This is a genomic window from Mycobacterium sp. FW102-FHT13B02 (assembly GCF_058790275.1).
On the sequence record NZ_JBYTCM010000011.1, the window covers coordinates 115344 to 170713 of the forward strand.

At 65.6% G+C, this 55370-nt stretch carries 54 protein-coding genes and 2 pseudogenes (1 of these 56 only partly in view); 28 read left to right on the forward strand and 28 right to left on the reverse strand.

Annotation, left to right across the window (positions count from 1 at the left end):
* The 3 genes in view from AC3WTE_RS19460 to AC3WTE_RS19470 are tightly spaced (each overlapping or abutting the next) and all read right to left on the reverse strand, a layout consistent with a single transcriptional unit that may run on beyond the window.
* Positions 1 to 466, reverse strand: the 5' portion of a protein-coding gene (locus AC3WTE_RS19460) for an ABC-2 transporter permease (RefSeq protein WP_492440065.1). The gene continues 329 nt to the left of window position 1, outside the view; 466 of the gene's 795 nt are visible here — the first part of the coding sequence; its start codon is at positions 464 to 466; its stop codon lies beyond the left edge, outside the window.
* Positions 463 to 1200, reverse strand: coding sequence for an ABC transporter permease (locus AC3WTE_RS19465; protein WP_492440067.1), 738 nt, complete (start codon positions 1198 to 1200; stop codon positions 463 to 465). Before AC3WTE_RS19465 ends, AC3WTE_RS19460 begins: the two co-directional genes overlap by 4 nt.
* Entirely contained in the window at positions 1197 to 2129 is a 933-nt protein-coding gene (locus AC3WTE_RS19470; protein WP_492440069.1) for an ATP-binding cassette domain-containing protein, read from the reverse strand. Before AC3WTE_RS19470 ends, AC3WTE_RS19465 begins: the two co-directional genes overlap by 4 nt.
* Positions 2130 to 2495: 366 nt before the next feature.
* Here AC3WTE_RS19470 and AC3WTE_RS19475 point away from each other — a divergent pair, with 366 nt between their 5' ends.
* A complete protein-coding gene (locus AC3WTE_RS19475) occupies positions 2496 to 3194 on the forward strand; it encodes a TetR/AcrR family transcriptional regulator (RefSeq protein ID WP_492440071.1) in 699 nt (232 codons plus the stop codon).
* Between the two features lie 67 nt (positions 3195 to 3261).
* The gene (gene dnaE, locus AC3WTE_RS19480) at positions 3262 to 6795 is read left to right on the forward strand and encodes a DNA polymerase III subunit alpha (RefSeq protein WP_492440073.1); all 3534 of its coding nucleotides are present in this window, start codon (positions 3262 to 3264) and stop codon (positions 6793 to 6795) included.
* Positions 6796 to 6802: 7 nt separating this feature from the next.
* Here the strand turns inward: dnaE and AC3WTE_RS19485 are convergent, their stop codons facing one another.
* Positions 6803 to 7636: a class I SAM-dependent methyltransferase gene (locus tag AC3WTE_RS19485; RefSeq protein ID WP_492440074.1), complete on the reverse strand. Its 834-nt coding sequence runs from the start codon at positions 7634 to 7636 to the stop codon at positions 6803 to 6805.
* A gap of 125 nt (positions 7637 to 7761) precedes the next feature.
* Positions 7762 to 8460: a hypothetical protein gene (locus AC3WTE_RS19490; protein ID WP_492440076.1), complete on the reverse strand. Its 699-nt coding sequence runs from the start codon at positions 8458 to 8460 to the stop codon at positions 7762 to 7764.
* A 79-nt stretch (positions 8461 to 8539) separates the two neighbouring features.
* Between AC3WTE_RS19490 and AC3WTE_RS19495 the strand changes: the two genes are divergently transcribed.
* A complete protein-coding gene (locus AC3WTE_RS19495; RefSeq protein WP_492440078.1) occupies positions 8540 to 10051 on the forward strand; it encodes a carboxylesterase/lipase family protein in 1512 nt (503 codons plus the stop codon).
* 10 nt (positions 10052 to 10061) lie between these two features.
* Here the strand turns inward: AC3WTE_RS19495 and AC3WTE_RS19500 are convergent, their stop codons facing one another.
* The 3 genes from AC3WTE_RS19500 to AC3WTE_RS19510 are packed head-to-tail and all read right to left on the reverse strand — an operon-like array spanning position 10062 to position 12301.
* Positions 10062 to 10532 (reverse strand): RDD family protein, encoded by a 471-nt coding sequence (locus AC3WTE_RS19500; RefSeq protein ID WP_492440079.1) that lies wholly within the window; start codon positions 10530 to 10532, stop codon positions 10062 to 10064.
* Between the two features lie 9 nt (positions 10533 to 10541).
* Positions 10542 to 11381: a serine hydrolase gene (locus AC3WTE_RS19505; protein WP_492440081.1), complete on the reverse strand. Its 840-nt coding sequence runs from the start codon at positions 11379 to 11381 to the stop codon at positions 10542 to 10544.
* A gap of 5 nt (positions 11382 to 11386) precedes the next feature.
* Entirely contained in the window at positions 11387 to 12301 is a 915-nt protein-coding gene (locus AC3WTE_RS19510; RefSeq protein WP_492440083.1) for a LysR family transcriptional regulator, read from the reverse strand.
* Between the two features lie 85 nt (positions 12302 to 12386).
* Here AC3WTE_RS19510 and AC3WTE_RS19515 point away from each other — a divergent pair, with 85 nt between their 5' ends.
* From AC3WTE_RS19515 to AC3WTE_RS19530, 4 genes are all read left to right on the forward strand, one after another.
* Positions 12387 to 13208 (forward strand): acyl-CoA thioesterase domain-containing protein, encoded by an 822-nt coding sequence (locus AC3WTE_RS19515; RefSeq protein ID WP_492440085.1) that lies wholly within the window; start codon positions 12387 to 12389, stop codon positions 13206 to 13208.
* Between the two features lie 131 nt (positions 13209 to 13339).
* On the forward strand, positions 13340 to 13576 hold the full coding sequence (locus AC3WTE_RS19520) for a hypothetical protein (RefSeq protein WP_492440086.1): 237 nt from the start codon (positions 13340 to 13342) through the stop codon (positions 13574 to 13576).
* 139 nt (positions 13577 to 13715) lie between these two features.
* Positions 13716 to 14600: an EamA family transporter gene (locus AC3WTE_RS19525; RefSeq protein ID WP_492440088.1), complete on the forward strand. Its 885-nt coding sequence runs from the start codon at positions 13716 to 13718 to the stop codon at positions 14598 to 14600.
* 4 nt (positions 14601 to 14604) lie between these two features.
* Positions 14605 to 16032 carry a purine-cytosine permease family protein gene (locus tag AC3WTE_RS19530; protein ID WP_492440090.1) on the forward strand — a complete coding sequence of 476 codons (1428 nt, stop codon included), beginning with the start codon at positions 14605 to 14607 and terminating at the stop codon, positions 16030 to 16032.
* Here the strand turns inward: AC3WTE_RS19530 and AC3WTE_RS19535 are convergent.
* Genes AC3WTE_RS19535 through AC3WTE_RS19560 form a run of 6 tightly spaced genes read right to left on the reverse strand, consistent with a single transcriptional unit; the run spans position 15957 to position 22872 of the window.
* Entirely contained in the window at positions 15957 to 17081 is a 1125-nt protein-coding gene (locus tag AC3WTE_RS19535) for an epoxide hydrolase family protein (protein ID WP_492440202.1), read from the reverse strand. The genes AC3WTE_RS19530 and AC3WTE_RS19535 overlap by 76 nt on opposite strands.
* Positions 17082 to 17102: 21 nt before the next feature.
* A complete protein-coding gene (locus AC3WTE_RS19540; RefSeq protein WP_492440092.1) occupies positions 17103 to 17720 on the reverse strand; it encodes a LutC/YkgG family protein in 618 nt (205 codons plus the stop codon).
* Positions 17717 to 19192 (reverse strand): LutB/LldF family L-lactate oxidation iron-sulfur protein, encoded by a 1476-nt coding sequence (locus AC3WTE_RS19545; protein ID WP_492440094.1) that lies wholly within the window; start codon positions 19190 to 19192, stop codon positions 17717 to 17719. Before AC3WTE_RS19545 ends, AC3WTE_RS19540 begins: the two co-directional genes overlap by 4 nt.
* Entirely contained in the window at positions 19189 to 19917 is a 729-nt protein-coding gene (locus AC3WTE_RS19550; RefSeq protein ID WP_492440096.1) for a (Fe-S)-binding protein, read from the reverse strand. Before AC3WTE_RS19550 ends, AC3WTE_RS19545 begins: the two co-directional genes overlap by 4 nt.
* Positions 19918 to 19962: 45 nt before the next feature.
* Positions 19963 to 21345: an aspartate aminotransferase family protein gene (locus tag AC3WTE_RS19555; RefSeq protein WP_492440098.1), complete on the reverse strand. Its 1383-nt coding sequence runs from the start codon at positions 21343 to 21345 to the stop codon at positions 19963 to 19965.
* Between the two features lie 27 nt (positions 21346 to 21372).
* Positions 21373 to 22872 carry a CoA-acylating methylmalonate-semialdehyde dehydrogenase gene (locus AC3WTE_RS19560; RefSeq protein ID WP_492440100.1) on the reverse strand — a complete coding sequence of 500 codons (1500 nt, stop codon included), beginning with the start codon at positions 22870 to 22872 and terminating at the stop codon, positions 21373 to 21375.
* Positions 22873 to 22986: 114 nt separating this feature from the next.
* Between AC3WTE_RS19560 and AC3WTE_RS19565 the strand changes: the two genes are divergently transcribed.
* The 3 genes from AC3WTE_RS19565 to AC3WTE_RS19575 all read left to right on the forward strand — a co-directional run bounded on the left by AC3WTE_RS19565 (position 22987) and on the right by AC3WTE_RS19575 (position 25850).
* Positions 22987 to 24612 carry a PucR family transcriptional regulator gene (locus AC3WTE_RS19565; protein ID WP_492440101.1) on the forward strand — a complete coding sequence of 542 codons (1626 nt, stop codon included), beginning with the start codon at positions 22987 to 22989 and terminating at the stop codon, positions 24610 to 24612.
* A gap of 1 nt (position 24613) precedes the next feature.
* On the forward strand, positions 24614 to 25255 hold the full coding sequence (locus tag AC3WTE_RS19570; protein ID WP_492440103.1) for a TetR/AcrR family transcriptional regulator: 642 nt from the start codon (positions 24614 to 24616) through the stop codon (positions 25253 to 25255).
* 208 nt (positions 25256 to 25463) lie between these two features.
* A complete protein-coding gene (locus tag AC3WTE_RS19575) occupies positions 25464 to 25850 on the forward strand; it encodes a hypothetical protein (RefSeq protein ID WP_459370097.1) in 387 nt (128 codons plus the stop codon).
* 4 nt (positions 25851 to 25854) lie between these two features.
* On the opposite strand, the gene AC3WTE_RS19580 is transcribed toward AC3WTE_RS19575, so the two are convergent.
* Positions 25855 to 26484: a TetR/AcrR family transcriptional regulator gene (locus AC3WTE_RS19580; RefSeq protein WP_492440105.1), complete on the reverse strand. Its 630-nt coding sequence runs from the start codon at positions 26482 to 26484 to the stop codon at positions 25855 to 25857.
* An 87-nt stretch (positions 26485 to 26571) separates the two neighbouring features.
* Between AC3WTE_RS19580 and AC3WTE_RS19585 the strand changes: the two genes are divergently transcribed.
* The 3 genes from AC3WTE_RS19585 (at position 26572) to AC3WTE_RS19595 (ending at position 28674) form a co-directional block, all read left to right on the forward strand.
* Positions 26572 to 27729 (forward strand): acyl-CoA dehydrogenase family protein, encoded by a 1158-nt coding sequence (locus AC3WTE_RS19585; RefSeq protein WP_492440107.1) that lies wholly within the window; start codon positions 26572 to 26574, stop codon positions 27727 to 27729.
* A gap of 110 nt (positions 27730 to 27839) precedes the next feature.
* The gene (locus AC3WTE_RS19590; RefSeq protein ID WP_492440109.1) at positions 27840 to 28190 is read left to right on the forward strand and encodes a hypothetical protein; all 351 of its coding nucleotides are present in this window, start codon (positions 27840 to 27842) and stop codon (positions 28188 to 28190) included.
* A gap of 58 nt (positions 28191 to 28248) precedes the next feature.
* Positions 28249 to 28674 carry a hypothetical protein gene (locus tag AC3WTE_RS19595; RefSeq protein WP_492440111.1) on the forward strand — a complete coding sequence of 142 codons (426 nt, stop codon included), beginning with the start codon at positions 28249 to 28251 and terminating at the stop codon, positions 28672 to 28674.
* Here the strand turns inward: AC3WTE_RS19595 and AC3WTE_RS19600 are convergent.
* The gene (locus tag AC3WTE_RS19600; RefSeq protein ID WP_492440113.1) at positions 28614 to 29324 is read right to left on the reverse strand and encodes a TetR/AcrR family transcriptional regulator; all 711 of its coding nucleotides are present in this window, start codon (positions 29322 to 29324) and stop codon (positions 28614 to 28616) included. The two genes, AC3WTE_RS19595 and AC3WTE_RS19600, sit on opposite strands and share 61 nt — an antisense overlap.
* 139 nt (positions 29325 to 29463) lie before the next feature.
* On the opposite strand from AC3WTE_RS19600, the gene AC3WTE_RS19605 reads away from it, so the two are divergent.
* The 5 genes from AC3WTE_RS19605 (at position 29464) to AC3WTE_RS19625 (ending at position 35389) form a co-directional block, all read left to right on the forward strand.
* A complete protein-coding gene (locus AC3WTE_RS19605) occupies positions 29464 to 31224 on the forward strand; it encodes an N-acyl-D-amino-acid deacylase family protein (protein ID WP_492440115.1) in 1761 nt (586 codons plus the stop codon).
* A 45-nt stretch (positions 31225 to 31269) separates the two neighbouring features.
* Positions 31270 to 33072: a fatty acyl-AMP ligase gene (locus AC3WTE_RS19610; protein WP_492440117.1), complete on the forward strand. Its 1803-nt coding sequence runs from the start codon at positions 31270 to 31272 to the stop codon at positions 33070 to 33072.
* Positions 33073 to 33230: 158 nt separating this feature from the next.
* Positions 33231 to 33827, forward strand: coding sequence for a TetR/AcrR family transcriptional regulator (locus AC3WTE_RS19615; protein WP_492440119.1), 597 nt, complete (start codon positions 33231 to 33233; stop codon positions 33825 to 33827).
* A gap of 3 nt (positions 33828 to 33830) precedes the next feature.
* Positions 33831 to 34337: an SRPBCC family protein gene (locus AC3WTE_RS19620; protein WP_492440121.1), complete on the forward strand. Its 507-nt coding sequence runs from the start codon at positions 33831 to 33833 to the stop codon at positions 34335 to 34337.
* Positions 34337 to 35389, forward strand: coding sequence for an LLM class flavin-dependent oxidoreductase (locus AC3WTE_RS19625; RefSeq protein ID WP_492440123.1), 1053 nt, complete (start codon positions 34337 to 34339; stop codon positions 35387 to 35389). Before AC3WTE_RS19620 ends, AC3WTE_RS19625 begins: the two co-directional genes overlap by 1 nt.
* Here the strand turns inward: AC3WTE_RS19625 and AC3WTE_RS19630 are convergent.
* Together AC3WTE_RS19630 and AC3WTE_RS19635 are read right to left on the reverse strand one after the other, a co-directional pair.
* Entirely contained in the window at positions 35379 to 36512 is a 1134-nt protein-coding gene (locus tag AC3WTE_RS19630) for an Rv3169 family protein (protein WP_492440125.1), read from the reverse strand. The genes AC3WTE_RS19625 and AC3WTE_RS19630 overlap by 11 nt on opposite strands.
* A pseudogene (locus tag AC3WTE_RS19635) lies at positions 36512 to 36628 on the reverse strand (NADP-dependent oxidoreductase); the annotation flags it as partial. The pseudogene AC3WTE_RS19635 and the gene AC3WTE_RS19630, both read right to left, overlap by 1 nt.
* A 130-nt stretch (positions 36629 to 36758) precedes the next feature.
* Here AC3WTE_RS19635 and AC3WTE_RS19640 point away from each other — a divergent pair.
* The gene (locus AC3WTE_RS19640; protein WP_492440127.1) at positions 36759 to 37427 is read left to right on the forward strand and encodes a TetR family transcriptional regulator; all 669 of its coding nucleotides are present in this window, start codon (positions 36759 to 36761) and stop codon (positions 37425 to 37427) included.
* 72 nt (positions 37428 to 37499) lie between these two features.
* On the opposite strand, the gene AC3WTE_RS19645 is transcribed toward AC3WTE_RS19640, so the two are convergent.
* Positions 37500 to 38933 (reverse strand): glyceraldehyde-3-phosphate dehydrogenase, encoded by a 1434-nt coding sequence (locus AC3WTE_RS19645; protein ID WP_492440129.1) that lies wholly within the window; start codon positions 38931 to 38933, stop codon positions 37500 to 37502.
* 199 nt (positions 38934 to 39132) lie between these two features.
* Positions 39133 to 40347, reverse strand: coding sequence for an MFS transporter (locus tag AC3WTE_RS19650; protein WP_492440131.1), 1215 nt, complete (start codon positions 40345 to 40347; stop codon positions 39133 to 39135).
* Between the two features lie 229 nt (positions 40348 to 40576).
* On the opposite strand from AC3WTE_RS19650, the pseudogene AC3WTE_RS19655 reads away from it, so the two are divergent.
* Positions 40577 to 40963, forward strand: a pseudogene (locus AC3WTE_RS19655) (Gfo/Idh/MocA family protein); the annotation flags it as partial.
* On the opposite strand, the gene AC3WTE_RS19660 reads toward AC3WTE_RS19655, so the two are convergent.
* Positions 40911 to 41558: a VC0807 family protein gene (locus AC3WTE_RS19660; protein WP_492440133.1), complete on the reverse strand. Its 648-nt coding sequence runs from the start codon at positions 41556 to 41558 to the stop codon at positions 40911 to 40913. The pseudogene AC3WTE_RS19655 and the gene AC3WTE_RS19660 overlap by 53 nt on opposite strands.
* A gap of 231 nt (positions 41559 to 41789) precedes the next feature.
* Between AC3WTE_RS19660 and AC3WTE_RS19665 the strand changes: the two genes are divergently transcribed.
* From AC3WTE_RS19665 to AC3WTE_RS19675, 3 genes are read left to right on the forward strand one after another with little or no spacing between them, the layout of a single operon-like run.
* Positions 41790 to 42278 (forward strand): universal stress protein, encoded by a 489-nt coding sequence (locus tag AC3WTE_RS19665; protein WP_492440135.1) that lies wholly within the window; start codon positions 41790 to 41792, stop codon positions 42276 to 42278.
* Positions 42279 to 42288: 10 nt separating this feature from the next.
* Positions 42289 to 42852: a hypothetical protein gene (locus AC3WTE_RS19670; RefSeq protein WP_492440137.1), complete on the forward strand. Its 564-nt coding sequence runs from the start codon at positions 42289 to 42291 to the stop codon at positions 42850 to 42852.
* Between the two features lie 7 nt (positions 42853 to 42859).
* Positions 42860 to 43891, forward strand: a complete 1032-nt coding sequence (locus AC3WTE_RS19675) for an alpha/beta fold hydrolase (protein ID WP_492440139.1) — start codon at positions 42860 to 42862, stop codon at positions 43889 to 43891.
* A gap of 11 nt (positions 43892 to 43902) precedes the next feature.
* On the opposite strand, the gene AC3WTE_RS19680 is transcribed toward AC3WTE_RS19675, so the two are convergent.
* Both AC3WTE_RS19680 and AC3WTE_RS19685 read right to left on the reverse strand, forming a co-directional pair.
* On the reverse strand, positions 43903 to 44811 hold the full coding sequence (locus AC3WTE_RS19680) for a fumarylacetoacetate hydrolase family protein (RefSeq protein WP_492440140.1): 909 nt from the start codon (positions 44809 to 44811) through the stop codon (positions 43903 to 43905).
* 35 nt (positions 44812 to 44846) lie between these two features.
* Positions 44847 to 45446, reverse strand: coding sequence for a TetR/AcrR family transcriptional regulator (locus AC3WTE_RS19685; RefSeq protein ID WP_492440142.1), 600 nt, complete (start codon positions 45444 to 45446; stop codon positions 44847 to 44849).
* Positions 45447 to 45567: 121 nt separating this feature from the next.
* Between AC3WTE_RS19685 and AC3WTE_RS19690 the strand changes: the two genes are divergently transcribed.
* Positions 45568 to 47154: an FAD-binding protein gene (locus AC3WTE_RS19690; RefSeq protein ID WP_492440143.1), complete on the forward strand. Its 1587-nt coding sequence runs from the start codon at positions 45568 to 45570 to the stop codon at positions 47152 to 47154.
* Here the strand turns inward: AC3WTE_RS19690 and AC3WTE_RS19695 are convergent.
* Positions 47141 to 50026, reverse strand: coding sequence for an MMPL/RND family transporter (locus AC3WTE_RS19695; RefSeq protein ID WP_492440204.1), 2886 nt, complete (start codon positions 50024 to 50026; stop codon positions 47141 to 47143). The genes AC3WTE_RS19690 and AC3WTE_RS19695 overlap by 14 nt on opposite strands.
* The gene (locus AC3WTE_RS19700) at positions 50023 to 50469 is read right to left on the reverse strand and encodes an MmpS family transport accessory protein (protein ID WP_492440145.1); all 447 of its coding nucleotides are present in this window, start codon (positions 50467 to 50469) and stop codon (positions 50023 to 50025) included. The genes AC3WTE_RS19695 and AC3WTE_RS19700 overlap by 4 nt, the downstream gene beginning before the upstream one ends.
* Before the next feature lie 209 nt (positions 50470 to 50678).
* On the opposite strand from AC3WTE_RS19700, the gene AC3WTE_RS19705 reads away from it, so the two are divergent.
* Positions 50679 to 51275 (forward strand): TetR/AcrR family transcriptional regulator, encoded by a 597-nt coding sequence (locus tag AC3WTE_RS19705; protein ID WP_492440147.1) that lies wholly within the window; start codon positions 50679 to 50681, stop codon positions 51273 to 51275.
* A gap of 91 nt (positions 51276 to 51366) precedes the next feature.
* Here AC3WTE_RS19705 and AC3WTE_RS19710 read toward each other — a convergent pair whose 3' ends face one another.
* The gene (locus tag AC3WTE_RS19710; RefSeq protein ID WP_492440149.1) at positions 51367 to 51771 is read right to left on the reverse strand and encodes a helix-turn-helix domain-containing protein; all 405 of its coding nucleotides are present in this window, start codon (positions 51769 to 51771) and stop codon (positions 51367 to 51369) included.
* A gap of 813 nt (positions 51772 to 52584) precedes the next feature.
* On the opposite strand from AC3WTE_RS19710, the gene AC3WTE_RS19715 reads away from it, so the two are divergent.
* From AC3WTE_RS19715 to whiA, 3 genes are read left to right on the forward strand one after another with little or no spacing between them, the layout of a single operon-like run.
* Positions 52585 to 53007: a hypothetical protein gene (locus tag AC3WTE_RS19715; protein ID WP_492440151.1), complete on the forward strand. Its 423-nt coding sequence runs from the start codon at positions 52585 to 52587 to the stop codon at positions 53005 to 53007.
* Positions 53004 to 53294: a hypothetical protein gene (locus AC3WTE_RS19720; protein ID WP_492440153.1), complete on the forward strand. Its 291-nt coding sequence runs from the start codon at positions 53004 to 53006 to the stop codon at positions 53292 to 53294. The genes AC3WTE_RS19715 and AC3WTE_RS19720 overlap by 4 nt, the downstream gene beginning before the upstream one ends.
* Before the next feature lie 45 nt (positions 53295 to 53339).
* Positions 53340 to 54287, forward strand: coding sequence for a DNA-binding protein WhiA (gene whiA, locus AC3WTE_RS19725; RefSeq protein ID WP_492440206.1), 948 nt, complete (start codon positions 53340 to 53342; stop codon positions 54285 to 54287).
* Between the two features lie 34 nt (positions 54288 to 54321).
* Here the strand turns inward: whiA and AC3WTE_RS19730 are convergent, their stop codons facing one another.
* Both AC3WTE_RS19730 and AC3WTE_RS19735 read right to left on the reverse strand, forming a co-directional pair.
* The gene (locus tag AC3WTE_RS19730) at positions 54322 to 54780 is read right to left on the reverse strand and encodes a hypothetical protein (RefSeq protein WP_492440155.1); all 459 of its coding nucleotides are present in this window, start codon (positions 54778 to 54780) and stop codon (positions 54322 to 54324) included.
* The gene (locus AC3WTE_RS19735; RefSeq protein ID WP_492440157.1) at positions 54777 to 55352 is read right to left on the reverse strand and encodes an RNA polymerase sigma factor; all 576 of its coding nucleotides are present in this window, start codon (positions 55350 to 55352) and stop codon (positions 54777 to 54779) included. Before AC3WTE_RS19735 ends, AC3WTE_RS19730 begins: the two co-directional genes overlap by 4 nt.
* Between the last annotated feature and the right edge of the window lie 18 nt (positions 55353 to 55370).

The following is a 55370-nucleotide window of genomic DNA, read 5'->3' on the forward strand; positions in this document are numbered from 1 at the left end:
TGATGACCGGAACCATCAGGTAGACCAGTAGGTCGATCCAGCCGCCTTCGAATCGGAAGCCCATCGCGTAGCCCGTTGCCACGACGAATGCCGAAGCGGCGAAGGTGCGTAGCGCCTCGGCCAGCAGCGCGCCGGTCAGCGGGGCCGTCCGGTGTACCGGCATGATCCACAGTCTGGTCAGCAGGCCAGTGTCGCGGTCGTACGGCACTGATAGGCCGGCGCCAATGGCGCCCGACATCGCGCCGGCGAGTGTGCACACCGGGATCAGCACGTCCATGCCGCTATTGCCGGTCAATCGAACCATCGATTTGCCGACCAGCAGCCCGTAGACCACCAGCAGCAAGGCCGGAAAGAGCAGTGCCTGCATAGGCACCATCGGGTACCGACGCCACTGTTTGAACAGCCGGCCCGCGAAGATCCAGCTTTCGGTGAGTAGCGAATGTTGGTGCTGGCTGGTCGGATTCACGATTCTCGCCCCTGAAGTCGGATGGCGATGGTGCCGAAGACGAGCAGCAGGCCGACGCACCACGCGAGGCTGGTACCCAGATTGCTCATCGCCACATCGCCGCTGGTGAAGCCGCGCATGGTCTCGGTGATCTGGGAGATCGGCTGGTATTGCACGAAGGAATGCAGCCATGAGGGGAATGCCTCGAGGGGCGCCAGCCCGGTCGACAACATGACCAGGAGCAACTGCGGGATCATCAGCAGCTGGCTGGCGACCTCGGTGCGTCCGGCCTTGCTGCCGGTGGCGTCCGCGCCGAGAGACAACGCCAACGTCAGCGTCAGCGCCATCACGACAAACGCGGCGGTGTAGCCGAATCCGCAGGTCAGGCGAAAACCGAACAGGTAGGCGGCCAGGACTGATGCCACCAGCGCCAACACGCCACGGATCAAGCAGTAGGCCATCCGCGCCATGAGTGGCGCGTACGGCGAAATGGGCAGCGTCCGGATCCGCGAGCCCAGTCCGCTGGCCTTTTCCCAGGCCGCGCGATCGGTCGTGGTGAGGGCGCCGAACAACATCGCCTGTACGACCACCGCGGGCAGGACGTACTGCTCGTAGCTCATGTGGCCGGTGGAGATGACGCCGCGCAGCAAGAACGTCAGGCCGATCAATGCCGAGACCGGCACCAGGACGGCGAAGGCCAGATCCAGTCGACCTCGCTGCAGGGTGCGAGCCGTCAGGAGAGCGAGTGCGTTCACTTCGAGGTGACCGGGCTGGTGAGGTGCAGGAACACCTCGTCGAGGGAGGGACGACGCAGCGAGATGTCGATGAGCTCGACACCGATGTCGTCCATGCGGCGAAACACCTCGGTCAGCGTTGCCACGCCCTTGGGAGCGGGTACCGATACCGTGGTCGCGTCGCTGTCGACCTCGACACCGTCGAAGTCCGAGAGTGCCGTCGCGATGCGCGGCAGGTCGTCCGGATGCAGCGGGGTCATCTCGCAGTAGCTGGTACCGGTCTGACGTTTGAGTTCATCGGCGGTGCCGCTGGCGACGATCTGCCCGGCGTTGAGGATGACGATGGAATCGCTGAGGAGGTCAGCTTCCTCCAGGTACTGGGTCGTCAGCAGCACGGTGATGCCCTGGGCCTTCATCGAGGACACCAGATTCCAGACATCGCGACGACTGCGCGGGTCCAGGCCGGTGGTCGGCTCATCGAGGAAAAGCACCTTGGGCTGAACAACAAGGGATACCGCGATATCAATGCGACGGCGCATACCGCCGGAATAACTGCTGACCTGTCGGTCGGCGGCGTGGCCCATATCGAATTGCGAAATCAATTCGTCAGCTCGGCTGCGGGCTTCAGCGCGCCGCAGGCCGCGCAGGCGGCCGAACAGCACCAAGTTCTCTCGACCGGTCAGCCGGGGATCGAGTGCCGCATCCTGCCCGGTGACGCCGATACTCTGGCGCACCTTCGCGGGTTCGCGAGCCACGTCGTAGCCGGCGACAATCGCTTGTCCAGAAGTCGGTTTGAGCAATGTTGACAGGATTTTGACCGTCGTGGTCTTCCCGGCGCCATTGTGCCCCAGCAACCCCAGCACTGAGCCGGTGGGAACGGAAAAGCTCACGTCGCGGAGGGCGGGAACGGACCCGCCAAAAGTCTTGGCGACGTTAATGAGCTCGATCACGAACTCATATTTGCAGAGACCCACGGTGCATTCAATTCGCCTGGTGCGCGTCACGGTGTGGACAACATCACCATGTGCCACCTTTTGCCCGGAACCTCGAGGCCGCAATCGGTTGCCGAAATCTCTGCATTAGCGACAAATTTTCGGGCAAATGAATTGCGAGGCCCGCCGGTGCTGCAGAACGCGCCGTCGAGCAACTCGCGGGCGAGGCGCCGTCTGCGCCGGTACCGGCCTGATTCGGCCGATCCGGATAGCGACACGCTGCGAGTTGGCTGAGTGCCGTCGTCGTTGCGGTTGACCAGGTATCAGCTATGTCCTAGAGTTTGCTGAATTCGTTAATATCCCTTTCCTGCGCGAGGACGTGGCATGGTGCAACTCGATGTTCTGCCAGTGAAGGCAACGCGCCGGAGGGGCCGGCCCGCGGGCACTGATTCGGCTCAGACCCGGGCGCGCATCCTGGGCGCCGCGCGCGAAGTGATCGCGCTCCGTGGCTACCACGCCACGACCATTCAGGCCATTGCCGAAATCGCCGAGTTGAGCCGTCCCACGCTGCACTACCACTTCCAGACGCGCGAGGACATCTACCACTGCCTGCTCAATGAGATCGCGACCACGATCGACCTCTGCATCACCAGGGCGGGCGCGGAATCGACACTTCCGGGGCAGATTTCGGTGCTCATCACCGAATTGCGCAATGCCGGTGTCCATGAACCGGAGAGCGTGGCGCTGTTGATCAGTTCCTATCTCGAGGCCGACCGCCTTCCGGCCCCGCGGCGGGACGCGAAGGCTGTCATCCGCAAATTCATGGACCGGGCGGTGCGGGACGCGGTGGCGCGCGGCGAACTGCCTGCCGAGACAGCTGTGGCCCCTGTGGCTGATCTGCTCTACACCGTAGTGTGGGGACTCGGGTTCTACGCCGGGCTCATGGACGATCGGGACCGCGTCGAGGCGGTAACTAAGCAACTTCAACACGTGTTACGCATGGGGTTGCTGGTGGGTCCCATGGCAACGGACGTTGAGGCGACCGAGGACCGCGTGCCCGTGGGTGTCGCGGCGTCGTCGTAGTCCTTCCGGCGACACAGCACCCGACACGCCGAACCGTGTCGGTGGCCCGTCTTAGACTGGCAGCCCTATGAGCCAGTTCGTGCACCTCCACAATCACACCGAGTACTCGATGCTGGACGGTGCTGCGAAGGTCAAGCCCATGGTCGCCGAGGCGCTGCGGCTGGGCATGCCGGCCATCGGCATGACCGACCACGGAAACATGTTCGGCGCCAGCGAGTTCTACAACATCGCCACCAAAGAGGGCATCAAGCCGATCATCGGCATCGAGGCGTACATCGCGCCGGCGTCCCGCTTCAACACGAAGCGCATCACGTGGGGTGATCCCAGTCAGAAGGGCGACGACGTCTCGGGTAGTGGTTCATACACCCACATGACCATGCTCGCGGAGAACGCGACGGGCCTGCGCAACCTGTTCAAGCTGTCGTCGCTGGCTTCGTTCGAGGGGCAGCTCGGTAAGTGGTCGCGCATGGATGCGGAGATCATCGCCGAGCATTCCGCGGGCATCATCGCCACCACCGGCTGCCCGTCGGGTGAGGTGCAGACCCGGTTGCGGCTCGGTCACGAACAAGAGGCCATCGAGGCCGCCGCGAAATGGCAGGACATCTTCGGGAAGGAAAATTTCTTCCTGGAGTTGATGGACCACGGCATCGAGATCGAGCGCCGGGTTCGTGAGGGCCTGCTGGATATCGGCAAGAAGCTGGGCATCCGGCCGTTGGCGACCAACGACTGCCACTACGTCACCCGGGAGGCGTCGCACAACCACGAGGCGCTGCTGTGTATCCAGACCGGTAAGACGCTGTCCGACCCCACGCGGTTCAAGTTCGACGGTGACGGCTACTACCTCAAGTCCGCGGCCGACATGCGGGCCATGTGGGACGACCAGGTGCCCGGTGCCTGCGACTCGACGCTGCTGATCGCCGAGCGCGTCGAGTCTTATGCCGACGTCTGGAAGTTTCACGACCGGATGCCGGTCTTCCCGGTACCCGAAGGAGAGACGCAGGCCACTTGGCTGCGTAAAGAGGTGCTGCGTGGCCTGGACCGGCGCTTCCCGGCCGGCCCGCCTCAGGAGTACCTCGACCGTGCAGATTACGAGATCAGCGTCATCGTGCAAATGGGCTTCCCGGCGTACTTTCTTGTCGTCGGTGACCTCATCAGCCACGCTCGCGAAGTCGGTATCTGGGTCGGCCCGGGCCGAGGTTCGGCAGCAGGTTCGCTGGTCGCATGGGCGATGGGCATCACCAATATCGACCCCATCCCGCACGGTCTGCTGTTCGAGCGCTTCCTCAATCCCGAGCGCGTGTCGATGCCCGATATCGATATCGACTTCGACGACCGTCGGCGCGGCGAGATGGTGCGGTACGCAAGCGAGAAGTGGGGGAGCGACCGCGTCGCTCAGGTCATCACCTTCGGCACCATCAAAACCAAAGCGGCGCTGAAAGATTCGGCGCGCGTCCACTACGGGCAGCCGGGCTTCGCCATCGCCGACCGGATCACCAAGGCGCTGCCGCCGCCGATCATGGCCAAGGACATCTCGGTGGCGGGGATCACCGACCCCAACCATGAGCGGTACAAGGAAGCCGCCGAGGTCCGTGCGCTGATCGACACGGATCCCGACGTGCGCACCATCTACGAGACCGCACGGGGCCTCGAGGGCCTGGTCCGCAACGCGGGTGTGCATGCCTGCGCGGTGATCATGAGCTCCGAGCCGCTGATCGATGCGATCCCGATGTGGAAGCGCGCCCAGGACGGTGCCATCATCACCGGCTGGGACTACCCGTCGTGTGAGGCCATCGGCCTGTTGAAGATGGACTTCCTGGGCCTGCGCAACCTCACCGTCATCGGTGACGCGCTGGAGAACATCAAGGCCAACCGTGGCATCGATCTCGATCTCGATCACCTGGGTCTGGATGACCCGAAAACCTATGAACTGCTGGCGCGCGGCGACACGCTCGGGGTGTTCCAGCTCGACGGGTCCGCGATGCGTGATCTGCTGAAACTGATGCGGCCGACCGGCTTCGAGGACATCGTGGCGGTTCTGGCGCTGTACCGGCCGGGCCCGATGGGTGTGGATGCGCACACCGACTACGCGAAGCGAAAGAACGGGCTCCAGGACATCAAGCCCATTCACCCGGAGCTCGAAGAGCCGCTGCGTGACATCCTTTCTGAGACTTACGGTTTGATCGTTTACCAAGAACAGATCATGCACATCGCGCAGAAGGTGGCCGGCTACTCGCTCGGTCAAGCAGACCTGCTGCGCCGCGCGATGGGTAAGAAGAAGAAGGAAATCCTCGACGAAGCCTACGGCGGATTCGCCGACGGCATGAAGAAGAACGGCTTCTCGCAGGCGGCCATCACCGCGTTGTGGGACACGGTGCTGCCGTTCGCCGGCTACGCGTTCAACAAGTCGCACGCTGCCGGGTACGGCTTGGTGTCGTTCTGGACCGCCTATCTCAAGGCCAACTATCCGGCCGAGTACATGGCCGGTCTCCTGACGTCGGTCGGGGACGACAAGGACAAGGCCGCGGTGTACCTGGCGGATTGCCGCCGCCTGGGGATCACGGTGCTGCCGCCGGATGTCAACGAGTCGGTGCACAACTTCGCCTCGGTCGGCAAGGACATCCGCTACGGGCTGGGCGGTGTGCGCAACGTCGGTGCCAACGTGGTGCAGTCCATCATCGCGGGGCGTACCGACAAGGGGAAGTACACCGATTTCTCGGACTACCTCAGCAAGATCGACATCACGGCCTGCAACAAACGGGTCACCGAATCTCTGGTCAAGGCAGGCGCTTTCGACTCCCTTGGCCATGCCCGCAAGGGCCTGTTCCTGGTGCACGCCGACGCGGTCGACTCGGTGCTCGGCACCAAGAAGGCCGAGGCCATGGGTCAGTTCGATCTGTTCGGCCGCGGTGATGCCGGCGATGCCGGAGATGCGGCCTTCACCATCAAGGTGCCCGAGGACGAGTGGGACGACAAGCACAAGCTCGCCCTGGAGCGCGAGATGCTGGGCCTGTACGTATCCGGCCATCCGCTCAACGGTGTCGCGCACCTGCTCAATGCGCAGGTGGACACCCAGATTACGGCCATCCTCGAGGGCGCTGTCGCCAACGACTCCCAGGTCCGCATCGGCGGCATTCTGGCGGGCGTGGTGCGACGGGTCAACAAACAGGGATTGCCCTGGGCCTCAGCGCAATTGGAGGATCTCAACGGTTCGGTCACGGTGAACTTCTTCCCGAAGACCTACGCCGTGTTCGGTGCCGACATCATGGACGACGCCATCGTGCTGGTGAGCGGCAAGGCCCGAGTCGAAGACGAGCGTGTGTCGATCTTCGCCAGTGACCTTGTGGTGCCCGACTTTTCGAATGCCCAGGCGGATCGGCCGCTCGCGGTGAGCCTGCCGACCCGGCAGTGCACCCCGGAGAAGGTCAGCGCGCTCAAGCAGGTGCTGTCGCACCATCCGGGCACCTCGCAGGTACATCTGCGGCTGATCAGCGGCGACCGCATCACCACACTGGAGCTGGACCAGACCTTGCGCGTGACACCGTCGTCGGCGTTGATGGGTGACTTGAAGGCGCTGCTGGGTCCGGGCTGCCTCGGCGGGTAGTTCCAGTTCAGAAGCGGTAGCGCAGGATTCGGGCCTTCCTTGCGCCGGCTCGGGTGCGTCCCGTGAGCCGGGTGGCGATCCGTAGAACTCGGGGAAACAGGTCGACCTCGGGCTGGTGGGCGAGGCTGGCTTCTTCGATGAGTTGCATTCGAGGATTCCAGCTCAAGGGATGCCGCGCATCTTTGAAACCCGCGTAACCCAGTTGGCTGCCGACGTCTTTGAACATCTTCTGTGGCAGGTACTTGAATGCCGCCAGGCTGATCGGTCCGAACTGTCCGTAGTCATTGAACGCCAGTTCGCCGCGGTGGAAATGTTCGGTGACGCTGCGGAACACGCCGGCGATGACGGGCTCGGTCAGGAACGCGAACAGCCCATCTGCCACGAGCACGGTAGGACGGTCCGCAGGAATCCCTGCGGCCCAGTCCGGTTCGGCCACCGACGCCACCACCGTGTGCGAGTGTGGATTCGCCGGCAACAGCTGCTCGCGCAGCGCAGAAATGCCGGCCAGGTCCACGGAGTACCAATCGACCGTCGGCGGCGGGTCCACCCGATAGAAGCCGCTGTCGAGGCCACCGCCCAGGTCGACCACGACCGCGTCGGGATTCGATGCGGTGAATGCACGCACGCGGTCGTCGAGCATCTTGGCGCGCAGCGCGGTCTGGCAGACCACGCTGGTCTGAACTCCAAGTGCGGCGAAGTCATAGTCGATCGCCGCCACCACCGAATCCGCCCAGGTATCGCGGAGGATCGAGGGCGTCTTGCGGTTGTCCAGGGCCCTGGCGTACACCGTGAGCAGGGCGGTCCGTTCCACAGGCGTCAGCGACGTGACAGTTACTCCCATGCGTCCGACCATACGCCACCATCCGGGCTGAACGTTTTGTCCAAAACGTTTAGCGCCCAGTGGTTTTCGCGCCGGAGTGCCGCGGACGGTGCCCGGTTCGCCCGCGACCGTATTTCACTTACCGCTCACGCGGTGGTGCAGGCGAACTTCAAGCCGAAGCCATCGGGCGCGGGGACCACCGGCGTCAGGCACCCGAAGGTCTGGATGCCGGCGTTGCTGAATCGGACCGCGGTGCGGCGCGCGTAGTTCACGCAGACCGGCCCGGTGGCGTCGGCGCGGCACTGATAGTCGCCGAACCGCAGGCTCTGGCCGTCTTTCAGCTTGGGTCCGGTGCCGGTGTTGAAGCGGCCCGGATCGCCGTGTACCGAACCGACTTCAGCGGTCGGTCCCTCGAAGTCGACCCAGCCGCCGACCCAGTGGCCGTAGGTGTCGGCAGGCTGCGGTGGTGGGGAGGTCAGATGAATCAGGCAGGCGAGGGCGCCGCTGAATTCCTTGTCGGTCATGCAGTTGGCGCCCGACGAGGTGGTGAACGCGATGTCGGTGCCGAGATTGGTGGCGGTCCCGTCCCGGGTGGCCGAATGGAAGCCGCTCGGGTCGGCCGGAGTGCCGGCCTCCACCCAGGCGACGACATCGGCGACGGGAGCGCCCGCAGGCGGTGGCGTGGTGGGGACCGCTTTCGGGGCCGGCGCCGGGAGACGACTCGGCGGGGCGGTGGCCGACAACGACGGCTCCGAGATCGCCACGCCGGGCTGTCGGTGCTCTTCCGACGTGGCGGAACAACCCGCAACCAGGGCACATGCCGCCAGGACCACCGGAAATCGCATGCCCGCCAGGGTAACCGGAGGTCCGGCAACACGCGGTTCAGGCGCCCCGATGATTACAGATTTTCGATAGTGTCCATTTATGCACGAACGTACCGTCCGCGTGACCATCGACAGCGGAACCATCGAGGGCTTCACCCGCGACGGTGTGCACCGGTGGCGGTCCGTCCCCTACGCACGGCCTCCGGTGGGGCCGTGGCGCTACCGGGGGCCGCAACCTGTGCAGCCCTGGCGCGGTGTGCGCTACTGCCATGGATTCACCTACTGCGCTCCGCAGGAGCGCAAATACACCATGCTGAGTGTGGGCAAGTACCAGCCGATGGGCGAGGATTGCCTGACCCTCAATGTGGTGACGCCCGAGAATCACAGCGGCGAGCCGCTGCCGGTGATGTTCTTCATCCACGGCGGCGGATACATCATGGGCAGTTCCGCGACCCCGATATACGACGGCGCCGCGCTGGCACGTCGCGGCTGTATCTTCGTCTCCGCCAATTACCGGCTCGGCGCACTCGGCTGCTTTGACGTGTCCACTCTGGCCACCGCGGAGCACCCTTTCGACGACAACCTCTTCCTGCGCGATCTGGTGGCAGCGCTGAAGTGGGTGCGGGCCAACATCGCGGTGTTCGGCGGGGATCCGGGCAACGTGACCATTTTCGGCGAGAGCGCCGGGGCCCACGCCGTGGCCACGCTGTTGGCGGTGCCACAGGCGAAAGGCCTTTTCCAGCAGGCCATCGCGGAGAGCCCGGCCAGCGGCATGGTGCGTTCGCCCGACGCCGCCGCCCGGTTCGCCGAGCATTTCGCCGGACAACTGGGGGCCGGCAAGCGTGACGGCGCCGCGGCACTGATGTCGGCCAAACCTGCTGAACTGTTGGCCGCCCTGGACCGGGTCATCCACGGCGCCGTGACCGACTTGCCGGGTGCTTTCCCGGCCGGCCCCGTGTGCGGCACCGAATTCCTGCCCGAGGATCCCATGGTCGCGATGCGCGAGGGCCGGGCGCACCGGGTGCCTCTGATCGTGGGCAGCAACGCCGACGAGGGCCGCCTGTTCACCAAGTTCATGCAGCTGCTGCCCACAAACGAGACCACGATCGAACGAATCCTGGCGCATGTCCCGGCCGAGCAGCGCGCCAGGATCACCGGTGCCTATCCGGGCTACCCGCAGTCAGCGGATGCCTGCATCAAACTCGGCGGCGACTTCGCGTTCGGCACGGCATCGTGGGAGACCGCCGGCGCCCACATGCGTCACGCGCCCACCTACGCGTACCGGTACGACTACGCCCCGCCGGCGCTGCACTGGACGGGTCTGGGCGCTACGCACGCCACCGAACTGCTGGCGGTCTTCGACGTCTACCGGACGCCGCTGGGCGCGGTGCTCACGGCCGCCATGGACCGTAAGTCGGCGCTGCGGATCAGCAATGACGTCCAGAACCGGTGGCGGGCCTTCGCCCGGACGGGTGTCCCCGGCGAGGGATGGCCGCAGTACGACGCCGACGACCGCGCTGTCCTGGTGTTCGACCGCAAGACCCGGGTGGAACTCGATCCCGGTGCCGAGCAGCGTCAGGCCTGGGAGGGTTTCTCGCTGGTGCACGGCTGAGCGGTGTCGCCTACTTCTTGACCACCTGGGTGCCGCCGGCGAGTTCGTCGTGCCGGCCCTGTTTGCATGGGCTGGCGTTGATGGTGACGGCGATGAAGATGTAGGCGATGAACGCGAGCAGTCCGCCGACCCAGGGGATGATCGGGAGCAGGGTGAACGAATTGCGGATGGCCGACTGCTTGAAATCAGGCTTCGGCATACCGTTGGGCCCACGCACGCTCAAGCCGAGCAGCATCTTGCCCGGCGTAGCGCCGGCCGCCACCTCGAACAGCACGAAGTAGAGGAACGTGCCGAGCCCCGAGAACAGGCCGGTGACCATGATGTCGGACATCGAGCCGATCGAGAAGGCGCCGAAGAACGCCAGCACCCCGACGATCAGCCCATCGATGAATCGCGCGAAGAAGCGGGGCAGCAGCTCGCCGGGATGCACCGGTGCGGGTGCGCCGTAAGCGCCGGAGGTGGGGTACTCGCCATAGGTCATGGCGCCAATTTACTGCCGATCGGCCAGCAATATCTGGCTTAGCCGCGTAGTGGTGGCCTGGCCGTCGGTATTGCCACCGGCGCCGTTCAGCGCATTCATGACGGCCAGCGTGAAACACTGTCCGGGACCGGCGAATCCGACGGTGTTGGTGACCCAGCCGCCCTGTTCGTCGGACCAGCCGTCCTTGTTGCCGGGCGCCATGTTGGGACCGGCGCCCCAGACACCCCACTGCTGGATCGGGTCGACGTTCTGCATGGCGCCCACGATCCAGGCGGTCTCGTTGGGCCGCAGCCGGGTCAGCATGTAGTTGACCATCTGGTCCAGGTCGTCGGTGGTCGACTTCTGAAAACCCCAGTAGGGGAACATGTCTCCGAAGCCGCGCTGTGGTTGCACCCGCGTCATGCCGAAATGCGGGAAGTCGTTGTTGAAGATGGTGTGGTCGGGCCCGCCGTACCGGGTCCACAGCGTGTCCGCGGCATCGTTGTCCGAGGTGTGCAGCATCTTGCCCATGAGGGCGATGTCGTTGTCGGTGAGTCGCAACAAGCCCGCGCTCTGCCGCGCGAAGAGGTCCACCACCATGCCGAGCTTGATCGTCGAGGCCGTCCAGACCATGTCGCCGGCGTGCGAATTGCGGTACACCGCACCGGTTTTCCGGTCCCGAAGGACATAGCCGACGCTGCCGGGCCGGGTCGCCAGATAGGCATCTGCCGTCGCGATGCGTTGCTGCGCATCGCAGGCGCCGGTGCATTCGGCGTGCGCGGTGGGCAGCACCGGGCCGGCCAACAGCGTCGCGACCAGCGCCGCCCTGATCAGTTTCACGCCCGTAGCCTCCCAGATCCCAGTCCTCATTGCGTTCAGACAGCCTCTGGGCGAGGCCATGTCGGTAGCGGCACCGGCCCGTCGCCCGGTCGCAGCCGGTCGAGCACCGCGCGCAACGGCGGCCAGTTCGTGCGCCCCTTGCGGGTGACGGCATAGGCCGTATGGATCACCGTCGGCCCGGCCAACGGGACGACCTTGATGCCGGCGCTGGTAGGCCGCTCCAGTGGCAGCAAGCCGACACCGTACCCGGCGACGATCAGATCCTCGACGAGTTCCAGACTGTCGATCTGATGAGCGATCCGCGGGGTGAACCCGCTCAGCGCGCCCAACGTACGCACGGCGTCCTCGTCAGCGGTGTTGCGCGAGTTGACGATCCAGGTCCGGTCCGCGTACTCGGACAGCTCGGCGGGTCCGTTCGCTTCGTCGGCCCGCAGACCCAGACCCCATGGAATCGACCACAGCGCAAAGCCTTCCAGCAGCGGGCTGGGGGAGGCCGGGGCCAGGTTGTAGTCGTAGGTCAGGGCCAGATCCAGGTCGTCGTCGGTAAGTAGTGCGAACGCTTCGATGGGCTCGTATTCGCTTATGGCAACGTCGATTCCGGGGTGCTCGTGAGTCAGGTCCGCCAGGATCGGCAACAGCGAAACGCGGATGCCGGTGGCGAATCCGCCGATCCGCAGAGTGCCGACGGGCTCGGCGCCCGAATCGAGGTCCAGGCAGGCCGCGTCGACGGCGGCCAGAATGGTCACCGCATGGTCGGCCAGTCGCTGTCCGGCCGGGGTCAGCCTGACTCGGCGTCCTTCCGGTTCGATCAATTGAGTGCCGGTTTCCTTGGCCAGTGCGGCGATCTGTTGCGACACCGTCGACGTCGTCAGATCGAGATTCTCGGCGACGGCGCGCATCGACCCCAGGCGCGACAGGGCCAGCAGTAGGCGCAGTCGGCGGGTGTCCATCCGACTATTGTCCAGGGAATCTGCACGGTTTTGGGTCTTGCGGCCCGAAGTTATGAATATTTAGCCAATGTGCGACGATCCGAAAATGACCGCACGTCCTGCCCACTTCATCCCGATCGACGAGGACCGGGTTCAGCCGACCCAATTCGCCCAGAGCCTGTGGGGTGAAGACCACCTCAACGGCCCTGCCGTGGTGGGATTGGCTGCGCACGCGCTGGAGGCCGCGTTCGGACTGCCCGAATTTCTCCCGGCGCGGCTGACGGTCGACCTGTTCCGCGCCGCCCGCGGGGTGCCGGCGACGACCGCGGTGACCTTGGTCCGGGACGGGCGACGGGTGCGCAATTCCGAGTGCGATGTGGTGCAGGACGGTGTCACCGTGGCTCGAGCCACCCTGGTGCAGTACCGGCTCGCCGAGCGGCCGCAGGGTGAAGAGTGGTTCCGCGCAACAGATTTCGATCCGCCCTCGGTGATCGATGACGGCCTGCGGCCGTACATGAACAGTGATGCCGTGGGCTGGACGCGGGCCATTGCCGATCATCAGAACGCCAGCCGAAAGCGTTACCTGAACCGGTCCATCGACGTAATCGCGGGACAGACCAACACGCCCTTCGTCCGGGCTGCCATGGCGGCCGAGGGCACCAGCCTGGTGACCAATCTGGGCACCGCCGGCGTCGGGTACATCAACGGTGACCTCACCGTGGCGTTGTCCCGGCTGCCGCAGGACATCTGGGTCGGCGCCGAGGCGGATTCGCACTGGGCAGCCCACGGCATCGCGGTCGGCACCACCACGTTGTACGACAGCGCAGGGCCGTTCGGTACCGGCCTGACGACCGCTGTCAGCAACCCGGCCGCACAGATCGACTTCGGCCACAGCCGATTCTCCGACCGGATCAGGCGGGAGCTCTAGTGCGCCGGTTGTGAACTGCTGCAGAAGGTTTAGCGATGGCGGCCCTGCGGTAACCAATAACCGTCCGAGCAATCCGTGGGGTTGATACTCCGCAATCGTCTGATTGGAGGATCGCGATGAGGATGAAGAAAATGGCTGCCACCACTGCTGTTGCCGGCGCGCTGTGCGCCGGGGCCGCGGGAGTTGGCGCAGGAACGGCCGCGGCCACCATGACGCCGCCGCCGGGGCCTACAGTGACGGCGCCGCCGTCGTGGGCGCCGCCGAAGCCGGCTGACCCGACGTGGGCGATGGGCAATTCCCAGGTCTGGGACGCCGGATGGAACCACTGGGGCGTCTGGGTGAACGGCACGTTCGTTCCGACGTTCTGATCGGTTCCGGTCTGACGCCGGATCCAGAAGGAGCCGTTGTCGCAGTCTTCGCGACAACGGCTCCGTTCATGAATAGCGAACGATATGTCCATGATTATCACGTGGACATGAACATTCGGGTTCCCGTTCAATACACCGCATGACCACCGCAGCGGCCCGTCAAGGCGCACTGATGACCGTCGCGTCCATGATGTCGGTGCAACTGGGGGCCGCCCTCGCGGTGAAGCTGATGGACGGTATCGGACCCGCCGGTGTGGCCTGGCTGCGTCTGGCCTGGGCCGGTGTGTTGATGCTGCTGTTCGTCCGGCCACGGCCGGCGTCGTTCACCCGGTCGGCGTTCCTGTCGTGCGTCATGCTGGGAATCACCACCGCGGGGTTCACCCTGCTGTTCATGGTGGCGGTGTCCCGGATTCCGCTCGGCACCGCCAGCGCCCTGGAATACCTTGGCCCTCTCGCCATAGCGGTGACCAAGGGGCGTGGGCGCGGGCGGTTGCTGTTCCCGGCGATGGCGGGGACCGGCGTCGTGCTCCTGACCGAGCCGTGGGCGGCTGCTGTCGATCACGTGGGGGTATTGGCGGCGCTGGCCTCCGCCGCGTGTCTCGCGGCCTACATCCTGCTGACCCAACGCGTGGGTGACGCGGTCACCGGCATCACCGGTCTCGCGGTGTCCATGCCGGTTGCCGGGCTTGTCGTCACCATGGTGGCCGGTCCGTCGGTCTCGGGACACCTGACGCCGCACCTGCTGCTGGCCGGGCTGGGCTTGGCCATCCTATTGCCGGCGATTCCTTTCGCGTTGGAAATGCTGGCCCTGCGGCGCCTCACCGCTGCGGCGTTCGGCACGCTGATGAGCCTGGAGCCGGCGCTCGCGATGGTGCTGGGGCTGCTCATCCTGCATCAGGTGCCGGGCCTATTCGCCATCGCCGGTATCGCCCTCGTCGTGCTGGCCGGTATCGGCGCGGCGCGTGCCGGTGCCCGACCCGTACCTGAGGCTGGCCGTCGGGAACCGGCCCTCGTGATCGAATAGGGGTATGACGCCACCGGTCACCGCGCTCAATGCCTCTCCCTTTACCGGCCGTACCCCCAGCCGCGTTGGGGATTTGTCGGTGGAGACCCATGGCATCGCACCGGTGCCGACCGACCGCCGATATGGCACGCCAGGTCGGCTGTTCACCGTGTGGTTCGCGCCGCAGATCAATATGTCGTGTGTTTTCACCGGCGCGCTGATCGGCGGACTCGGCTTAGGTTTCTGGCTCTCGATGCTGGCCATGATCGTCGGTACGGTGCTCGGATCTCTGGTTGTCGGCTACCTGTCGACGCTGGGTCCGCGCACCGGTACCGCGCAATTGCCCGGTGCGCGTATGGCTTTCGGCGGCTTGATAGCGGTTCCGGCGGTATTGCAATGGCTCTCGTCGGTGGCGTGGGACGCATTGGTCGGCCTGTTCGGGGGCGAAGCGCTGGCTGTGCTGCTCGGCATCCCCTTCTGGGTTGCGGTACTGATCGTGCTGGGCGTCCAGGGGGCGGTCGGCTTCATCGGCTATGAGCTGATTCATCGGCTGCAGGCCGTACTCACCGTGGTGCTGTTCGCGACGTTCGTTGTGTTCGCTGTCAAACTCGTTGCCGGGCACCAGGTCGTGACGCCGGCCGGCGCTCACGGCGCGGACCTTGCCGGCGCCTTCGTGTTGGCCGTGACCATCGCGCTGAGCCTGGCCGTATCGTGGGCCAGCTATGCCGCCGACTTCAGCCGTTACCTGCCGGCGGACTCCGCCCCCCGCAAGGTGTTCGGGTTCAGCTTCTTCGGCCTGGCGCTCGCGTACATCTTCGTCGAGCCCATCGGCATCGCCGCGGGCAGCTTGATCACCGACCAGACGGCGGAGGGTGTGCGGTCGGTGATGGGCGGGGGGTTGCTCGGTGCTCTCGCGCTGGTCATCATCGCGCTGGCCTCGGTCGGTTCGGGTGTGATGAACGACTACAGCGGGTCCCTCGCCCTGCAGACACTGGGCGTCCGAGTGCGGCGCCCGGTCTCGTCACTGGTGGTGACCGCGCTGGCGTTCGGGCTGATCCTGTGGCTCCACACCGGTGACACCGCAACGCGATTCACCAATGTGCTGCTCTTGATCAGCTATTGGATTCCGGCATTCGCCGCCATCGTGATCGTCGACTGGCGGCGCCGCAGCCGCGGCCGGCAGACCGTGGATCCGGCAGCCGAGACGACGCCCCGACGGGACGCGGTTGCCGCACTGGTCGCGTTCGTCGTGGCCTACGGCGCGTCGATCCCGTTCATGAACACCACGCTGCTGCAAGGCCCCATCGCCGTGGCGTGGCACGGCGCCGACATCGCGTACTTCGTGAACTTCGTTGTCGCCCTGGTCGTCTACGGCGGCTACCGGCGCACTGTCGCGAAGAACGCTCGCACGTCGTCGACGAACAACCCGGGCTGCTCGAACGCCGCGAAGTGACCGCCGCGCGGCATCTTGGTCCAGTGGGTGATGTTGTAGCCGGCTTCGCACCACGACCGTGGTGGACGCCCGATCTCCTTCGGGAACGACGCGACACCGGTGGGTAATTCGACCTTTTCGCCGCCGCCGAAGACGCGGAAGCTCTCCCAGTAGATCCGGGCCGACGACGCGCCGGTTGCGGTGGCCCAGTAGATCATCACGTCATCGAGCATCTCGTCGCGGCTCAGCGCCGTCTCGACATCCCCGTCGTGATCGGTCCAGGACCAGAACTTCTCGACGATCCAGGCCAGTTGCGCCACCGGCGAGTCGACCAGGCCGTATCCGATGGTCTGCGGGCGCGTCGACTGCTGCTTGGCGTAGCCCGAGTCCTGGTCCTGGTAGTGCTTGAGCGCCGCGAGTGCGGTCTGCTCTTCCGCGGTGAATTCGGCGGCGCCCTTCGGGGGCCGGCCCATCGGCATGTTGGTGTGAATCGCGATGCAGTGCCCGACGTTTCGTCCGATCTGCGTCGTCACCGCGGCGCCCCAGTCGCCGCCCTGGGCGCCGTACCGGGTGTACCCGAGTCGCACCATCAGCTCGTCCCACGCCCGCGCGATGCGCTCGACACCCCAGCCGGTTGCGGCCGGCTTGCCCGAGAATCCGAACCCGGGCAACGACGGGCACACGACGTGAAAGGCGTCCTCTGCGCGTCCGCCGTGCTCAGTGGGGTCGGTCAGCGGTGCGATGATCTTCTGGAATTCGGCGATCGACCCCGGCCAGCCGTGCGTGATGATCAACGGCAGGGCGTCCGGGTGCGGTGACCGCTGGTGGATGAAATGGATATCGAGCCCGTCGATTTCGGTGACGTACTGGTCGAACCGATTGAGCCGCGCTTCGCGGGCCCGCCAGTCGTAGCCGTCCGCCCAGTAGTCGGCCAGAGCGCGGGTGTAGGCGAGTGGGAGGCCCTGGCTCTGATCGTCGACGCACTCGGCCTCGGGCCAGCGGGTATTGCTCAGCCGGCGGTGGAGATCGTCGAGGACCTCGTCCGGCACAGCGATCTGAAACGGTGCGATGTCAGTCACGAAGATCCATTCTTACCGGCCGGCTCCGACGATCACCACGTCGAGGGTGCGCGGACCGTGCACGCCCTCGACGCGCTGCAGCTCGATGTCGCTCGTCGCACTCGGCCCGGAGACGAAAGTCAGTGGGCGCGACGGGTCGAGCGCCGAAAAGGCCTGCGGCACCGTGTCGACGATCTGGTCGGCCCGGATGACGCAGATGTGATGGTCGGGCACGAGCGTCAGCGCGCGACGGCCCTGTGCCGCACCGGCGTCCAGCACGATGGTGCCGGTCGCCGCGATCCCGAGGGCACAGCCGGTCACCACCGCATCAACACTGTCCAGTACATCGAGGCCGACCGGCGGCTCGTCGACAAGGGTCGGCACGCCGACGGTCCAGTCGAACGGCAGGTCTGCGGGGATGACGGCGGTGCCGGAGCCGACGAGGGCCGCCACGATCGTTCCCACCTCGCCAGGGCCGGCGCGGTGCACCTGTGCCCGGTAGTCGGCGACCGTCTCGGCGAACCGCTCGACGTCGCCGGTGCCGGTCGATGGCTGCCGGTCGTAGTCGCGCGGCACCGGGACCGGGGCCGACGCATCGGTCCCCAGGGCGGCACGGATGCGCTGGAGCATCACCGCGCGCGCGTCGCTCATCGATCGCCGCCCCGGTTGCGCACCCACCACTGGCGGAACGTCTCCGCTGGTGGTTCCGGAATGTCACGGCTGGCCGTCCATTTCGACGCCGGCCAGGGCAACTTTCTGATGCGGTGGTCTTTCCCGGCGAGCAGTCGACCGGCGCCAAGGGCCTTCTCCGCCAATCCGAACCGCGGTGCGGACTCCATCGCCCAGCCGGCGGCTTTCAGCGCCAGATCCTGTCCAGAGGGAAGGACGCCGCGCCCTCCTCTTTCCTGATCCACCTGCACCGCGCGCAGATGCACCAGGATCGACGGGATGTCGATGAGTACGGGGCAGGCCTCGAAACAGGCTCCGCACAACGACGACGCGTACGGCAGGCTCGCGTTCGGGTCGTCGTGGCCGGTGGTCCCCGTCAGCTGCGGGCTCAGGATCGCACCGATGGGCCCCGGATAGACCGAGCCGTAGGCGTGCCCGCCGGTGCGCTCGTAGACGGGACACACGTTCAGGCAGGCGCTGCACCGGATGCAGTGCAACGCAGCCCGTCCCACCTCATCGGCGAGCACGCGGGTCCGGCCGTTGTCGAGCAGCACCAGATGGAACTGCTGTGGGCCGTCGCCGGGATGCACGCCCGTCCACATTGACGTGTAGGGGTTCATCCGCTCCGCTGTCGAGGACCGGGGCAGCAGTTGCATGAAGACGTCGAGGTCGGTGAACCGTGGGATGACCTTCTCGATGCCCATGACGGTGATGAGGGTTTCGGGCAGGGTCAGGCACATGCGCCCGTTGCCCTCGGATTCGACGACTGCCAGCGTCCCGGTTTCGGCGACACCGAAGTTCGCGCCGCTGACAGCCACCTTGGCGGACAGGAACTTTCGCCGTAGATGGGCGCGAGCGGCCATGGCCAGTACCCGTGGTTCGTCGGTGAGTTCGCCGGCGCCGGGCATCTCGCGCTCGAAGATCGCCCGGATCTCCGCCCGGTTGCGGTGGATCGCCGGGACCAGGATGTGGCTCGGTTTGTCATGTCCGAGTTGGACGATCAGCTCGGCCAGGTCGGTTTCGATCGCGGTGATGCCCTGGTCTTCCAGGTACTCGTTGAGCCCGATCTCCTGCGTCGCCATGGACTTCACCTTGACCACCTCGCTGCTTCCGGTGGCCCGGATGAGCTCGGCGACAATGCGATTGGCCTCGAGCGCGTCACGCGCCCAGTGGACCTGGCCGCCGCGCGCTTGCACATTGGCTTCGAGTTGTTCCAGTAGTTCCGGCAGCCGCGCCAGGACATCCTGTTTGAGCGCACTGCCGGCCGCTCGCAGCTGCTCCCAGTCGGCGCATTCTGCTACGGCGGCAAGACGTTTCGTGCGGATGGTGCCGGTAGCGTGACCGATATTGCGGCGTAGTCGGGCATCGGCCACCGCGCTCCGGGCAGCCTTCGGGAAGCTCTGGTCGCCGCGCAGATTGCCCATCCCGGGCTGGCCGAGAAACACCGCGGTCATGTGGTGGCCGCCAGGATCTCGGCCAGATGCACGGTGCGGACGCCGCTGCCGACCCGGCTCAGGCCACCGCCGATGTGCATCAGACAGGACGAGTCACCCGCGGTACATACGTCGGCTCCGGTAGCGGCGATATTCGACATCTTGTCCACCAGCATCGCCGTGGAGACGTCGGCGTTCTTCACGGCGAAAGTGCCGCCGAAGCCACAGCAGGACTCGGCCTGGGGCAGCTCGATCAGGGTCAGGCCGCGGACCTTGCGCAGGAGGCGCAGCGGTTTGTCACCGACACCCAGCATCCGTAGTGAGTGGCACGTCGGGTGGTAGGTGACGCGGTGCGGATAGTAGGCGCCGACATCGTCGACGCCGAGGACGTCGACCAGGAATTCGGAGAGCTCGAAGGTGTGCGCCGCAAGGGCTTCGGCCTCGGCTGCCAGCTGCCCGTCACCGGCGCGCCGCGCCACCATCGCATGCTGGTGGCGCACCGAGCCGACACACGATCCCGACGGCGCCACGATGGCATCGAAGCCGGTGAACGCGTTGACATGGTTGCGCACGAGCGGCACGGCCTCCCGTAGGTAGCCGGTGTTGACGTGCATCTGGCCGCAGCAGGTCTGGCCGGCGGGAAACTCGACCTGGTGGCCGAGCCGTTCCAGGAGCCGCACCGTGGCGATGGCGGCAGCCGGGAACATGGCATCGGCCAGGCAGGTCGCGAACAGGGCTATCCGCACCGGCCGACAGTACCGCTGATGTCGGCCGGTGCGGCACAATGACCGTTACTGCGCGTACTGGTCCGCCACGTCGAGCGCGCGGTCCAGAATCGCCAGTCCGGACCGGACCTCGTCCGCACTGGCGTTGCACGGCGGCACCACATGGATACGGTTGAAGTTGGTGAACGGCATCAGGCCGTTCTGCTTGCAGAATGCGACGACGGCGTTCATCGCGTCGCTGGTGCTGCCGTAGGGTGCCAACGGTTCTCGCGTGTTCTGGTCCTTGACCAGCTCGACGGCCCAGAACACGCCCGCGCCACGGACCTCACCGACGCTGGGGTGCCGTTGTGCGAAGTCCCGCAGCGCCGGTCCGATGATCTCTGTGCCGAGGCGGGCCGCGTTCTCGACCATGCCTTCGTCCCGCATGGCGTTGATCGTCGCGACCGCGGCCGCCGTGGCCAGCGGGTGCCCGGAGTAGGTGAGGCCGCCGGGGTAGGCGCGTTCGGCGAAGGTCTGCGCGATGGCGTCACTGATCGCGACGCCACCCAGCGGCACGTAGCCGGAGTTGACGCCCTTGGCGAACGTCAGGAGGTCCGGCACGACGTCGAAGTGGTTGATGGCGAACCACTTTCCGGATCGGCCGAAGCCGGACATGACCTCGTCGGCGATCATCACGATGCCGTACTTGTCGCACAGCGCGCGGACGCCTGCCATATAGCCGGGCGGCGGCACCATGATGCCCGCGGTGCCCGGGATGGACTCGAGGATGATGGCCGCGATGGTCGACGCGCCCTCGAGTTCGATGACGCGCTGCAGTTCGTCGAGGGCGCGTGCGGATTCCTGCTCCTCGTTCTCGGCGTGGAACACCGAGCGGTACAGGAAGGGCCCGTTGAAATGCACGACGCCGGCCGCGCCGCGATCGTTGGCGAAGCGCCGCGGGTCGCCGGTCAGGTTGATCGCCAGGTCGGTGCCGCCGTGGTAGGCGCGGTAGCGGGCCAGCACCTTGTGCTTGCCGGTGTGCAGCCGTGCCATGCGTACGGCGTGCTCGACGGCGTCGGCGCCCCCGTTGGTGAAGAAGATCTTGTTCAGGTCGCCGGGGGTGAGTTCGGCGATGAGCCGGGCGGCTTCCGAACGTGCGGCATTGGCGTGCTGCGGTGCGATGGTGCACAGTTTGGCGGCCTGTTCCTGGATCGCCGCAACGACTTTCGGGTGCTGGTGGCCGATGTTGGTGTTGACCAGCTGAGACGAGAAGTCCAGCAGCCGGTTGCCGTCGCCGTCCCAGAAGTAGCTGCCTTGGGCCGCGGTGACGGTCATGGGGTGGATCGCGCCCTGGGCAGACCAGGAGTGGAAGACGTGGGCGCGGTCCAGCAGGTAGGCGCGTTCGGCCTCGGTGCGCATCGAATCGATGGTGTGGCCGGCGGGCAGGAGCTGGTCTGCGGCGAGGGTCATGTTCGGGTCCTCTGTCTGGTTTGGCGATCAGTTGTTTTCCGGGAAGCCCAGGTTGATGCCGCCGTGGCTGGGGTCCAGCCAGCGCTGCGTGACGGCCTTGGCGCGGGTGAAGAACTGCACGCCCTCCGGGCCGTAGGCATGGCTGTCGCCGAACAGCGAGGCCTTCCAGCCGCCAAAGCTGTAGAACGCCATGGGAACCGGGACCGGCACGTTGATGCCGACCATGCCGACCTCGACCTCGTTCTGGAACCGGCGGGCGGCGCCACCGTCGTTGGTGAAGATCGCGGTGCCGTTGCCGTACGGGTTGTTGTTGATCAGCTCGAGCGCCTCGTCATAGGTGTCGACGCGGACGATCGACAGCACGGGACCGAAGATTTCGTCGGTGTAGACGCTCATCTCGGGGGTGACGTTGTCCAGCAGTGTCGGGCCGAGCCAGAAGCCGTTCTCGCCGCCGTCGGCGACCACGCCTCGACCGTCGAGCACGACCTTGGCGCCCTCGGCCTCACCGGCGTCGATGTAGGCCGCCACCTTGTCGCGGTGCACCTTGGTGATCAGCGGTCCCATGTCGGCGTCTTTGGTGCCGTCACCGGTCTTGAGCGTGCGGGCCCGCTCGACGATCTTGGCGACCAGGTCATCGGCGATCGGGCCGACGGCCACGCATGCCGAGACCGCCATACAGCGCTCGCCGGCCGAGCCGAAGCCCGCGTTGATCATGTTGTCGGCGGCCAGGTCGAGGTCGGCGTCGGGCAGGATCACCGCGTGGTTCTTGGCGCCGCCCAAGGCCTGGACGCGCTTGCCGGAGGCGGTGGCGGTCCGGTAGACGTACTGCGCGATCGGGGTGGAGCCGACGAACGAGACGGCCTTGATGGCAGGGTTGGTCAGCAGCTCGTCGACGGCGGTCTTGTCACCCTGCAGGACGTTGAAGACGCCGTCGGGCAAGCCGGCTTCCCGCCACAGTTCGGCCATCCACAGCGACGCGGACGGGTCCTTCTCGGACGGTTTGACCACGACGGTGTTGCCGGTGGCGATCGCGATGGGGAAGAACCACATCGGGACCATGGCCGGGAAGTTGAACGGCGAGATGATCGCGACGGGCCCGAGGGCCTGGCGGATGTTGTAGACGTCGACGTTGGTGGAGGCGTTCTCCGAGTAGCCGCCCTTGAGCAGATGCGGAATGCCGCAGGCGAATTCGACGACCTCGATGCCGCGGGCGACCTCTCCCATGGCGTCGGAGAGCACCTTGCCGTGCTCGGCGGTGATGATGGCGGCGAGCTCCTCGCGGCGCGCGTTGAGCAGCTCGCGGAACGCGAACAGGGTCTGTACGCGCTTGGTGATCGAGGTGTCGCGCCAGACGGGGAAGGCGGCGACGGCGGCGTCGATCACGGCCTGGGCGTCCTCGACGCCGGCCAGTGCGACCTGACCGGTGACCTCGCCGGTGGCCGGGTTGGTGACCGGCGCCGACTGTCCTGAGGAGCCGGTGAAAATGTCGTTGTTGATCCAGTGCGAGATGGTCCGCGAGGTGGTCATCGTCGGGGTCGGCCTTCCTGTCGGGGCGGGATGTGTACTCAGCTTGGCCCGGTGGGAACGCCGAAATGGCCGTCGATCTGTATCAAGATGCGCCAAGGCATTTACACTTTGTAAATGCCGACCGTCGCCGAGATCATCGCCCTCCCGGTGATCCAGCAGGGCGAGCCGGAGATCCTCTGCGCCCACGGTTTCGATCGCTCGATCCGCTGGGTCCACGTCAGTGACGTTCCGGACCTGTCGGACGTCCTGCAGGGCGGCGAGCTGGTGCTGACGACCGGGGCCGCGCTGCGGGCAGCGCCGGTCGAGTATCTGCAATCGGTCGCCGCGGCGCAGGCCGTGGGCGTTGTCGTCGAATTGGGGGCCGGCGCCGTGCCGCTGCCCGTCAATGTCGGCGCCGTCGCCGAGGAGCTGGGACTGGCCCTGGTCGCGGTGCATCGGGTGATCAAGTTCGTCGAGGTGACCGAACAGGTGCACCGGGTGATCGTCGCCGACCAGTACCAGGAGGTGGACTTCGCTCGTCAGACGCACGAGGTGTTCACCGACCTGAGTGTGCGGCGGGCCACGCCCGCCGGTATCACCGAAGCGGCGGCGAATCTGCTCGGGGTGCCCGTCGTGCTCGAGGACCTCGCACATCAGGCCATCGCAGTGGCGGCCGCGGGGCATGCCACATCAGATGTGTTGCGGGACTGGCAACGTCGGTCCCGCCGCCACGAGACCGGAGCCGAGCGGACGGACGGCTGGGTGATCAGCGAGGTCGGCCGCGGTGAGGATGCCTGGGGCCGGCTCATCGCGCTGAGCCTCTCCGATGATGTGGCGGCCAAGTTCACCATGGTGCTGGAGCGGGCGTCGCAGGCACTGGTGCTGCACCGGATGGCCGAGCGCGGCCGCACCGACATCGAACATCAGGCGCAGGCCGGACTATTGGAAGACGTTGCACGCGAACGCATCCGGTTCGAGGACGACGCGACCGCCCGGGCCTTCGCGTTGGGTCTGCGGCCGACGTCGCAGTACCTGCCTGCGACGCTGCGAGTCTCGGGATGGGCCTCGGCGTCTGGTTCCGACGCCGACCCGGTCTCGGAGCAGCGACGCGGCGCCCGGCTGCTCGACGTCGTCACCCGATCGGTGAAAGCGTTGGGACACACCGGCTTGTTCTCGTTGCGCGGGCCGGGTGAGATCGCCATGGTGCTGTCGCTGAACACGCGTCCGGGCAGCGCGCTGGAGCCGCTGGGACGAGCGCTGCGCCGGGATGCCGAGCGCGCGGTCGATGCGCACGGCCTGGTTCTGGGCGTCGGCACACCGGCGCCCGGGTTGATCGACGCCATCCACCGCATCACCGATGCGGCCCATGTCGCCGAGGCTGCGTTGTCGCTGCCTGCCTCGCAGCGGGTCTGCTTTCGGGTCGCAGACATTCGGCTGCGCGGGCTGCTGTCGATGTTGCGGACCGATCCTCGGGTCCAGCGGTTCGCCGAAGGGGAGCTTCGGGCGTTGATCCTGCATGACATGGACAGTGGCGACGGGTTGCTGGACGTGCTGCGCGGCTACCTCGAACTCGGTGGCAACAAGTCGGCATTGGCATCGCGGCTGCACTTGAGCCGGCCGTCCCTGTACACGAAGCTGAACCGCGTCGAGCAGATTCTGGGCGTCGATCTCGCCGACGGCGAGTCCGCGACCTCGTTGCATGTGGCGCTGCTGATCCTCGAAACACGAAATACGTTCAGTGGCAGTGGCGCACCGCTGTGACATGCTTTTGACCGTGTCGGGCACGTCGCAGAATCGCCAGGGCAATGCCACCCGCGCCAAGTTGGTGAAGGCGGCCGAGAAGCTGTTCGCCGAGCAGGGCGTGGATGGCGTCTCGGTGCGCTCGGTCAATGCCGCGGCCGGTCTGGGCGCCGCGTCGGTGCATTACCACTTCGGCTCCAAGGACGAGCTGCTGCGCGCCGTGGTGCTCGATCTCGGCGCCGCGGTGGGTTCGGCCATCCAGGCCAATGTCGATGTCCTGGCGGCAGATTCGGCCGCGCCATCGCCCGATGCCTTGGTCCGGGCCGTCACCGCGCCCTACCTCGAACTGTTGCGCCGCCAGCGCACCCGCGGGATGCGGTGGATCAAGATCATGGCGCAGATCACCCAGGCGGGGCCGGCCGACGAAACCATCGAGCCCAAGCTGCGGGCTGCCCTGCTGGCGCAGGTTCGGCGGGCCTTCCCGAATGCTGCCGAGGAGCGGCTCGAGGCCCGCTGGGCGGTGTCGATCATGGGCTTCGTGCAGGGTCTGAGCCGGGCCGACGAATGGGACCGCGCCAAGCTCTCCGTTCCGGCGCTGGAGGCGTTCTACGAAGACCTCGTGACGTTCGTCGTCGGCGGCACCGAGCGCCTCCTCAACTCCTAATTCCCGCGAGCGTGCGTGTTTGCGCGCAACACGCCGCGGCATGCGTGCATTTTCGTCGCGCCCGCGACTGCTGAACACGATGCCGACGATCGCTCGAGCATGCGTCGCTGGCCCAGCCGCTGCACGTCGGAGATCGTGAGCAGCGTTACCGACGTGTAGCCGTGTCGATCACGGGACAGGCGGGCCCGGGTGCGGCACAGTTAACTGTATGGCCGGTCAAATGATTCCGAAGCCCAGCGACCTGAAGGCCGCGGCGCAGTCCGCGGTCGATGCTGCCCAGTCCGCTGTAGAGATGACGCAGGCGGTGGCCAGCGGCGCGATGCGCATACCTCCCGCCTCCGTGCAGCTGGCCGCCCAGGTCCCCGATCTCATCGAGAATCTGGCGGTCGCCACCGAGCGGCTCAACGCGACCATCGACCGCACCGAGCGGGTTATGGCCATGGCCGATCCCATGTTCCGGACGCTCGACGCGCTGCTGCCGCAACTCGAGGCATTGGTGAATACCGGCAACGAGGTGTTCCGGCTGCTGTCGAGCATCCCGGGGGTGTCGAGGCTGAACCCGTTCAGTGGGGGGACCAAGCCGCAAGACAAGTGATTCGTCACGGGAGGGCGGCGAACCGCAGCGCCAATCCGTCGATGAAGGACGTCAGCGCCAGTTCGAAACCGGCTGCGTCGATCTGGTCGGCCTTGCCGCGCAGCAGGTGCGCTTGGCCCATGTGCGGATAGCGGTCGCGGTAGACCTGCACGTCGTCGGTGAATCCGCGGGAGAACGAGCCGACGGTCGATCCGAGCACCAGTGATCTGGTGGCAGCGCCGATCAGAGTCGCTTCACGCGGCGGCCAACCGGCACCGACCAGGCCGCCGTGTACGGCATCGGCGATCCGCAGGCTCACGTCTCGCCGCCCCGGCCCGGTCGCCAGATAGGGCACGAGATTGGGGTGGGCCGCCAGCGCCGCGCGGTGCGATCGCGCCCACGCCGCCAGCGCGTCCTGCCAGTCGTCGCCGCGGTCGAAGCCGGACGTATCGATTTCTCCCGCCACTCGACTTGCGACGGCGTCGAGCACGTCGTCCTTGGTGGGGTAGTGCTTGTAGAGCGACGACGCCTGTACCCCGAGTTCGGCAGCCAGCTTGCGCATCGACAGCTCTGCGAGGCCGTCGCGGTCGATCAGGTCCAGCGCGGTGTCGCGGATGCGATCCTGGCTCAGCAGCGGTACCCGGGGCCTACCCATCTGCGTCTCCCTTGAATTAGCGAACACCGTTAGCTTATGGTGGACGGCAATAAGCTAACACTGTTCGCCGAGGTTGAGGAGATATCTGTGAAGCGCGAGGTCTACACCGAGGAGCACGAGGACTACCGGAAGATGATCCGGGCGTTCGTGGAATCCGAGGTCAGCCCGGTGTACGACGAGTGGTTCGAGAAGGGCCTGGTGCCGCGCGAGTTCTACTACAAGCTCGGCGAACTCGGCATCTTCGGCGCGGAGATCCCGACCGAGTACGGCGGCGAGGGACTGACCTCCTACAAGTTCCAGGCCATTCTCACCGAGGAGCTGGCCCGCGCCGCCGTGTCCTTCGGTGGCTCTAGCGTGCACGTCGGCCTGTGTCTGCCCTACATCCGCGACATCGGCAACGAAGAGCAGAAGAAGCGGTGGTTCCCCGGCATGCTCAGCGGCGAGATCATGTTCGCCATCGCCATGACCGAACCGGGCACCGGTTCCGACCTGGCCGGAATGCGCACCACCGCAAAACTTTCCGAAGACGGCACGCACTACGTGCTGAACGGCTCCAAGACCTTCATCACCGGTGGCGTGCACGCCGACCGCGTGATCGTCTGCGCCCGTACCTCGGCCCCCAAGGAAGACGACCGTCGCTACGGTATCTCGCTGCTGGTGGTCGATACCAAGCTCGAGGGCTACTCGGTGGGCCGCAAGCTCGACAAGCTGGGTCTGCGCTGCTCGGATACCGCCGAGCTGAACTTCACCGACGTCAAGGTCCCGGTCGAGGACATCCTCGGTGAGGCCGACCAGGGCTTCAACTACCTCGGCCAGAACCTGCCCCGCGAGCGCCTCGGCATCGCCGTCAGCGCCTACGCACAGGCCAAGGCCGCCGTCCGGTTCGCCGTGCAGTACACCAAGGACCGGACCGTGTTCGGCAAGCCGGTCGCCTCGTTCCAGAACACCAAGTTCGAGCTCGCTGCCTGCCAGGCCGATGTCGACGCGATGGAAGCCGTCGTCGACCGCGCCATGGAAGCCCACGACCTCGACGAGCTGTCCGCGGCTGACGCCGCCAAGGCGAAGCTGTTCTGCACCGATGCGGCGGCCCGCGTCATCGACCGCTGCCTGCAGCTGCACGGCGGCTACGGCTACATCAACGAGTACCCCATCGCCCGGCTGTACGCCGACAACAGGGTAGGCCGCATCTACGGCGGTACCAGCGAGGTCATGAAGATGATCATCGCCAAGGACATGGGTCTCTAGAAATCCTGCTGTCGCAGTGTGCGAAGGCGCCCGTCGGAGTAACTTCACTCTTGGGCGCCTTCCGCATTTTCAGGCTCGGGCAAGGCGCCCGAATAGAGGGAACGACGCAAGTGGCAGGTCCGCGACACCACGTGCACGTGTGCGACCATCCGCTCACGCGGGGGCAAGCACGTCGACTCAGTCGGCGTTTCGCCGTCGCCGGAGTGCAGATCGAGCCTGGGCGCCTACAGGAGATCGCGGCGGGCGCGGCCACTGTCGGTGACGAACACATCGACGTCGCGTTCGCGATGGTCGCCGTCGGATATGTCGAGGAACGTCGCAATGCAAAATTGGCGCGCATCCGCCGCCGGATGGGCCGCTGGCTCCTGGTGGGTGCGATGATCGTGTTGAGTCTGTGTCTGCTCATCAGTTTGGCCATGGCCATGTTGACGCTGATGCAGCCCACAGTCGGCGGGGCATGAGGAGTCGAGCATCGAGAACATACTGACGCGCTGGGCGATCGGGGTCATTGCCTTCGCGATGATCGTGGTCGCGGTCGTGCTGCCCTGGTACACGGCGCACAACGACCATGGCCACGGCTCGATGAGCGGCTGGGGAATCTGGGACATCAGCGGGAACCTCGGCGCCGAACTGCGGCCGCTGCCTTTCGCCGTGCTGATCGTGCTTGCGGCCGGCACCATGATCGTCGCCGCGGTACGGGCCATGTTCGGCACCGCGCTGGCTGCGGCCATCGCCTGCTTCGTGGTCGGTCTGCTGCCATTGATGACGGGTGGGGCCGTCGACCGGCGGCTGGCCGGAAGTGATTCTGTTGCAGTGGTTCTCGGTCAGGCGGTGACACCGATGATCGTGATCGGGTTCGTGGCCTGCGTGGTGTCCTGGATCGGCTATGCGCGGTGCGTCCTGCGTGCGGCGCCGAAAGCCGAAGCCGAGGTCCAGCCGGTCTGACCGGCATTCCCCGTCTGCACGAGGGAGGCGAGCAGCGCCGCGAGTCCGTACTCGAACACCGCGTCGTAGTCGGTGGGCGACCGCAAGGCGTCGACCAGTTCCTGGTCCGGCCAGTCGTCGCCCCACAACGACGGGTCCTCTTCCTCGTGTTCACCGCTGCGGATCGCCGAAAACTGCATCAGCGCAGACGAAATCACATGCACCTCGATAGACCGCAAGGCCAGCGCCGCCTGCGTGCCGGTGATCCCCAGTGCGGCCAGCTCGCCGGCGAGGGTCTGTTGCACCGACTGGAAAAGCGACGGCGTGCGGTCGCGCTCGTGGGCGATCGCCATCAGGTGCTGGCGCTCGATCAGTGCGATGCGTTGTGCGCGGGCCAGCGCCGCGATCCGATCCTTCGGCGTATCGCCGGTCGCGGGCAGGCTGGACATCACGTCGATCAACCTGTCGATCAGGCGGTCGAAGAGCTTGTCGCGGCCCCCGATATGCCAGTAGATGGATGTGACGGCGACGCCGAGATGCTCGGACAGGCTGCGCATCGAGAATCCGGCGACTCCGTCACGTTCCAGCAGTGCCGCGGCGGTATCCAGGATCAGTTGAGCGTCAACATTTTTGGACGCGCCGTCGGAACCACGCTGGGTTACCTCAGCCATGACCAGCTCCTTCCGGTTTGCCGAACACCTAATCACACTCCGGTCGCAACCAGTCGCCAGATCCGCGTCCGATCACCGTGTAACACTGTTACAGTACTGCCGCAGGCGAGCGGTCGCGGGCGGCAATGAGGGAGCAGATGTGTTCGATCTGAAAATCACCGGCGGCACCGTCGTCGACGGCACCGGTGCCGACCGGTTCACCGCCGATGTCGCGATCAAGGACGGCAAGATCGTGGAGGTCCATCGGCGCGGACCCAATGATCCTGTGCTGACGGGTGATTCAGCCGAGACCATCGATGCCGGCGGCAAGATCGTCGCTCCGGGGTTCGTGGACATCCACACCCACTACGACGGTCAGGTCAGCTGGGACAGCGTGCTGGAACCGTCGAGCAACCACGGTGTGACGACGGTGGTCGCGGGCAACTGCGGCGTCGGCTTCGCACCGGTCCGGCCCGGCCAGGAGGAATGGCTGATCGCGCTCATGGAAGGTGTCGAGGACATCCCCGGCACGGCACTGACCGAGGGCATCACCTGGGGCTGGGAGAGCTTCGGCGAGTACCTCGACGTCATCGGGCAGCGCGAACTGGCTGTCGACATGGGCACCCAGATCGCCCACGGCGCGGTTCGCGCGTACGCGATGGGGGAGCGCGGGGCGCGAAACGAGCCCGCCACCGCCGACGACATCAAGGCCATGGCGAACCTGGTACAGGAGGCGATCGAGGCTGGAGCCCTGGGCTTTTCGTCCTCACGCACGCTGGCGCACCGCGCCATGGACGGCGAGCCGGTGCCGGGCACCTTTGCCGCCGAGGACGAGTTGTTTGGCCTGGGCCGGGCCACCGCGGCCGGTGGTGCGGCGGTCTTCGAGTTGGCGCCGCAAGGTGCCGCGGGCGAGGACATCATCGCGCCTCGCAAGGAACTCGACTGGATGCGGCGGCTCGGTGAGGAGATCGACTGCGCGCTGAGCTTCGCCCTCATCCAGGTCGACGCAGACCCGAACCTCTGGCGCGAACAGCTCGACCTGTCCGCCGCGGCGCACCAGGCCGGCAGCCGGTTGTTCCCACAGGTGGCGGCCCGGCCGTTCGGCATGCTGCTGGGCTTCCCCGGCCACCACGCGTTCACGCACCGGCCGACCTACCGTCGACTGGCTGCCGAATGCCCGCGCGACGAACTCGGGGAGAAGCTGGCCGAACCCGCCGTGCGGGCCGCGATCCTGGCTGAGGAAGATCTGCCGATCGACCCGACGAAGCTGTTCGACGGCATGTTCATGCTGGCGCAGAATGCCGCAAATCGCCTGTACCACATCGGCGAACCGCCGGACTACGAGCCGACAGTGGAACGCACCGTCGCCGCTATCGCGCAGCGGCGCGGCGTGGATCCCTTGGCTGCGATGTACGACCTCATGCTGGAAGCGAGCGCCGGGGCCATGCTCATGTACCCGATGTTCAACTACTCCGACGGCAATCATGACGCCATCCGGGAAATGCTCACCCACCCGGCGGGAGTGCTCGGGCTGTCTGACGGTGGTGCGCATTGCAGCATGATCTGCGACGCTTCGTACCCGACGTTCCTGCTCACCCACTGGGCCCGGGACCGGCACCGCGGCGAGAGGTTGCCGCTCGAGTACGTCATCCGCAAGCAGTCGCACGACACTGCCCAGCTCTACGGCATGTCCGACCGCGGCGTGATCAGTGTGGGCAAGAAGGCCGACCTCAACGTCATCGATCTCGACGCGCTGACCCTGCACGCACCGAAGATGGTGCATGATCTGCCGGCAGGCGGAAAACGCTTGGTGCAAGGCGCAAGTGGATACGAAGCGACCATCGTCAGCGGCACCGTCACCCGTCGTCACGGCGTTGACACCGGCGCCCGTCCGGGCCGTCTGGTGCGCGGCGTCAAGTAACCAGGGCCACAGCCATCGGCCCGAGTTCGTGCTTAATCTGGACTCATGACTCCGAGCAACGGCCTGATCCAGATCGAGGAGTGCTTCGACGAATCGGGGAGGGTGACGCTGCCGCCCGGCGCGACCTTGATCTCCCTGATCGACCGCAACATCGCGCATGTCCCGGACACCATCGCGTACCGCTACCTGGACTATTCGGCTGCAGACCTGCGAACCATCGAGTTGACCTGGGCCGAGCTCGGGGTGCGCCTGCGGGCCATCGGCGCCAGGGTGCAGGCCGTCAGTGAGCGCGGTGATCGCGTTGCCATCCTCGCCCCACAGGGACTCGACTACGTCGCCGGATTCTTCGCGGCGATCAAGGCCGGGGCCATCGCGGTGCCGCTCTTCACGCCCGAATTACCCGGGCACACTGAACGTTTGAATATCGCGTTGCGTGACGCTCGACCGGCCGCGATCCTGACGACGACGTCGGCGCTGCCCGCAGTCACCGCGTTCCTGTCCGCACACCCCGAGCTGGGCAGCCCTACCGTCGTCGCCGTGGATGGGATCCCCGACGACGAGGGTGCCGCGTTCGCTCCCGTCGACTTGGACATTGACGACATCTCACACTTGCAGTACACCTCTGGTGCCACCCGACCGCCCGTCGGTGTCGAGATCACCCATAAGGCGGTGGGCACCAACTTGATTCAGATGATCCTGTCCATCGACATGCTGGACCGCAACACGCATGGCGTCAGCTGGCTGCCGCTGTATCACGACATGGGTCTGTCGATGATCGGCTTTCCCACGGTATACGGCGGTCACTCGACGCTGTTGTCACCCACGGCATTCGTCCGACGGCCGCTGCGGTGGATCAAGGCATTGTCCGACGGCTCGAAGGTCGGGCGGGTCGTCACTGCCGCACCGAATTTCGCCTACGAGTGGGCCGCGCAACGGGGGACGCCGGGTCCGGATGACAACATCGACCTGACGAACGTCGTATTGATCATCGGCTCCGAGCCCGTCAGCATCGACGCCATCAACACGTTCAACGCGGCATTCGAACCGCACGGCTTGCCGAAGACGGCGTTCAAACCGTCCTATGGCATCGCCGAGGCAACGCTTTTCGTATCGAACATCGCACCTGCCGCCGAGGCGACGGTGCGGTACTTCGACCGCGACCAGTTGGCGTCCGGAAATGCGGTGCCCGTGGCCGAGGGGGCGCCGGGTGCGGTCGCGCAGGTGTCCTGTGGCCAGACCGCACGCAGCCTCTGGGCGGTGCTGGTCGACCCGGCTACCGGAGCCGAGCTGCCGGACGGACACGTCGGTGAGATCTGGTTGCAGGGCAACAACATCGGCCGAGGGTACTGGGGCCTGCCGGAGGATACCCACGAGGTCTTCCACGCTCGGCTACGAGCGGTCCAGCCACAGCGCAGTCACACTGACGGCGCCGAGATCGACGGATCATGGCTGCGCACAGGTGATCTGGGTTTCTACCTCGATGGCGAGCTCTATGTGACGGGGCGGTTGGCCGACCTGATCACCATCGATGGACAGAAACACTATCCGCAGGACTTCGAAGCCACCGCCGCTGACGCGTCACCCCTGGTGCGCCGCGGGTACGTGGCGGCCTTCACCGTGCCAGGTGAGCACGGCGAGCAGCTGGTGATCATCGCCGAACGCGCCTCGGGCACGTCCCGCAGTGATCCGCAGCCGGCTATCGAAGCGGTGGAAGCACTGGTGTCCGAGCGGCATGCCATCACAGTCGGTGATGTGAAGCTGCTGCCAGCCGGCGGCATCCCGCGCACCACCAGCGGCAAACTGGCCCGCCGTGCCTGTCGTGCTGCATATCTCGACGGCGCCCTGTAACTCGGTTCTCTCGGCGCTGCTTTCACTATGAGGAGGGTCATAGTGAAAGGGGATATCCGGCGATATCGGTGCCAGTATCGCCGCGGTTTCGGTCGCTCTTGACTACTCAGTATGAAAAACATCATAATTCGAGGCGATTGATCGCCCAGGAGTTGCCCATGCCGCCCGACACCCGCCAGTCAATGGTGCTCGCCGCTGTCGAGTTGCTGCGTGAGCGCGGCGTCGACGGTGTCACGCTCGAGGATGTGCTGAGCCGGAGCGGGGCACCTCGAGGTTCGATTTATCACCACTTTCCGGGTGGGCGTGCCCAGATCATCGACGAAGCCGCACAGCTCAGCGGTGCTGCCATCTCGCGGCTCATCGCTGATGCCGCGGACCGCGGACCGGCCGCCGTTGTCGATGAAATCACCATGTTCTGGCGAAAGCTGTTGCAGAAGCACAAGTTCGGAGTCGGTTGCCCGGTGGTGTCCATTGCCGTCAGCGCCTCGCCGGACTCGGCGCTGGCGCAGCACGCCAATCAGATTTTCCGCACCTGGCACGGGCTGATCACCGACTGCCTGACGGCAGATGGTCTCGACATCGCAGCGGCCCGCCGGCTCGCGACCATGTCGCTCGGCGCCATCGAGGGTGCGATCACCATGTGCAGGGCCACGTCGAGCCCGCAGCCTCTCGACGACGTCAACGCCGAACTGAAGTTGCTGCTGGCAGCGCGAACGCTTTTCGCCGCCGGCGCACCAACACCGAAGGGAAGTTGAGTCATGGAGTGGACCGGTGCGGTGTATGCCGACGCCCCTACTGTCGAGGTCTCGACGTGGATCGACGCCCCCGTCGAGCGGGTATGGGAACTGGCCTCCGACATCACGGTGATGCCCGAGTGTAGTCCGGAGCTGCAGCGAGTCGAGTGGCTCGACGGCTGCGACACACCTCGTATCGGTGCCCGGTTCGTCGGCTACAACAGTCACCCGGCCCTGGGTGAGTGGTCGACGGACTCCGAGATCGTCGAGTACGAGCCGCGACAGGTGATGGCCTGGGCCATCGGGGATGCCGAGAACCCGACCGCAACCTGGCGGCTGAGCGTGAGCCCCGAGGGTACGGGAACTCGGCTCGCGCAATGGGCTCAGATGGGCCCTGCACCATCCGGTTTGTCTCTGGCGATCGCCCGGATGCCCGACAAGGAGCAGAAGATCGTCTTCAACCGGCTCCGCGAATTCGAAGCCGGCATGCAGGCCGCCCTTGCCCACATCAAGCAGCGGGCAGAAAGCTGATGCGCGCGGCGACAACGATCGAGGCGGACAGCCTCGGAAACTGGAAGTACCAAAGGATTTTCGTCGCAGAGGCCGAGAAGCTGGGCCTCGACATCTGCTGGGTCGCCGAGGCGTGGGGGTCCGACGCGCCGTCTGCGCTGGGCTTCTATGCCGCGTGCACGGAGCGGATGTTGTTGGGTTCGGGCATCATTCAGCTGGGCACGCGCACTCCGGTGGCCATCGCCCAAGCCGCGATCACGCTGTCCAACCTGTCGGAAGGACGCTTCCTGCTGGGACTGGGCGCATCAGGTCCCCAGGTTATCGAGGGACTGCACGGCGTACCGTTCGCCAAGCCTCTGGGCCGGATGCGGGAGACCATCGACGTCATCCGCCAAGCGGTTGCCGGTGATCGGATCTCGCACAGCGGCAAGCACTTCCAGATTCCGCTGCCGGGCGGCGACGCGAAGCCGATGCGGCTGTCCATGCGGGCAGAACACGAAATCCCGCTGTACATCGCCAGTCTCACACCCGCCATGCTGCGTCTCACCGGCGAAGTCGCCGACGGCTGGCTCGGCACCAGCTTTATCCCCGAAGGCGCCGACGACGCCTACTTCGCGCATCTCGATGACGGACTCGCTCGTTCCGGCCGCACCCGCACCGATCTGGACATCTGCCAGGGCGCCGAGGTGTCCTTCGCCCGCGACGAGGAGCATCTGAAGACGCTGATCGACGCCCGGAAAGGCGAGCTGGCGTTCAGCCTCGGTGGAATGGGTTCAGCCTCAACCAATTTCTACAACCAGGCGTACAGCAGGCAGGGCTGGGCCGAGGTCGCGGTGGCGGTCAGTGAACGCTGGCAGTCCGGTGACCGCGAGGGTGCGGCGGCGCTCATCACCGATGAGATGGTCCTCGCCACCACCTTGATCGGTACCGCGGACATGGTGCGCGACCGCCTGCAGGTGTGGTGTGACGCCGGCATCGACACCGTGCGCGTCTACCCCGCCGGGGAGACCCTCGAGGAACGGTTCAATACCCTCGGCGCCGCGATCGACCTGGTGCATTCCATCAGCCGGTAGCCCTGCCGGCTTGATACCCGTCCAGGAAACCGGTCAGCCCGGACGGTGTATGCGGACCGATGGCGATCTGTTCGACGACACCGATCCCGCTGCGCTCACCCATGGTTGCCTTGACGACGTTCTGCAGGTGCAGGGACGTGAAGTCGGTGGGGTCGAAATCGTCCAAACTGATTGATTCCCGGCCGATCTCGTATCGTCCATGGTTGGAACCGTGTCCCCAGTGGGGGTGCCAGTAGCCGATACCACGCATCCGGAACGTGTAGAGCTTCTCCAGCTCGATGTGGGTTTGACCCTCGATGGGGTCGGTGAACCAGAGATGCGCGCGTCGGATCTCGCGCCGGCCGGGCTCCCAGTCGAGTTCGTAGCCGACGTCGTAGCACTCACGCACGCCGACCCGACTGCACGGCGACGCACCTGCAGGCAGTGGGTCCAGGACCGCGGCAGTCTCCAGCCAGCGGCGCCCGTCCTCGTGCTCATGGAAGGCGTAGTGGGTGAATCGGTCGCCGAAATGCAATGGGGCCCAGAGCCAGAAGACCTGGAAGGGCATGGGCTGACGCAGTACGGCAACTTGCTCTCCGACCGGTCGGACACCCCATGAGCGATCGCGAGTGCCCGGCACGGCGCCGGCCTTGACCGTCACGTCTTCGCCGTCGACGGTGATGGTCCCCTCCCACGACCCCCACTGTGTGAGCCTGGTGTGGTCGGTCAACACGATGCCTTCGGCGGTACGCCGCTGTTGACGCGGTTCCTCGACGGCTGCCGTCGTGGCCTGGAAGGTCAGGTCGCAGGAAATGCCGTGCGCGTTGGATTCGACGACGTACCGGATGGTGCGCAGCGGTTCGATGACTTCGATGCGGAACGGCCCGATGGTGGCCGACCGGTCGAGGGGCATCGACCCCGAAGCGAAGACCGAATGTTCGACACCATCTTTTACGACGCTGAAGGCAGCATCGATGATCCCGCGAACGGGGTAGTGCCCCATGGCCGCGCCGAAGTAGAAATCGCCATCGCGCTGATGGCCGTTGAACCAGTAGCGGTCATAGTGGTTGGTGTCGCCACTGGCCGGGACGCCCACCGGGTCGGCAGAGGAATGGATCGGGTAGTCATCAAAGGGAGTCAGCACAGAGCCTCGCCGTCGGCGGGGACCGGGGCGGGCATCGTGACCATCTCGGTGTCGTCGGGGGAGACCAGCCCAGTGGGGCGGCGCCGCAACAGGATCTGACGGTTGACTCGGTTCATCGTGTCGTTTCTGTGGTGGGTCAGCGGCAGTCGAGGAGCTCCCGGCCACAGCGAGTTTTCATATTGATTATTAAAAGTCGCCTCGGTTATCGTCAACCCCGAATGTGAAACCGGTCGCCAGGAGAACCCGATGAGCGTGAACGACGCAGCGCCCCGCCGGGGGAGGCCGCCGCGCATCGACCAAAATGCCATCGCTGCAGCGGTTTTGGATATCGGCACAGAGAACGCCACGATGCGCCGCGTCGCCGAACATCTCGGTGTCAGTTTGCCCGGCCTCTACCATCACGTGAAGAACCAGGATGATCTGCTACGTCTGGCCACGGCGAGTGCTCTGACCAACTCGCCGCCGCCGCGGTATACCGGCGGCCACTGGGCCACCTGGCTGCGCGACTACGCCTCGTACATCCGGACGGTGCTCGCCGCAGAACCCGCGCTCGTGGAGAAGTTCGTCAGCGGAGGGGTCGGGCATGACGTCGAGATGGAGTACACCGCCGACGCGGTCGAAGCACTTGCGGCGCAAGGCTTGTCGCCGGGCGACGCGCTTGCGGTGTGGGCCGCTGTGAGCTCCATGGCGGTCGGCAGTGTTACGGAGGCGCATCGCGAATACCTCTACTCCGAGGGCGGACAACCGTGGCTGGCGCGGATTCTCGCGCTCACCGCCCAGGGCCCGCCATCGGAGTACCCGACGCTGCGTGCCATCGCGAAGTCCGGTGACGACCCGTTCGGCGAACAGGCATTCCAGCATCGAATGACGTTGTTGCTGGGCGGTATCGCGGCCCACTACGGGCTACCCCTCTAGCGCCGAAACGGCATCCCGCAGAACAAGTTCGAGAACTCGACTGCCGGAATGCCGTTTCGGTGGAAGGCGAGATCAGCTGCGCGGGTACGTCGGGTACTCGATGCCCGACAGGAACTGCACCACGCGGACCACCTGACAGGAGTAGCCGAACTCGTTGTCGTACCAGCAGTACAGGATCGCCTGGTCGCCGTCGACGATCGCGGCGTTCGCGTCGATGATCGATGCCGCACGCGAACCGATGAAGTCGCTGGACACAGCGTCGGTCGCAGCCGTGTAGTCGAGGTTGCGGCTCAGCGGACCCGACAACGACGTCTCGCGCAGGTGCGTGAGCACCTCCTCTTTCGTCGTCTCCTTCGTGAGCTGCAGGCTCAGGATGGCGATCGAGACATCAGGGGTGGGAACGCGGATCGAGTTACCCGTGATCTTGGCCTTGAGCTCGGGCAGCGCCTTGGCGACGGCCGAGGCCGCACCGGTCTCGGTGATCGTCAGGTTCAGCGGCGCCGAACGGCCGCGACGGTCGGCCTTGTGGTAGTTGTCCAGGAGGTTCTGGTCGTTGGTGAACGAGTGGACGGTCTCGACGTGGCCGCGGATGATGCCGAACTTCTCGTCCATCGCTTTGAGCGGCGGCACGATCGCGTTGGTGGTGCACGACGCACACGAGAAGATCTGCTGGTTGACGTCCTGCCCGAGGTGGTTGACGCCGTGCACGATGTTGGGCACGTCGCCCTTGCCCGGTGCGGTCAGCACGACCTTCGAGATGCCCGGACGCAGGTGCTGCTCGAGGCCGGCGCGGTCGCGCCACTTGCCGGTGTTGTCGATCAGGATGGCGTCGTTGATGCCGTACTGGGTGTAGTCGACCTCGGACGGGTCATTGGCGTAGATGAACTTGATGACGTTGCCATTGGCGATGAGGAGGTTGTTCTCCTTGTCGACCTTGATGGTGCCGTTGAAGTGCCCGTGCACGGAGTCGCGGCGCAGCAGCGAAGCCCGCTTCTTGAGGTCGTCGGCGCCACCGCTGCGGACCACGACGGCCCTCAGGTTCAGTCCGTTGCCACCGCCGGCCTTCTCGACGAGCAGTCGTGCGACGAGACGGCCGATCCGGCCGAAACCGTAGAGCACCACATCGCGCGGGCCCTGCGGCTCGGCCTTGTTGGCACCGGTGACCGCGGAGAGGGCGTCGGCGACGAAGTCCGGGACCGACAGGCCGCGCTCATCGGCGCGGTAAGCGTGTACGAGCAGGCCGAGGTCGATTTTGGCGGGGCCCAGATCGAGATTCGCCAGAGCCTCCAGGAACGGGAAGGTCTCGACCACCGACAGCTCTTCGCCGGCGATCTGCCGGGCGAAGCGGTGCGTGCGCAGGATGCTGATGACCGACTTGTTCACCAGCGACCGGCTGTGCAGCAAGACGGTGACGCCACGCGTGCGGTGCAGGGTGCCGACGATCGGAATCATCGCCTCCGCCAGGGCTTCCTGGGTGTTCCAACTGGCAAGTTCTGGTGTATTCAAGTCATCTGTCCTACGGGTCGCTTGGCCGATCGCGCTGAGCAGCGCATTCATGTTAGCGAGCGTCATTTCCGGCTCTGCAGGTCGCTCCCGCTGGCAAGGCGCGTAGGGGTTGACAGCCACCCGGGATCGTGCGCCGAAACGGTGTTCCGGCAGGCGTCCAGTCGGACTTTTGCCGCTGGAACACCAGCTCAGCGGGTGGCTATCGAGTGGCCGGCTGGATGCGCCGCAGCACCGGCACCAGCCCGGCGAGTGCGGCGATGTTCGCCACCACGATCAGCGCCATGGTGTAGCCGGGGGAGATGTCGTAGACCGCGCCGAGCAGTCCGCCCGCCACAAGCAGTGCGACGCCGCGCAGCAGGGCCAGCCAGCCGAAAGCGATGGCCCTCATGTTTGCCGGCACGAGCTCGGTGACGACCGATTTGACGGTGGAATCGAGCACCCCGTTGACCACACCCCAGACAGCGACGCCGAGCCAGACCAGGGTTCGGTCGCCGGTGAAGGCGATCGCGGAAAGCGCGGCGGCGATGGGGACCGCGAGCAGCGTGACCGGTCCTCGCTGGTCGTAGACGCGGCCCATCACGAGTCCCGCGGCGCCGTCAACGGCCATGGCTACCGCGAACAGGACGGGTACTTGAGCATCGGTGAGCAGCCCGGTGCGCTGGGCGTGGAACGCCAGCAATGGGAACGACGCGACACCGCAGGACAGCAGTCCGATGGCGAGCACGTACTGCCAGAACTGGGCCGGAAGCCGCGGCTTGGCGTCGGCGGGCCGGGGTTCGTCGGACGCCCTCTCCGGCCCCGTGATGTCGACGTGCACCTGTTCGTAGTCACGCGGGTCCGGGACGCGGAACCGGAGCCAGCCGAGCAGGGCCAGGACCAGGACGCCGGGGACGATGAGCACCCCGAACGCCAGCCGATAGTCACCGGCATGGGCGCTCAGCACCGCCGCCAGCAGCAGTGGGCCGGCGATGGCGCCGGTTTGGTCGAGGGCTTGGTGGACGCCGAAAGCGCTGCCGCGGCCGGTGCTCATCGACGCATGGGACAGCAACGTATCTTTCGCGGGCGAGCGCACAGCCTTGCCCAGCCGCTCCGTGCCATACAACAGCAGTGCCGGTACGAGAGATCCCGTGACGCCGATCAGCGGCACACTCAGCACGGTCAGGGCATAACCGGTGATGGTCCACGCCCAGTAGTGCTGCGTTCGCGCAATCGCGTATCCGGACACGACGCGCAACCCATAGCCGATGAATTCTCCTGCGCCGGCGACCAATCCGACGACAGCGGCCGAAGCTCCGAGGGTCGCCAGGTAGGGACCGATGATGCTGCGGGCACCTTCGTACACCATGTCGGCGAGCAGGCTCACGACGCCGAAGAGGAGGACGAAGTGCCAGGGCTTGAGGGGGCGGCGGGTCACGCACAGATTGTGCACGCCGAATCGAGAACGGTCTTGCCCACACGGGCAAGTGCTGGCTCGGTCGGTGGCTTCTCCGCAAACCTCGTCGAATGCTGTTGCGGCGCGGCAGATCCACCGGTAAACGCGCACATGTGCTCGAACATGTGGGGATCGGGGCTGGCGGTGCAACGACATCCCACCACCGCCGTGACCCATGCCTCCGGCACTGCCGGAATCGCTCGTCCAGTGCGCATGGTCGAGGGATGATCGGGTCGAAAGGGCGATGACCGCCGAATCGCGTTACCCCGCAGGACATACCGGCCGGGTGTGCTGCAGCATGTGGTCGACGAGCCTGCTCCAGATGAGCGTCAAAGTCGTCGGCGAGCACGGAGAGCTACGGGTACTCAATCCCGTGCTGCCGCAGCTGTTCCATCGCCTCACGGTCCGTAGCGCGAACGGTAAACGCGTCGAACGGTTTCCGCGTCGCGCATCGTACAGCTATCAACTGGACGCATTCGCTGATGCGGTGTTTGGCAGTGAACCGGTAAAGACGTCACCGCAGGACACGGTTGAGAATATGACCGTCATCGATGCCGTCTACCGAGCCGGGGGGTTACCACTGCGGGCACCTGCTTGAATCGGCGGACCATGAATGCGACAACCGCGGCGATCGCGAGGACGATCACAGAACCGACGACGTTGACCAAGCCGTTCGCGACGTCGAAGGGGAACGTGAAGATGATCGCCAGCAGGACGGCTACCTGAACCACCAGGCCGACACCGACGACCGCACTCAACCGGATGTGCAATGCGTGCAACGCTGCGGTGAGTGTGCTCTCGGTAGCCCCGGGCATGAACCGCGCCGCGACGAACAGTGTCATGGGCTTGCCGATGCCGCAGCTCGCGAGGAACACCGCAGCCGCAACGCCGCCGACGAGCGTCTGCCCGACCAGCACCAGCTGTGGGTTGGTGGTCACCAATGCGACCGCCAGCGTCAGTCCGAACATCAACATGAGGTATCCGGAATACGGGTCGAGCTGACGGGCCTTGGCCAGACCATATGCCACCGGGAGGCCGGCGACGATCGTGGCGGCCAAGAGCGCGAAGTACTCCGAATGCCCGGTGGCGCGAAGTCCATAGAAGGTGAGCAACGGGGACCCCACTTCGAGAACCGTCCGGATGATCGCGCGCCGTTTGGCGGTGGACCTTTCGGCGCCTGGGATGGCAGTCATGGCGAGGTCCTTCCGGGAAGCGTGAGCTGTGGCGCAGTGCTGAGTTGCTTACAGCGTCTCGCTCGGCCGGCCGCGAGTCTGTCCGGTGACCGGCTGACGCGGGGGATGAAAACACTGTCCCCCGATTGGGGGAGCCGCCGCCGCCGGACAGCCCGATGCGCCTCGAAAGCCCACGTCAACCGCTCTGTTCGCGCTAGTGTCGTGACGACTTCCCTCCCGTTAGGAGACAGCATGGGCAGCTATCAAACGGTCCTCGTGGGTACGGACGGTTCAGACTCGTCGATGAAAGCGGTGGAGCAGGCCGCAGCGTTTGCGGCGCAGCACGGCGCGAAACTGGTCATCGCAACCGCGCATATTCACGAAGTCGAGAAGGGCGGTTGGGCACGGGCGGCTGCACCCGAAAAAGCGAGTGACCGGCGCGCCGAGGATGCCCTGGGGCGCGAGGGTTACCGGGTCCACGGCGATGCACACGTGTACGAAATCCTCCACGAGGCAGGTGAGCTCGCTCGTGGGGCAGGTGCCACAAACATCGAGGAGCGTTCGGTGATCGGCGCACCTGTCGAGGCGTTGGTCAGACTGTCGACGGAAGTCGAGGCGGAGCTGATCGTCGTGGGCGACGTCGGCCTCGACTCGACAGCAGGACGACTGCTGGGCTCGGTACCTGCTGACGTGGCCCGAAAGGCCAAGATCGACATCTTGATCGTCCATACCGTCGACTGATGGTGGTCTCATGGCGACGCACGAGTTCGCGACGTACGAGGAGTTCGGCCGAAAGTTCTTCGAGGTTGCCGTCACCGCTGACCGTGTAGCCCACGGCTTCGGCAGCATGGCGGGCGATACCTTCGAACTCGGACCCTTTCCGGCCGGCCCGGCGGGAATCGCTCGGGTTACCGCACGCGTCAGTATCGAGCAGCCTCAGGTGACGCGCAGGGCCGGCGACATGATCGCGTTCGACGTTCGCATACCGCTGGACATCGATCTCCTGATCGACCTGCGAGTGGACCGCTCGAGATTCATGGTGGCGGGGGAGATCGCGTTGGTTGCCACCGCTCGGGCTGCAGAGCCGCTGCTGCTGATCATCGATATCCCCAAGCCGGAGCGCAAGGACATCACTGTCAACGTGACGTCGCAGACGCTGCGGGGCGAACTTTTGCGCATCGTCGCGGACGTCGACTCAGAGATCAAGCGCGTCATCGCCAAACAGGTCGGCCGGCGGATCGAAGCACCCGAAGCGCAGCAGGCGAAAGTTGTCGACATCGGCAAGCAGATCGCCAGCGCTTGGACCGGGATCTAGGCAGATCATGGAGCGGCGCGCCCGCGAATGGCTGGCGGCAGGCAGTCACTTCGAGTGGACCTCATCGGAGCCAGATAGCTTCCGGCTCAACATCTTTCACGCCGAATTCGGTGACCCCGAGGCTCCGCTCCTGCTGCTGGTTCATGGGTTTCCCACCAGCAGCATCGACTGGCAGGACGTGGTGGGGGAGCTCAGCGCAGGCTTTCGGGTCTGCGTACTCGACCTTCCGGGCTTCGGATTCTCCGACAAGCCCAAGGGCGTGAGCTATACCTTGCGCCGCGACAGCGAACTGCTGGGGTACTACCTCACCGAAGTCCTTGATGCGCACACAGGTGATGTGGTCGCCCACGACCGTGGCGACAGCGTCGCGCTGGCTTTCGCGCATCGATGCAGCACCGGCGAGACGTCGTTCGAAGTGTCCAACCTTGTTCTCAGTAACGGCAATATCTTCCTGCCGCTATCGAATCTGACCGAGTTCCAGCGGCTCGTGCTCAATCCCCAGACAGCGGCGGAGACCGTCGGGGCCATCACGCCGCAGCTCCTCGCCGCCGGGCTTGGGCAAACCACGTTCACGCCGCGTCGCGCACTGGACGATCCGACCATCGTGGCGCTGGCCGACACCTTCGCCGCAAACGATGGCCTGGCCGTCATCCACGACACGATCCAGTATCTGGTGGAGCGCGCCGAGCACGAACAGGAATGGCTCGAGGCACTCGCGGCGATGACCGTCAAAACGATTGTGGTGTGGGGGCTTTGCGATGAAGTCTCGCCGCTGCGGGTCGCGTCACATGTGTGGAACAAGTACTTGTCGACCAAGCCGGGCGACAACGAATTCTGGGTGTTGCCGCGAGCCAACCACTACCTGCAGAATGATCAACCCGCGCAGTTCGTGCAGGTTCTGCGGGCCGCACTCTCGGACAGTTCGCCGCAGGCACCTGGGCCGCTGTCTGATGACGTCGGTGCCCCGGTCTTCGTCGATCGGTCCCGGTCGCGACTGCCGACCGCACGTGAGACCCTCCACACGAAGGTCATCAGGTAGCGGTGACACGTTCAGCGATGCTGCGTTATCACATGTTCGATGGTCCCGATCCCATCCAGTTCGAGCGTGAGGGCGTCACCGTCGTTCAGCCAATTGCCGGTCTCCATGCCACTGCCACCGGCCAGAGTCCCCGTCGCGAAAAGTTCACCGGGAAGCAAAGTTTCGGATTTTGACGCGTGTGCGAGCATCTCGCCGATGGTCCAGCGTTGATCGCGGGTATCAACCCGGCTGACCACGCGGTCGTTGATGCTCACTGATCCGGTCAACGTTGCCAGCTTGGGGAGTATCTCGTCGGGGGTCACCGCGACCTGCGACATGGAACTCGCGAAGTGCTTCGACTTCTGCGGGCCAAGGCCGGTGGCCATCTCGGCGCGCTGCACGTCGCGGGCGCTGAAGTCGTTGAGCACGACGAAAGCTCCGATGGCGTTCGTGGCCTCTTCGGGGCTGGCGTCGCGCAGCCCGGTGCGCAGGACGAAGCCGAGTTCGAGTTCGTAGTCGAGGGCCTTGGTGTAGGCCGGAGCTTGCACCGGCGTACCGCTGGGCATGAAGGTGAGGTGGTTGGACATGTAGTAGATCGGCTGTCGGTCGAACAGTGCGTGCGGTGCGAACTTCGGAAACGGTTTATGGGTAAGGGATTCCACCGCACGCGTCACGGCGGCTTCGCGTGGATGGAACCGGGTCAACAATCCCCGAGAAGCGTCGATCACGTGTTGCCGGGACGCCATGAAGTCGCGGAACGACAGCGGCTGGAACGGCAGACAACCGCCGCCGGCCGCGGCGTGGTCCCGGGCGCGGGCCACCTCGAATTCCGGGGTGAAGGCCGACGGTAGTGGCGCGACATCGGTGGGCTCCCAGTCGCCGGTGTCGTCGAGCTTCTGATACTGCAGCCGGTCGCCGGACAGGATGCGCCGGAACTTCATTGTCAAACCTCCCTTGGCGAGATCCTGTCGAACACTCAGCGGGCGGGCGCCACGCCGTTCAGGACGAAGTCGATGACTTCACGGGCCACGTCGCGCTCGGACTTTCCCGAGCTGACGGCGTTGTGCAGCAGCGCTGTCATCATCACCGCGCCGAAAATGCTGATCGCATCACTGCGTGGATCCGTGACGCGCTTCAGGGTTCCGTCGGCGGCCCCGGCCGCCAAAACGCGGGCGATGGGTTCGTAGAACGCATCCTGGACGGCCGACGCGAGTTCGGGGAGTCTGATCGCGCGGCCTAGGTCGCCAACCAGAGTCATGCTGGTCCCTGGCCGGTTCATCGTGTGCGCGACCTGCGCGGTGATGACCGCAACAAGTCGCTCCTTGCCGCTGCCGGCGGAGTCGGCAGCCTCGGCGACTTCGCGCGCAAGGTCGCCCAGCGAATCCCGCAGCAGAAAGCCGAGGATGTCGTCCTTGCCGGTGAAGTAGTAGTACAGCGTGGCTTTCGGGACACCGGATGCGGCCGCGATCTCTTCGATCTTCGTGTTTTCCAGTCCCTTGGTGGCGATCAGTTCGGCTGCGGCATAGAGCTTGCTCGCCACTGCCGCGGGCACCGCACGTCCCGTTTGTTCAGCCACGAGTCGAAGTGTACGAGCAGCGGGCCCAGCGAATTCGGGGACCGTGTAGCCCAGATCCAAACTGATATGTTGTACTCAAAGTCTAAACTATAAGTTCGAGTTATCGACCGGAAGGATCGCCATGAGCGACGTCATCGCGGACGTGATCGTGGTCGGCTACGGAGCCGCCGGTGTATGCGCTGCACTTGAGGCCCGCGCCCAGGGGGCGGACGTTCTCGCCATCGACCGGTTCAACGGCGGCGGCGCCACACAGGTATCGGGTGGGATCGTCTACGCCGGCGGTGGCACGTGGGTGCAGCGCGAAGCCGGTATCGACGACACCGCTGACGCCATGTACACCTACCTGCATGCCGAGATCGGCGACGCGGTACGGCCAGAAACGTTGCGGCGCTTCGTCGACGGCAGTCCCGCGATGATCGACTGGCTGACGGCACACGGCGTGCCGTTCGAGGCATCGGTGTGCCCCTACAAGACGTCCTACCCGAACAACAAGTACTACCTGTACTACTCGGGAAGCGAGAACTCCGGCCACTTCCGCGGGCTCACCCCGCCGGTGCAGCGCGGTCACCGCGCCAAGGGCCCGGGGGCCTCGGGCAAGAAGATCTTCCAGCCACTGGCAGCATCGGCGAGCCGAGCAGGTGTACGCACGTTGTTCCACACTCGCGCCGACTCACTATTGACCGACGCCACCGGGCGGGTGGCCGGAGTGCGCACCAGCACGCTCGCGCATGCGCCGGCTTGGGTGCGGCGACGTTATGCGACGTACGCGGCGCTGGCGGTGAAACCGGGCATTTACTACCCGCCGCTGCGCGCCGCGATGGAACGTCGCCTGGCTGTCTTGGAGCGCCGGTATGCCCAGACTGTCGACATCCATGCCCGCAAGGGTGTAATCCTTTGCGCCGGCGGCTATATCGCCAATCGGGAGTTGATCGCGCAACATGCTCCCGCATATCACGACGGACTCCAGCTCGGAACCAGCGCGGACGACGGCAGCGGCATGAATCTCGGCATCGAGGTTGGCGCGGCCGTGGATCGGCTGGACAACGTCTCAGCGTGGCGGTTCATCACCCCGCCCAGTGCGATGCTCGGCGGGCTCGTCGTCGACGAACAAGGGCGCCGGTTCATCGACGAAACCCGTTACGGCGCCGCCATCGGCAATGCGATGGTGCAACACCACAACGGGCGCGGCTGGATTCTCACCGACCGCACCTTGCTCGAGCAGGCACGTGAACAACTTCCGCAGCAAGCGATTTGGTTCCAGCGCCTGCAGATGGAGGCGATGCTGCGGACCGATCGCGTGGAGGCGGACACCCTCGAAGCCGTTGCCGCCAAAGCGGGTGTCGACCCAACGGGACTGCGTCAGACCGTTACCGAGCACAACGAGGCCGCAGCGGCAGGGCGCCCTGATCCGCTGGGCAAGCCGGCCGAGTTCGTCCATCCCATCGAGCGGGGGCCGTACTCGCTGATCTCGATCTCGGTCAAGCGCAGTCTGATCAATCCGTGCCCGATGTTCACCCTCGGTGGCCTCATCGTCGACGAGGACACCGGCGCCGTGAAAACCCCGGCGGGACAGGCGATCGACGGCCTGTTTGCCGCAGGACGCACTGCCGTCGGTATCTGCGCCAACTCTTATGTGAGTGGGCTATCCCTGGCCGACTGCGTGTATTCCGGACGGCGCGCCGGTCAGCAAGCCGTCACCGCTGGCTGAACGAGAGTTCGTCCTCGTCGCTGTCCCGAGAAGGAGTCGGGGTCGGCCATTTCGCGGGGACCGGGCGTTGGCGCACGATCTGCGGCCACCAGAACCACTTGCCCAGCAGCGCGGCGATCGACGGCGTCATGAACGACCGCACCACCAGCGTGTCGAACAGCAGACCCAGGCCGATGGTGGTGCCGATCTGCCCGAGGATCATGAGGGGGCTGAAGATGAACGCCGCCATGGTCGCCGAGAACACCAGGCCCGCTGCGGTGACGACGCTACCGGTGCCGCCCATGGACCGGATGATGGCGGTGTTGAGGCCGGCGTGCATCTCCTCCTTGAACCGGGACACGAGCAGGAGGTTGTAGTCGGCACCCACCGCCAGCAGCAGGATGATGGCCAGCGGCACCACGACCCAGTACAGATGGATGCCGAAGATGTACTGCCACACCAGAACCGACAATCCGATCGAAGCGCCCAACGACAGCACGACGGTACCGACGATGACGGCCGCGGCCACGATGCTGCGGGTCACGATCACCATGATCAGCAGGATGAGCGCGACTGCCGCGAGTGCGGAGATCAACAGGTCGTACTTGGTGCCCTCTTGAATGTCTTTGTTGGTGGAGCCGATGCCTGCGATGTAGATCTTGGCGTCCGACATGGGCGTCGCTTTGAGGGCGTCGAACACCGCGTCCTTGATCGCGTTGATGTGGGGGATCGCCTCGGGGTTCGCCGGATTGCCCTGATGCGTCACGATCATGCGCGCCGCCTTGCCGTCGGGCGACAGGAACAGCTTGAGACCGCGTTTGAAGTCGGCGTTGTCGAAAGCCTCGGGTGGCAGATAGAACGTGTCGTCGTTCTTGGCGTCGTCGAACGCCTTGCCCATGGCGGTGGCGTTCTTCAGTGCCTCGTCGCTCTGGGAGTTGGTGCCACCTGTGGTCGCGTAATTCGACAGTGTCAGTTCGCGATTGCGTTCCTGAATGGCGATCTGCGGCGGGATCAGCGCCACCAACTGCGGCTGCAGGGCATCCAAGCGGTCGAGGCTCGCGGTGATGGTGCCGAACTTGTCGGAGAGATCGGCGATCCCGTCCAACGAGTCGAACACCGACCGCAGCGCCGAGCACATGGGGATGTCGAAGCAGTGCGGTTCCCAATAGAAATAATTGCGCAACGGACGGAACTGGTCGTCGAAATCAGCGAGCTTGTTCCGCAGATCGTTGACGGTTTCGACGGTGTCGTGGAACGCCTGGACCTGATCATGGGTGGCCGCGGCGCTCTGCTTCTGCAACGAGAGCTGCTGCTTGAGGACGCTGATCGTGTTGTCGATCTCGTTGGCCTGCTTGAGCAGGTCGTTGGCCCGGTCCTTCTGGTAGCCCAGGTTCATGATCTGGCTCGCACTTGACGCGCTGATCTGGAATGGGATGGAACTGTGCGTGATCGGCGTACCCAGCGGACGTGTAATCGATTGCACCAGAGCGATTCCCGGCGTGTGCAGCACGGCTTTGGCGGCGCGCTCGAGGATCAGCATGTCCGCCGGATTCCGCATGTCGTGATCGGCTTCGATCATCAGCAGCTCAGGATTGATGCGCGCCTCGGTGAAATGACGCTCGGCGGCTTCCATGCCGACGACGCCGGGGGCACTGGCGGGGATATACGGGCGGTTGTCGTAGCTCACCTCGAAGCCGGGCAGCGCGAACACGCCGATGAGTGCGATCGCGCCGGTCACCACGAGAATCGGTCCGGGCCAGCGCACGATGGCGGTGCCGACTCGGCGCCAGCCGCGCGCCCGTTGAGCGACCTTGGGCTCCATGAGTCCGAACCGGGTGGCGATCAACAATACTGACGGACCCATCGTCAGGGCCGCCGCCAATGTCACCAGGACGCCGAGAGCGGCTGGGATGCCGAGCGTCTGGAAGTAAGGGAGCCGGGTGAACTGCATGCACGCGACGGCGCCGGCGATGGTCAGTCCCGATCCGACCATGACGTGGACGGTGCCGTGCCACATGTCGTGATAGGCCGAGATCCGGTCCATGCCCTTGCTGCGCGCTTCCTGGTAGCGGCCGACGACGAAGATCGCATAGTCGGTGCCGGCGGCAATGGCCAGAAGGGTCAAGAGGTTGGTCGCGTACGTCGACAGACCGATGACGCCGGCGTGGGCCAGGACCGCCACGACACCGCGGGCGGCCGCGAGTTCGATGGCGACAGTCAGCAGGACGATCAGCATCGTCACCAGCGACCGGTAGACGAACAGCAGCATGATGCCGATGACCAGGAACGTGACACCGGTGACCTCGTTGGTGCCAGCGCTGCCGACCTCGAAGTTGTCGGTCACCAACGGCGAAGCGCCGGTGATGTACGCCCTGATGCCGGGTGGAGGCGGATCGTCCGCGACGATCTTGCGGACGGCGTCGACGGAGATGTTCGACATGGCTTCGCCCTGATTACCGCGCAGATACAGCTGCGTCAGAGCGGCTTTGCCGTCCTTGCTCTGCGAGCCGCCGGCTGTCAGTGGGTCGCCCCAGAAGTCTTGGACGTGCTCGACATGCTCGGTATCGGCCTGGAGCCTCTTCACCAAGCCGTCGTAGTAGTTGTGTGCTTCGGGGCCCAAGGGCTGATCGCCCTCGATCACCAACATTGCCGCGCTGTCGGAATCGAATTCGTGGAAGACCTGTCCGATGTGCCGCATCGCGAGGATGCCCGGCGCATCGGGCGCGTTCTGCCCGACTGAGCGTTCCCATCCGACCACCTCGAGCTGGGGCGAGATGGTGTTCGATACCGCGGCGATAGCGATCCAGATCAACAGGATCGGCAGGGACAGCTTCCGGATGAGCCTCGCCGGACGGGAACCCTCGACGGCGCGATCGAGGCGGTGGCCGGTCATGCGGTCTTGTCCAGGCACGAGATGTATCCGTTCACGTGGTTCGTGGACCTTTCGTCCTTGACGATGCCGTTGACGGTGATGCGGCAGCCGATGGTGCTGCCGTCACCCTGCGCGCGCAGATCGGCATACATCGTCGGATCGTCAGTGGTCAGGGCCTGAGACCAGGGCAGAGTGACGTTCTCGACACGCTGAGGCTGTGCGTTGATGTCCAGAAAGTTGATGGTCGCCATGGAGCCCGGCGAACCGAACACCTCGAACAGCACCCGTTTCGGGTTGTAGCCGGTGTTCTCGAGGGCATCGGAACCGGGCCGTGAAATCTCGTTGTCGGAGCCGAAGATGCCGCGTAGCCGGTCGACACTGAATCCAACGAGGGCGACCACCACGATCACGACGATGGCGATCCATTGCCGGCGTGCCAACTTACCCACCGAAAACTTGCTCAAGCCAAAGCCTTTCGACGCCCCCGTAGGCGAACAGCCGAAGCAATGTCGCCAAATCGTCCCGTGAAGCAGAACGGTACGGTACCGTACGAGCGATCGCAACCGGGTTGACATATGTGCAAAACCCTGCACCCAATGCCGTAACGGTGTGCAACGTCGAGGTGTAACTCTGGTATTCCATCTGTGTGAGTGAGGCGGGAAGGGGTGTGGCGATGTCCGATGACATGTGCGCTGGCACCAGCTGCCCGTGGAGTGAGCGCGAAGCCGAATTGTTGGCCATCACGCTGGAACTGCTGCAGGAGCACGGGTATGACCGCCTGAGCGTGGAAGCGGTGGCGATCAGGGCCAAAGCCAGTAAGGCGACGATGTACCGGCGGTGGCCGTCAAAGGCGGATCTGGTGCTCGCCGCCTTCATCGAGGGCACCCGTAATTCCGCGGTGCCGCCACACACCGGGTCGCTGCGGGGCGACCTGCTGGAAATCGGTCGAGCCACCTGCGAACAGGCTCGAGAACACACGCGGACCATGCGTGCCGTGCTGAACGAGATGTCGCACAGCCCGGGCCTGCAAGCGGTGATGCAGGAGAAGTTCGTTTTTCAGCGCAAGTTGGTGATCGACGGTGTCCTGGCCGAGGCGGTGGACCGCGGCGAGATCGACTCCTTGGCCATCAACGAGGAGATCTTCGATCTGCTGCCGGGGTACCTCGTGTTCCGGGCGCTGGTTTCGGATCGGCCACCGACCGACGACACGGTGCGAATCTTGGTCGACGACGTCCTATTGCCCAGCCTCACGGCCGGCCGGGAGCCTTAGGTCAGACGGTCGCCGACCCAGACAATGAGCTTAGCCCCGAACGGGAATCTGCTGCCCCAGAACGAGGTTCGCGGCAATCGCCGCCGCCACATCACACCGCGGGGCCGAGCAAGTCGTCGCGCAGGCCGGGCGTCAACGTCATCAGTGCATGAGTGAGTTCGCGGACGGACTCGTCATGGGTGAGCTGGAGCCAGTCGAGTTCGGCATCGAGGGCACGGGCATAACCGGTGGTGGGGTCGAAGTAGTCAACTCCCACGCCGAAGAATTCGGCCAACATGTCCGCGGTACGTGGGGATGGACACGTCCGGGTGCCAGATCGCAGCTGCGAGAGGTACGGGGCGGACAGTCGGTATCCGCGGCGGGCCAGGGCCTCCGTCACCTCGAAGTTTCGGTACGGACCGCGCCCGGGTGGGTAGATGGTGGCGAACAATCGGTTGAGCCGTTCCGCGAAAGTGGCTGCGTCCACCGAAGGTTGGCGACGTTTCTTGCTGGCCATGTGATTCCCCCTTGAATCATGATGCGGCGCAGCACCTTACGGCGTGCGAATGAGTATCGGATCCGCTGTGGCGCTGAAGCGACCTGATGATGACCGCCCGGGGGTGCGGCACCTGGGCTCGATGCCGCAGGATGGTGTGCGGGTGTCAACCCGTCGCACGCACGTTAGCTCATATTTCTGCGAATGCAATGTCAGCAAATGTTTGCGAAGAGTTGACGCGTCGGTAGGTTCGTGGAATTCTCGTGACATCAGTTGAGTGCCAGGTAAGCCGGGGGGCTTGGGGCAGGCCTTCTCAAGGGGGATGCAGTGTTTCGTGTTCTGCCGCGGGTTTCGCGGTGTCTCATGCCGATGTCCGCGTTGCTCGCATGGCAGTCCCGGCGCCTGTGAGGATTGCTCGTGCGGTGGTAGCTATTCGGGGTTCGCGCCTGGGCTGACCGCCAGCGCGATCGCCATGGTTCGCGACCAGAACGACGACATCCGGTGAGTCATGGCGCGCTGCGCCGGTTCGAATCGGCGGTTTGCCAGGCCGTGGGTGTCGATTCGTGCCAATTCTGCGGTGCGGCGAGTTTGGTGTCGGTCGCGCCGTTTTCTGTGAAAGTGCCCGGTGTCTGCCGTCGATCGCGAGTACTGGGACACGCCGCTGTGCGGCGCAGTTGGAAGGAGTTTGGCTATGCAGACCTGCGTGGCGTCTGGGCCCACCGACAACACCGTGCTGCTTCACGGTGAGACGGAATCGCCGTGCGTGATCGGCAGCAGCGAATGAATTCGGTTGGGTGGCAGGACTACTCACAGCACGACTCCGCCGGATGGGCGGTGGAGACCGCGGATATGATGACGCTGCTGGGTGGCTCGCGCCTGTTGAAGCAGCCGCACTCGGCGGAGCGCAACTCCGCGCATATCCCAGGTATGATCTGTCAGCCGCCGCGCCAGGTACGGGTGGCGTACTGGTGGGCCAAAGCGCTCCAAGCGCACGGCTGGCGATTGTGGGCATTGGGCGAGCAGCTCGCAGGCGGCGGGTTCATTGCCGAGATCGGCATCACCGGCGGTGAATCGGTGTGGGTGGTCTTTCCCCGCACTATGCCCGACGACGGCACCGAGGCGTCAGCGTTGGCCAACTTCATCCCGAGGCTCACGTTCGACCAGCGGAACTACCTTCGTCGGCTCGTCGCCACGGTGCCGTGGCACCTCCAGCGCGATGCGGAACCAGCCCGACATCCGAAGGGGTCACCTCGTTGACCAGCGAGTCCGACATGGCGTGGGAATTGGTGGAGTGCGTCCGCGCTCACTTGACGGTCGCGGAACTGAACAACGCATACGTGAACCTGGGTGTCGGCGAGTTCGACTCGGTGATCCAGATCTCGATGACAGTTGTTGAACGGGAACGACTTCCGGTGCCCGATTCGCTGGTCGACACGCTCCATACCTGGCGTGTGCTGCACCATCGCGAGGGTGTCGCTGCCGAACGCCTCGCGCGCCAAATCGCACAGTGTCGGCTGAGCGGAGATTCCCGATGTGGTGGATAGACCGCGGCGAGTACGGAACCAATGTGTTGTGGGGGATTTGTAATGTTGACACCGAGGGCGAAAGACGAGCTCGCTAGTACCGTCGTGCATCTGCCCAGTGCGCGCAAGGCCGAAGTGACCGCGCTTCTCCAATTCGCGGGCGGGCTGCGGGTAGCCGGTGGGCGCGTTGTGATCGACGCCGACGTCGATCGAGAGTCCGTGGCCGCCCGCATCTGCAAGGACCTCAAGGACTTGTGCGGGTATTCGGCGGAAGTACGTGCGCTGCCGAGCATAGGTTCGCGTAGTCGTTACCTGGTGCAGGTTGCCCACCAGGCCGAGGATGTGGCGCGCTGGACCGGGCTGATCGACCGGTGGGGGCGGCCGGTCCGGGGTATGCCGGCGCAGATCGTCGGCGGTAGCACCGCAGAAGCCGAAGCGGTGTGGCGTGGGGCGTTTCTCGCGCGGGGCTCATTGTCGTTGGCTGGTCGCGCGCGGGGGCTGGAGGTCGAGTGCCCGGGTATGGAAGCCGCCTTGGCGCTGACTGGGGCCGCGCGCCGGCTGGGTGTGCACGTGAAGGCTCGACAGCTACGAGGCGCGGATCGCGTCACCGTGCGTGACGCGGACACAATCGCGTTGTTGTTGAATCGAATTGGTGCCCAACAAACGCGAGCGGCCTGGCAGTCCCACCGCGATCGCGCCGACACGATCGTCGCTGATGCCGCATTGGTCGACTCCAATCAGCGTCGCGCGCAACGGTCGGCGATGGCGGCTGCGGTTCGGGCGCAACGCGCCTTGGAAATCCTCGGGGACAAGGCACCCCGGCATTTCGTTGAAATCGCACGTCTACGCATCGAACACCCAGACTTGTCATTGGACGATTTGGGGCGTCTGGCCGCGCCACCGTTGACGAAGAACGCAGCGGCTGGTCGCCTTCGGCGGGTGTTGGGGATGGCAGACCGTGAAGCCCGGCGAGCTGGTGTCGCCGACACTCGTGGCGTGGTCGCGGCAGGATGACCTGAGCAGATTCGAGCGGGGATTCGAACTGCTGTTATCCCAGCGGGTCGCCCTCGACGACGTCGGTGATGGTGACATCGATCGGTCCGGCTGGGGCGCCGCCGTTCTGGTCGAGGTCGTCGAGGATGGTTCGGATCGTGTCGAGCACCAACCGCCGGATGTCGTCGCCAAGATCGCGCAGTTGGGTTCCGTAGCTTCCGGTCACGTCGATGTCGATGGCCCGCAGCACCGCGCCTTCCAGCGTGAACGCGATACGTGTCGGCTGGCAGACAAATGCGCGGCGCAGTTCGCGGGCCAGCAGGCTGCGCAGGGCGTGGTCGCTGATGTACACGACTCCGTCGCCGGTGTCCCGGGATGCCCGGATGGGCCAGCCCGCGCGCGACGCTGCATGCACTGCCGCACGCACTCTGTTGCTGATGGCGTCCCAGCCGGGCTCGGGCACAGTCCTCAGGTACGAGGCTGCGCGGTGCAGGAAGGGATCAGGGTCCGTCACTGCCACCTCCTCAACAGAACACGCAGGGTCTTGACAGCCCGAAGGTGGTGACCGCGCACCGCATCGGCACTGAGGTGCAGCACCTCGCCAATTTCAGGGAACGTCATCTGTTCGACCTCCCGCATCATCCACACTGCGCGCTGGCGAACCGGCAATTCGCCGAGTGCTAACTCCAGGGCATCCAAGAAGGCCGCGTTGGACGCCGCGGTGAACGGGTCCGCAGACGTGTCGGGTCCCGCCAGCGGTTCGAGCACCCAATCTTCAACCGGTCGTGCACGTTTCAGCCGGTGTGTATCGGCAATTTTTCGGTAGCAGATGGCGAACAACCACGTCCGAAGTGACGAGCTTCCGCGAAAGGCACCGATCTGCTGCCATGCGGCAACGAAGGTGTCCTGCACGACATCTGGGACATCGGCTTCGTAGGCGAGCATTCGCCGTGCGTACCGGTAGAGCACCGGTCCGTAGCGGTTCACGATGACGTCGAACGCTTCGCGATCGCCGACTACCGCCGATGCCCGTAGGGCCTCGTCGTCAGCGTCGCGTAGGTCGCCACCGGTTGGCGCTCTCACCACACTCCGCTCTCAGCTACG

Bases quoted from the DNA above. Each gene is read 5' to 3' on its own strand.
- AC3WTE_RS19580 (WP_492440105.1), bottom strand. From the start codon at position 26,484: ATGGGTAGGCCCCGGGTACCGCTGCTGAGCCAGGATCGCATCCGCGAC.
- AC3WTE_RS19490 (WP_492440076.1), bottom strand. From the start codon at position 8,460: ATGCGATTTCCGGTGGTCCTGGCGGCATGTGCCCTGGTTGCGGGTTGT.
- AC3WTE_RS19680 (WP_492440140.1), bottom strand. From the start codon at position 44,811: ATGAAGTTCCGGCGCATCCTGTCCGGCGACCGGCTGCAGTATCAGAAG.
- AC3WTE_RS19690 (WP_492440143.1), top strand. From the start codon at position 45,568: ATGAGCGACGTCATCGCGGACGTGATCGTGGTCGGCTACGGAGCCGCC.
- AC3WTE_RS19500 (WP_492440079.1), bottom strand. From the start codon at position 10,532: ATGACCTATGGCGAGTACCCCACCTCCGGCGCTTACGGCGCACCCGCA.
- AC3WTE_RS19530 (WP_492440090.1), top strand. From the start codon at position 14,605: ATGACGCCACCGGTCACCGCGCTCAATGCCTCTCCCTTTACCGGCCGT.
- AC3WTE_RS19520 (WP_492440086.1), top strand. From the start codon at position 13,340: ATGGCTGCCACCACTGCTGTTGCCGGCGCGCTGTGCGCCGGGGCCGCG.
- AC3WTE_RS19575 (WP_459370097.1), top strand. From the start codon at position 25,464: ATGGCCGGTCAAATGATTCCGAAGCCCAGCGACCTGAAGGCCGCGGCG.
- AC3WTE_RS19665 (WP_492440135.1), top strand. From the start codon at position 41,790: ATGGGCAGCTATCAAACGGTCCTCGTGGGTACGGACGGTTCAGACTCG.
- AC3WTE_RS19615 (WP_492440119.1), top strand. From the start codon at position 33,231: ATGCCGCCCGACACCCGCCAGTCAATGGTGCTCGCCGCTGTCGAGTTG.
- AC3WTE_RS19600 (WP_492440113.1), bottom strand. From the start codon at position 29,324: ATGGCTGAGGTAACCCAGCGTGGTTCCGACGGCGCGTCCAAAAATGTT.
- AC3WTE_RS19620 (WP_492440121.1), top strand. From the start codon at position 33,831: ATGGAGTGGACCGGTGCGGTGTATGCCGACGCCCCTACTGTCGAGGTC.
- AC3WTE_RS19565 (WP_492440101.1), top strand. From the start codon at position 22,987: ATGCCGACCGTCGCCGAGATCATCGCCCTCCCGGTGATCCAGCAGGGC.
- AC3WTE_RS19610 (WP_492440117.1), top strand. From the start codon at position 31,270: ATGACTCCGAGCAACGGCCTGATCCAGATCGAGGAGTGCTTCGACGAA.
- AC3WTE_RS19505 (WP_492440081.1), bottom strand. From the start codon at position 11,381: ATGAGGACTGGGATCTGGGAGGCTACGGGCGTGAAACTGATCAGGGCG.
- AC3WTE_RS19695 (WP_492440204.1), bottom strand. From the start codon at position 50,026: ATGACCGGCCACCGCCTCGATCGCGCCGTCGAGGGTTCCCGTCCGGCG.
- AC3WTE_RS19675 (WP_492440139.1), top strand. From the start codon at position 42,860: ATGGAGCGGCGCGCCCGCGAATGGCTGGCGGCAGGCAGTCACTTCGAG.
- AC3WTE_RS19475 (WP_492440071.1), top strand. From the start codon at position 2,496: ATGGTGCAACTCGATGTTCTGCCAGTGAAGGCAACGCGCCGGAGGGGC.
- AC3WTE_RS19510 (WP_492440083.1), bottom strand. From the start codon at position 12,301: ATGGACACCCGCCGACTGCGCCTACTGCTGGCCCTGTCGCGCCTGGGG.
- AC3WTE_RS19540 (WP_492440092.1), bottom strand. From the start codon at position 17,720: ATGAGCGACGCGCGCGCGGTGATGCTCCAGCGCATCCGTGCCGCCCTG.
- AC3WTE_RS19560 (WP_492440100.1), bottom strand. From the start codon at position 22,872: ATGACCACCTCGCGGACCATCTCGCACTGGATCAACAACGACATTTTC.
- AC3WTE_RS19555 (WP_492440098.1), bottom strand. From the start codon at position 21,345: ATGACCCTCGCCGCAGACCAGCTCCTGCCCGCCGGCCACACCATCGAT.
- AC3WTE_RS19485 (WP_492440074.1), bottom strand. From the start codon at position 7,636: ATGGGAGTAACTGTCACGTCGCTGACGCCTGTGGAACGGACCGCCCTG.
- AC3WTE_RS19705 (WP_492440147.1), top strand. From the start codon at position 50,679: ATGTCCGATGACATGTGCGCTGGCACCAGCTGCCCGTGGAGTGAGCGC.
- dnaE (WP_492440073.1), top strand. From the start codon at position 3,262: ATGAGCCAGTTCGTGCACCTCCACAATCACACCGAGTACTCGATGCTG.
- AC3WTE_RS19545 (WP_492440094.1), bottom strand. From the start codon at position 19,192: ATGACCGCGGTGTTTCTCGGCCAGCCCGGGATGGGCAATCTGCGCGGC.
- AC3WTE_RS19515 (WP_492440085.1), top strand. From the start codon at position 12,387: ATGACCGCACGTCCTGCCCACTTCATCCCGATCGACGAGGACCGGGTT.
- AC3WTE_RS19525 (WP_492440088.1), top strand. From the start codon at position 13,716: ATGACCACCGCAGCGGCCCGTCAAGGCGCACTGATGACCGTCGCGTCC.
- AC3WTE_RS19625 (WP_492440123.1), top strand. From the start codon at position 34,337: ATGCGCGCGGCGACAACGATCGAGGCGGACAGCCTCGGAAACTGGAAG.
- AC3WTE_RS19660 (WP_492440133.1), bottom strand. From the start codon at position 41,558: ATGACTGCCATCCCAGGCGCCGAAAGGTCCACCGCCAAACGGCGCGCG.
- AC3WTE_RS19640 (WP_492440127.1), top strand. From the start codon at position 36,759: ATGAGCGTGAACGACGCAGCGCCCCGCCGGGGGAGGCCGCCGCGCATC.
- AC3WTE_RS19495 (WP_492440078.1), top strand. From the start codon at position 8,540: ATGCACGAACGTACCGTCCGCGTGACCATCGACAGCGGAACCATCGAG.
- AC3WTE_RS19570 (WP_492440103.1), top strand. From the start codon at position 24,614: ATGCTTTTGACCGTGTCGGGCACGTCGCAGAATCGCCAGGGCAATGCC.
- AC3WTE_RS19595 (WP_492440111.1), top strand. From the start codon at position 28,249: ATGATCGTGGTCGCGGTCGTGCTGCCCTGGTACACGGCGCACAACGAC.
- AC3WTE_RS19710 (WP_492440149.1), bottom strand. From the start codon at position 51,771: ATGGCCAGCAAGAAACGTCGCCAACCTTCGGTGGACGCAGCCACTTTC.
- AC3WTE_RS19670 (WP_492440137.1), top strand. From the start codon at position 42,289: ATGGCGACGCACGAGTTCGCGACGTACGAGGAGTTCGGCCGAAAGTTC.